General features: G+C 62.3%; 50 protein-coding genes and 6 pseudogenes (2 of these 56 running past the window's edge). 23 read left to right on the top strand and 33 right to left on the bottom strand.

Annotated features, from left to right (window positions below; translation table 11 throughout):
• From HDG33_RS21510 to HDG33_RS21525, 4 genes and pseudogenes are all read right to left on the bottom strand, one after another.
• On the bottom strand, positions 1-56 hold the 5' portion of the coding sequence (locus HDG33_RS21510) for a DUF2778 domain-containing protein (protein ID WP_184033074.1). Its footprint begins 463 nt before the window's first position; 56 of the gene's 519 nt are visible here — the first part of the coding sequence; the start codon lies at positions 54-56; the stop codon falls past the left edge of the window.
• Positions 57-68: 12 nt separating this feature from the next.
• Positions 69-554 carry a type VI secretion system tube protein TssD gene (locus HDG33_RS21515; RefSeq protein ID WP_184033076.1) on the bottom strand — a complete coding sequence of 162 codons (486 nt, stop codon included), beginning with the start codon at positions 552-554 and terminating at the stop codon, positions 69-71.
• A 245-nt stretch (positions 555-799) separates the two neighbouring features.
• The gene (locus tag HDG33_RS38375; protein ID WP_184033077.1) at positions 800-1057 is read right to left on the bottom strand and encodes an AlpA family transcriptional regulator; all 258 of its coding nucleotides are present in this window, start codon (positions 1055-1057) and stop codon (positions 800-802) included.
• A pseudogene (locus HDG33_RS21525) lies at positions 1050-1373 on the bottom strand (hypothetical protein); the annotation flags it as partial. The pseudogene HDG33_RS21525 and the gene HDG33_RS38375, both read right to left, overlap by 8 nt.
• Positions 1374-1810: 437 nt before the next feature.
• On the opposite strand from HDG33_RS21525, the gene HDG33_RS21530 reads away from it, so the two are divergent.
• A complete protein-coding gene (locus HDG33_RS21530; RefSeq protein ID WP_184033086.1) occupies positions 1811-2728 on the top strand; it encodes a mechanosensitive ion channel family protein in 918 nt (305 codons plus the stop codon).
• Between the two features lie 83 nt (positions 2729-2811).
• Here HDG33_RS21530 and HDG33_RS21535 read toward each other — a convergent pair whose 3' ends face one another.
• Together HDG33_RS21535 and HDG33_RS21540 are read right to left on the bottom strand one after the other, a co-directional pair.
• On the bottom strand, positions 2812-4761 hold the full coding sequence (locus tag HDG33_RS21535; protein ID WP_184033088.1) for a M48 family metallopeptidase: 1950 nt from the start codon (positions 4759-4761) through the stop codon (positions 2812-2814).
• Positions 4762-4812: 51 nt separating this feature from the next.
• Positions 4813-5412: a LemA family protein gene (locus HDG33_RS21540; protein ID WP_184033090.1), complete on the bottom strand. Its 600-nt coding sequence runs from the start codon at positions 5410-5412 to the stop codon at positions 4813-4815.
• Positions 5413-5644: 232 nt separating this feature from the next.
• On the opposite strand from HDG33_RS21540, the gene HDG33_RS21545 reads away from it, so the two are divergent.
• The 8 genes and pseudogenes from HDG33_RS21545 to HDG33_RS21580 all read left to right on the top strand — a co-directional run bounded on the left by HDG33_RS21545 (position 5645) and on the right by HDG33_RS21580 (position 12947).
• Positions 5645-5938 (top strand): DUF72 domain-containing protein, encoded by a 294-nt coding sequence (locus HDG33_RS21545; RefSeq protein WP_184033092.1) that lies wholly within the window; start codon positions 5645-5647, stop codon positions 5936-5938.
• A 463-nt stretch (positions 5939-6401) separates the two neighbouring features.
• Positions 6402-7262 carry a transporter substrate-binding domain-containing protein gene (locus tag HDG33_RS21550; RefSeq protein ID WP_184033094.1) on the top strand — a complete coding sequence of 287 codons (861 nt, stop codon included), beginning with the start codon at positions 6402-6404 and terminating at the stop codon, positions 7260-7262.
• 95 nt (positions 7263-7357) lie between these two features.
• Positions 7358-8080 carry an ABC transporter permease gene (locus HDG33_RS21555; RefSeq protein WP_184033096.1) on the top strand — a complete coding sequence of 241 codons (723 nt, stop codon included), beginning with the start codon at positions 7358-7360 and terminating at the stop codon, positions 8078-8080.
• 18 nt (positions 8081-8098) lie between these two features.
• Positions 8099-8845: an ABC transporter permease gene (locus tag HDG33_RS21560; RefSeq protein WP_184012210.1), complete on the top strand. Its 747-nt coding sequence runs from the start codon at positions 8099-8101 to the stop codon at positions 8843-8845.
• A gap of 25 nt (positions 8846-8870) precedes the next feature.
• On the top strand, positions 8871-9662 hold the full coding sequence (locus HDG33_RS21565; protein ID WP_184033105.1) for an ABC transporter ATP-binding protein: 792 nt from the start codon (positions 8871-8873) through the stop codon (positions 9660-9662).
• Positions 9663-9681: 19 nt separating this feature from the next.
• Positions 9682-11292 (top strand): histidine ammonia-lyase, encoded by a 1611-nt coding sequence (gene hutH / locus HDG33_RS21570; RefSeq protein ID WP_184033107.1) that lies wholly within the window; start codon positions 9682-9684, stop codon positions 11290-11292.
• A gap of 53 nt (positions 11293-11345) precedes the next feature.
• Positions 11346-11579: pseudogene (locus tag HDG33_RS21575) on the top strand (GntR family transcriptional regulator); the annotation flags it as partial.
• Between the two features lie 300 nt (positions 11580-11879).
• Positions 11880-12947 carry a purine nucleoside permease gene (locus tag HDG33_RS21580; RefSeq protein ID WP_184033109.1) on the top strand — a complete coding sequence of 356 codons (1068 nt, stop codon included), beginning with the start codon at positions 11880-11882 and terminating at the stop codon, positions 12945-12947.
• A gap of 353 nt (positions 12948-13300) precedes the next feature.
• On the opposite strand, the gene HDG33_RS21585 is transcribed toward HDG33_RS21580, so the two are convergent.
• The 3 genes from HDG33_RS21585 to HDG33_RS21595 are packed head-to-tail and all read right to left on the bottom strand — an operon-like array spanning position 13301 to position 17087.
• Entirely contained in the window at positions 13301-13837 is a 537-nt protein-coding gene (locus HDG33_RS21585) for a nucleoside deaminase (RefSeq protein WP_184033112.1), read from the bottom strand.
• 26 nt (positions 13838-13863) lie between these two features.
• Positions 13864-14976: a BMP family ABC transporter substrate-binding protein gene (locus tag HDG33_RS21590; protein WP_184033114.1), complete on the bottom strand. Its 1113-nt coding sequence runs from the start codon at positions 14974-14976 to the stop codon at positions 13864-13866.
• Positions 14973-17087 carry a winged helix-turn-helix domain-containing protein gene (locus HDG33_RS21595; RefSeq protein ID WP_260330549.1) on the bottom strand — a complete coding sequence of 705 codons (2115 nt, stop codon included), beginning with the start codon at positions 17085-17087 and terminating at the stop codon, positions 14973-14975. The genes HDG33_RS21590 and HDG33_RS21595 overlap by 4 nt, the downstream gene beginning before the upstream one ends.
• Before the next feature lie 326 nt (positions 17088-17413).
• On the opposite strand from HDG33_RS21595, the gene HDG33_RS21600 reads away from it, so the two are divergent.
• The 3 genes and pseudogenes from HDG33_RS21600 to HDG33_RS21610 all read left to right on the top strand — a co-directional run bounded on the left by HDG33_RS21600 (position 17414) and on the right by HDG33_RS21610 (position 20961).
• Positions 17414-18343, top strand: a complete 930-nt coding sequence (locus tag HDG33_RS21600; RefSeq protein ID WP_184033116.1) for a LysR family transcriptional regulator — start codon at positions 17414-17416, stop codon at positions 18341-18343.
• A gap of 99 nt (positions 18344-18442) precedes the next feature.
• A pseudogene (locus HDG33_RS21605) lies at positions 18443-18778 on the top strand (hypothetical protein); the annotation flags it as partial.
• 185 nt (positions 18779-18963) lie between these two features.
• Positions 18964-20961 (top strand): PhoX family phosphatase, encoded by a 1998-nt coding sequence (locus HDG33_RS21610; RefSeq protein ID WP_184033119.1) that lies wholly within the window; start codon positions 18964-18966, stop codon positions 20959-20961.
• Between the two features lie 215 nt (positions 20962-21176).
• Here the strand turns inward: HDG33_RS21610 and HDG33_RS21615 are convergent, their stop codons facing one another.
• The 4 genes and pseudogenes from HDG33_RS21615 to HDG33_RS21630 form a co-directional block, all read right to left on the bottom strand.
• Complete coding sequence (locus tag HDG33_RS21615; RefSeq protein ID WP_184033121.1) at positions 21177-21473, bottom strand: hypothetical protein; 297 nt, start codon at positions 21471-21473, stop codon at positions 21177-21179.
• A gap of 55 nt (positions 21474-21528) precedes the next feature.
• Positions 21529-21858, bottom strand: a pseudogene (locus HDG33_RS21620) (tyrosine-type recombinase/integrase); the annotation flags it as partial.
• Between the two features lie 305 nt (positions 21859-22163).
• A complete protein-coding gene (locus HDG33_RS21625; protein WP_184033130.1) occupies positions 22164-22613 on the bottom strand; it encodes a hypothetical protein in 450 nt (149 codons plus the stop codon).
• A gap of 3 nt (positions 22614-22616) precedes the next feature.
• Positions 22617-23309, bottom strand: a pseudogene (locus HDG33_RS21630) (GTP-binding protein); the annotation flags it as partial.
• A 63-nt stretch (positions 23310-23372) separates the two neighbouring features.
• On the opposite strand from HDG33_RS21630, the gene HDG33_RS21635 reads away from it, so the two are divergent.
• Positions 23373-24074 carry an IS6 family transposase gene (locus tag HDG33_RS21635; RefSeq protein WP_184033132.1) on the top strand — a complete coding sequence of 234 codons (702 nt, stop codon included), beginning with the start codon at positions 23373-23375 and terminating at the stop codon, positions 24072-24074.
• 134 nt (positions 24075-24208) lie between these two features.
• Entirely contained in the window at positions 24209-26989 is a 2781-nt protein-coding gene (locus tag HDG33_RS21640; RefSeq protein WP_184033134.1) for a LuxR C-terminal-related transcriptional regulator, read from the top strand.
• A 55-nt stretch (positions 26990-27044) separates the two neighbouring features.
• Here the strand turns inward: HDG33_RS21640 and HDG33_RS21645 are convergent.
• A pseudogene (locus HDG33_RS21645) lies at positions 27045-27143 on the bottom strand (transposase); the annotation flags it as partial.
• Positions 27144-27194: 51 nt separating this feature from the next.
• On the bottom strand, positions 27195-27665 hold the full coding sequence (locus HDG33_RS21650; protein ID WP_184033136.1) for a YbhB/YbcL family Raf kinase inhibitor-like protein: 471 nt from the start codon (positions 27663-27665) through the stop codon (positions 27195-27197).
• A gap of 537 nt (positions 27666-28202) precedes the next feature.
• On the opposite strand from HDG33_RS21650, the gene HDG33_RS21655 reads away from it, so the two are divergent.
• A complete protein-coding gene (locus HDG33_RS21655; protein ID WP_184033138.1) occupies positions 28203-28397 on the top strand; it encodes a hypothetical protein in 195 nt (64 codons plus the stop codon).
• A gap of 241 nt (positions 28398-28638) precedes the next feature.
• Here the strand turns inward: HDG33_RS21655 and HDG33_RS21660 are convergent, their stop codons facing one another.
• The 10 genes from HDG33_RS21660 to HDG33_RS21705 all read right to left on the bottom strand — a co-directional run bounded on the left by HDG33_RS21660 (position 28639) and on the right by HDG33_RS21705 (position 39711).
• A complete protein-coding gene (locus tag HDG33_RS21660) occupies positions 28639-29376 on the bottom strand; it encodes a GntR family transcriptional regulator (protein ID WP_260330550.1) in 738 nt (245 codons plus the stop codon).
• Between the two features lie 84 nt (positions 29377-29460).
• The gene (gene hpxZ, locus HDG33_RS21665; protein ID WP_090811898.1) at positions 29461-29859 is read right to left on the bottom strand and encodes an oxalurate catabolism protein HpxZ; all 399 of its coding nucleotides are present in this window, start codon (positions 29857-29859) and stop codon (positions 29461-29463) included.
• Positions 29860-29864: 5 nt separating this feature from the next.
• Positions 29865-30527 (bottom strand): cysteine hydrolase family protein, encoded by a 663-nt coding sequence (locus tag HDG33_RS21670; RefSeq protein WP_184033140.1) that lies wholly within the window; start codon positions 30525-30527, stop codon positions 29865-29867.
• A 43-nt stretch (positions 30528-30570) separates the two neighbouring features.
• A complete protein-coding gene (locus HDG33_RS21675) occupies positions 30571-32184 on the bottom strand; it encodes an ABC transporter ATP-binding protein (protein ID WP_184033142.1) in 1614 nt (537 codons plus the stop codon).
• Between the two features lie 2 nt (positions 32185-32186).
• Complete coding sequence (locus HDG33_RS21680; protein ID WP_090811211.1) at positions 32187-32879, bottom strand: cysteine hydrolase family protein; 693 nt, start codon at positions 32877-32879, stop codon at positions 32187-32189.
• A 71-nt stretch (positions 32880-32950) separates the two neighbouring features.
• Positions 32951-33877, bottom strand: coding sequence for an ABC transporter permease (locus HDG33_RS21685; RefSeq protein ID WP_184033144.1), 927 nt, complete (start codon positions 33875-33877; stop codon positions 32951-32953).
• Positions 33870-35024, bottom strand: a complete 1155-nt coding sequence (locus HDG33_RS21690; protein ID WP_184033146.1) for an ABC transporter permease — start codon at positions 35022-35024, stop codon at positions 33870-33872. The genes HDG33_RS21685 and HDG33_RS21690 overlap by 8 nt, the downstream gene beginning before the upstream one ends.
• Before the next feature lie 30 nt (positions 35025-35054).
• Entirely contained in the window at positions 35055-36152 is a 1098-nt protein-coding gene (locus HDG33_RS21695) for a BMP family ABC transporter substrate-binding protein (protein WP_184033153.1), read from the bottom strand.
• 32 nt (positions 36153-36184) lie between these two features.
• Complete coding sequence (atzF, locus tag HDG33_RS21700) at positions 36185-38035, bottom strand: allophanate hydrolase (protein WP_184033350.1); 1851 nt, start codon at positions 38033-38035, stop codon at positions 36185-36187.
• Between the two features lie 956 nt (positions 38036-38991).
• Positions 38992-39711 carry a TetR/AcrR family transcriptional regulator gene (locus HDG33_RS21705; protein WP_184033155.1) on the bottom strand — a complete coding sequence of 240 codons (720 nt, stop codon included), beginning with the start codon at positions 39709-39711 and terminating at the stop codon, positions 38992-38994.
• Between the two features lie 344 nt (positions 39712-40055).
• Here HDG33_RS21705 and HDG33_RS21710 point away from each other — a divergent pair, with 344 nt between their 5' ends.
• The 5 genes from HDG33_RS21710 to hydA all read left to right on the top strand — a co-directional run bounded on the left by HDG33_RS21710 (position 40056) and on the right by hydA (position 47219).
• Positions 40056-41321 (top strand): Zn-dependent hydrolase, encoded by a 1266-nt coding sequence (locus HDG33_RS21710; RefSeq protein ID WP_184033157.1) that lies wholly within the window; start codon positions 40056-40058, stop codon positions 41319-41321.
• A 127-nt stretch (positions 41322-41448) separates the two neighbouring features.
• On the top strand, positions 41449-42843 hold the full coding sequence (locus HDG33_RS21715; protein WP_184033159.1) for an NAD(P)-dependent oxidoreductase: 1395 nt from the start codon (positions 41449-41451) through the stop codon (positions 42841-42843).
• A 39-nt stretch (positions 42844-42882) separates the two neighbouring features.
• Entirely contained in the window at positions 42883-44163 is a 1281-nt protein-coding gene (gene preA, locus HDG33_RS21720) for an NAD-dependent dihydropyrimidine dehydrogenase subunit PreA (protein WP_184033161.1), read from the top strand.
• A gap of 53 nt (positions 44164-44216) precedes the next feature.
• Complete coding sequence (locus HDG33_RS21725; RefSeq protein WP_184033163.1) at positions 44217-45719, top strand: NCS1 family nucleobase:cation symporter-1; 1503 nt, start codon at positions 44217-44219, stop codon at positions 45717-45719.
• 42 nt (positions 45720-45761) lie between these two features.
• Positions 45762-47219 carry a dihydropyrimidinase gene (gene hydA, locus HDG33_RS21730; RefSeq protein ID WP_090811231.1) on the top strand — a complete coding sequence of 486 codons (1458 nt, stop codon included), beginning with the start codon at positions 45762-45764 and terminating at the stop codon, positions 47217-47219.
• 226 nt (positions 47220-47445) lie between these two features.
• Here the strand turns inward: hydA and HDG33_RS21735 are convergent, their stop codons facing one another.
• The 5 genes from HDG33_RS21735 to HDG33_RS21755 form a co-directional block, all read right to left on the bottom strand.
• Positions 47446-48396 (bottom strand): oxidoreductase, encoded by a 951-nt coding sequence (locus HDG33_RS21735; protein WP_184033165.1) that lies wholly within the window; start codon positions 48394-48396, stop codon positions 47446-47448.
• A 177-nt stretch (positions 48397-48573) separates the two neighbouring features.
• A complete protein-coding gene (locus HDG33_RS21740; protein WP_184033174.1) occupies positions 48574-48912 on the bottom strand; it encodes a type II toxin-antitoxin system RelE/ParE family toxin in 339 nt (112 codons plus the stop codon).
• Positions 48912-49196, bottom strand: coding sequence for a type II toxin-antitoxin system Phd/YefM family antitoxin (locus HDG33_RS21745; protein WP_184033176.1), 285 nt, complete (start codon positions 49194-49196; stop codon positions 48912-48914). The genes HDG33_RS21740 and HDG33_RS21745 overlap by 1 nt, the downstream gene beginning before the upstream one ends.
• 173 nt (positions 49197-49369) lie before the next feature.
• Positions 49370-49687, bottom strand: a complete 318-nt coding sequence (locus HDG33_RS21750; RefSeq protein ID WP_184033178.1) for a CcdB family protein — start codon at positions 49685-49687, stop codon at positions 49370-49372.
• Positions 49687-49929 (bottom strand): type II toxin-antitoxin system CcdA family antitoxin, encoded by a 243-nt coding sequence (locus HDG33_RS21755; RefSeq protein WP_184033180.1) that lies wholly within the window; start codon positions 49927-49929, stop codon positions 49687-49689. The genes HDG33_RS21750 and HDG33_RS21755 overlap by 1 nt, the downstream gene beginning before the upstream one ends.
• A 144-nt stretch (positions 49930-50073) precedes the next feature.
• Here HDG33_RS21755 and HDG33_RS21760 point away from each other — a divergent pair, with 144 nt between their 5' ends.
• Together HDG33_RS21760 and HDG33_RS21765 are read left to right on the top strand one after the other, a co-directional pair.
• A complete protein-coding gene (locus tag HDG33_RS21760; RefSeq protein WP_260330551.1) occupies positions 50074-50367 on the top strand; it encodes a DUF799 domain-containing protein in 294 nt (97 codons plus the stop codon).
• A 583-nt stretch (positions 50368-50950) separates the two neighbouring features.
• A complete protein-coding gene (locus HDG33_RS21765) occupies positions 50951-53401 on the top strand; it encodes a glycoside hydrolase family 15 protein (protein ID WP_184033184.1) in 2451 nt (816 codons plus the stop codon).
• A gap of 216 nt (positions 53402-53617) precedes the next feature.
• On the opposite strand, the gene HDG33_RS21770 is transcribed toward HDG33_RS21765, so the two are convergent.
• From HDG33_RS21770 to HDG33_RS21780, 3 genes are all read right to left on the bottom strand, one after another.
• Positions 53618-53845: a hypothetical protein gene (locus tag HDG33_RS21770; protein WP_184033186.1), complete on the bottom strand. Its 228-nt coding sequence runs from the start codon at positions 53843-53845 to the stop codon at positions 53618-53620.
• A 201-nt stretch (positions 53846-54046) separates the two neighbouring features.
• Positions 54047-54850, bottom strand: a complete 804-nt coding sequence (locus HDG33_RS21775; RefSeq protein WP_184033188.1) for a transglutaminase family protein — start codon at positions 54848-54850, stop codon at positions 54047-54049.
• Positions 54851-55160: 310 nt separating this feature from the next.
• Positions 55161-55397 (bottom strand): hypothetical protein, encoded by a 237-nt coding sequence (locus HDG33_RS21780; RefSeq protein WP_184033190.1) that lies wholly within the window; start codon positions 55395-55397, stop codon positions 55161-55163.
• 687 nt (positions 55398-56084) lie between these two features.
• Between HDG33_RS21780 and HDG33_RS21785 the strand changes: the two genes are divergently transcribed.
• Positions 56085-56742, top strand: partial view of a PAS domain-containing sensor histidine kinase gene (locus HDG33_RS21785; protein ID WP_184033192.1) — the beginning only. The gene runs 818 nt beyond the window's last position; only the first 658 of its 1476 coding nucleotides appear in the window; the start codon lies at positions 56085-56087; the stop codon falls past the right edge of the window.

A 56742-nucleotide genomic window follows, 5' to 3' on the forward strand; every position in this document is an offset into this window, starting at 1 on the left:
ATTGTGAGCGGTGAAAACTGCTCGTTATTCACCAAAAATTTACCCTGATAGGCCATTGTCACTCCCGCTTATCCGCGCTCATTCCACGAATCGGTGTATTTGATATTGCCATCAAGGTAATGCCACGTGATGCGGTCGTACATCATGGAGACCGCTTCAACGTGATTGAGTGCGGATGCCTGCGCCAGCCTGGTATTAGCCATGCCGGGGTTGATGCCACACACCTTCACACCTTCGATCGTCATCACGAAATAGACTTCCTCTTTGCCTGCATTGTTGATGCGATACCACTTGATCTCGGCGGACTGCAGCGTTTGCCCCTTCGCCACGGCCTTGTAAAGATAAGGCGTCGCCGCATCGAACTCCTTTTCGAACGCAATCGGCGAGTGCGCACGCGCGCCGGTGATCTTGCCGTTAGCCGCATCGACCGGCAGATTCACGCCGTGGCTGAAGCCGATAATTTCAATGCTTCCCTCGCGATCCTGAACGGTTGACGAGCCTTTGATGTCTGCGCCGCCATCATCTTTCAGCCACATATGTGCAGGAATTGGCATCTTGAATTGTTCCTTGAATGGTTTAATGAGCGCTGCATGGTTACGACCTCATTTTTAATAAGGTATGCGCTACGAACGGACAATTTTTTTTACCCGGCTACGTAAGCATTTGCAACGGGGATGCTATGCACTATCAATACTTTGACGTGATTTAACAAACATCGGAACTGTGACTGCGATCTGATCGAGCGCAGCGCGCAGGCAAAAAAGACCCGCGCGATGCGGGTCGGGTGGATGTCCTGCGATCAGGTCTCGGATCGCTGGCGCTTCGCCTTCCTTGGCGGCTTTATCTGCGCCTTGCCTGCGTCCGAGTCGTGCTGCAATGTGCCTGCCGCACAATCTGCGATCCATTGATTGACCTCGCTTTCACGCCAGCGCACCGCCGCCACGCCGACCTTGATGGGTTTGGGGAACTTGCCTTGCGCGATCTTCAGATAGATCGTCGATCCGGTCAGGCCAATACGCTGCTCGACCTCGGCGCGGCGTAGCAGGCGCTCATTCATGCGCTGCGTGACCTCTTATCTCCGCGAGCCAGCGGAACGGTTGCCAGACCACGGCGATGCCCACGCCACGAAAGAGTAGGGCCTGGCCGAGCTCGACGAAATGCGTGGTGGGCGCGGCGAGCATGACGTTCTGGGCGAACTGCGGCATGCTGCGCTCGAGCGTGGCCATGAAAATGCCCATCGAAGTGGTGGCGAACAGGTGCAGCGCCGCGCCAGCGAGAAAGAGCGCGACCGATCCTTCAATCGGTACGTGCAGCGCGTCGCGCACGATGAATGTGAGCGAGAGCGCCGCTGCGGCGACGGCGGCTCGTCCGACACGCGTGTGGCCGCGACGCAGCCGACCTATCGGAAGCATGTGAGTGAAAACCAATGCGCTCAATGAGTTGAGCGAGTCATGAGCCTGTTGTCCACAGGCTTGTGCCCAGTTTCTGTGGGTATCTTGAGTGGTTATCGAAACGCCTGCAGAGAAGCTCGAACGGGGCGTGAGGACATCGTTTCCGTCTCCTCAAAGTCACGCCGGCGGGGCCGTTCACGGAACTCGGGGCGGGCAGCCGCCAGCCCGGGCGGCTGCCGTTACGACAGAAGCGATCTGGATAACAGGCTCAGAAAAAACACGCAGCTTTAACCGCTGAAAATGCCCAAAACGGAAGTTATCTGGTTAAATCCCCGAAAGCCACTCGAGTTCGTCCACATATACCGTCGATGCGCGCGCGGCAATCTACCCGCTGTCCAATATAGGGATCGTCAAGACACATGGAGAATCTTCTCGTCGAAATCAGTTCGGACAGGTGGGCTTTCTTGCTGGATATGCTCACCGCGTTCTCGATTCGTCTAGGCGCCGCTGCGGGCATACTGGTGATCGGATGGTGGGTCGCGCGCCGCGCTTCGATGTCGCTGAGCCGGCTTCTTGCGCGTCAATCACGCATGGACGCCACGCTGCGACCGATCCTCTGCGACATCGGCCTGTGGGGCATTCGCATTGTCGCGATCGTCGGTGCGCTGTCGCAGTTAGGCATCCAGACGGCCAGCATCATTGCCGTGCTTGGCGCAGCCGGTCTTGCGGTCGGTCTCGCGCTGCAAGGCACGATGCAGAACATCGCGGCCGGCATCATGCTGCTAGTGTTGCGGCCGTTCAAGGTCGGCGACTATATCGAGGGCGGAGCCGGCAGTGTCGCGGGCACGGTCGACGAAGTCAATCTGTTCACGACGCGTCTCACCAAACCCGACGGCATCTGCGAATACGTGCCGAACAGCGCGTTGTGGAGCAATTCGATTCGCAACTTCAGCCGTAATCCGATGCGCCGGCTCGATCTCGAAGTGGAGATCTCGATCGGTGACGATGTGGATCGCGCGCTTGAGGCGCTGCGCACGCTCGCCGCCGCCGACCCGCGTGCGCTCCGCGATCCCGCGCCGCAGGTGATGGTCATCCGCTTCGACGACAGCACGGCGGTGCTGAATATCCGCGTCTGGTCGAACACGGACATGTTCTGGACCATGCGCTGGGAACTCGCGCGTCGGGTGCGTCAAACACTGACCGACGCGCAATGTTCGCTGCCGTTGCGCACTCGTGAATTGCACATCGTGCCGAGCGCGACGGCCGCGTCGGTCACCGGCGCAGCCGCCGGTCAGGCAGGGTCATCCGCGATCAGAAAACCGGAGCAGGGGGTGTAACCCCCGGTTCTTCGATCCAGCGGCATAGCGATTGCAGTTGTTCTGCGTTTCTTGCCGCGACAAAGCCCTGCATGCAATGTCGTTCATCGTCTGTCCGATTCGCTCGCGACGAGCGGCGGTAGCGGGCAGTCGAGCGTATCGCAAATGGCGCGGAGCAGCTCCGCTTCACGGACGGTGACCTGCTGGTTCGCCACGATGCAGCCCGCGCAGGCGGCGACAATCCGCTGCTTGATGGCCGGGATGGATTGATCGAGCGTTTGCAGGGCCGCGTCGAACCCTGCGAGGGTGCATTTCTCGCGGGGCGGCAAGCGGTGGGTGTGGTCGCCGCCAATGTAGCCGCGCATGCCGGTATCGAAAGCCCGGGCGGCCTGGTCGGGTTCCGGCTGGTCTTCCCAGGCCAACAGCGCTAACACCGTCGCCACCGGCTGCGCCAGTTTTTGCGGCGAACTGTGCATTGGACGCGTCTGACGCTGCGGCAGGAACTGGGCGTCGAGATGGCGATGCAGCACACAGCGGAGCGTGTACTCGAACAGGCTCAGCCGCTGGTCGGCGATCACTAGCATCTCGACCTGGGCGCGGAAAGCCCGGTGCTGGCGCGGCGACATCTGCCGCAGGGCTGGCAAGGTCAGGTCCAGCAGCGGCAACCGATGCGTGTCCGGCAGTACCTGGACAGGGACAACCAGCCGCAAGGCTTCCGCGAAGTCCTGGGGCTCAGCGTCGGCCTTCAGCTGGGTCAGCTGGAGTTCCCGCAGGTCCGCCCGCGGGTCCATGAGAAGAGCATAGACCAGGGCGCGAGCACTGAACGGCTCCTGTGCGGCGACCCGGAGCACCCCGGGCATGCTGTCGTGCAGCTCGTGGGCGTAGTCAATCACTTGTGGATCAATGTGGCCGACGCGGGACGCCGCATCGGCGGCGAAGCCCAATACCGGCACCGGCACCTGCGGCAGCCCCGGTAACGTGGGCACCCCGGCGAACGGCGGGACGCGGCTGGGGCGGGTGCCCTTGAGTTGTTCCCGATCGACATCGACCGGTCGCACTTCCGGGAACTGGCCGTCGAACTGGGGATGGAGCCGGCGGATGCGCTCGACGAGGGGCGGGTGGGTGGCCAGCAGTCCGGCGAGCCCCTCGCCGGCGAAAGCGTTGGCGAAAAACATGTGACCAGCCTCGGCGGCCCGGGGGGTGTCGATGCGCGACCCCTCGGCCAGCCCGCCGATCTTCTTGAGCGCCCCGCCAATCCCGTCGGGGTTGCGCGTGAATTGGACGGCGCTAGCGTCGGCCAGGTACTCGCGCTGCCGGGACACCGCTGCCATGATCAGCCGACCGAAGAACGCTCCCACCAGTCCCAGCACAAACACGCCCAGTCCCAGTAGCACCATGCCGCCGCGGGAATCCTGTCTTCCCGACGAGCGTCCGCGGGACGCGAACATGAGGCTGCGGCCGATGATGGACAACGCCATGATCCCAAAGATCAGGCCGATCAGCCGGATGTTGAGCCGCATGTCGCCGTTGAGGATGTGGCTGAACTCGTGCGCCACCACGCCCTGCAGCTCGTCACGGGTCAAGTAGTCGAGGCAGCCCTGGGAGACGGCGACCACAGCATCGCCCGGGGCGTAGCCGGCCGCGAAGGCATTGATGCCGGTGTCCGGCAGAACATATACGGGGGGCACCGGCACTCCCGCAGCGAGGGCCATCTCCTCGACGACGTTGAGCAGCCGCTTCTGCCGCGCGTCGGTGGTTGTGCCGGGCACCTCCTTACCGCCCAACATCAAGGCGACCGCCTGCCCGCCGGAAGCGAGCTGGGCCACCTTGAGCGCGCTGGCACCGCCGACCAGGATGCCCACCGCCGGCGCCGCGAGCAGGAGCATGTCAGGTTGCCACCAGGACACTGGCTCGTGCGCGCCATACATGCTGAACGCCACCAACAGACCGTACACGAGGGCGATCAGAATCAGGATCGCGAGGACGAAATAGACCACCAGCTGGAAGGTCTTGCGCCGTGCCGAATCCTGCTGCTGAAAGAAATTGGTGGCCATGGTCGGCGCGGTTTTGAGAGCGTGAAGCGCACGGAGCCGTGGCGGTTCCGGTTACCGGAACGACACCTTGGGCGCTGCGCGCTCGGCCTCTGTGGTTTCGAGCAGTGACGCTTCCTTGAAACCAAACATGGCGGCCACCATGACGGCTGGGAAGACCTCGCGCCGGTTGTTGTAGTCGGTGGCGGCGTCGTTGAAGGCTTGCCTGGCGAAGCCGATCTTGTTCTCGGTCGAGCTCAGTTCCTCCTGCAGGGCGAGCATGTTCTGGTTGGCCTTGAGGTCCGGGTACGCTTCGGATAGCGCAAAGAGCCGGCCCAGAACGCCGCCGAGCTGGGCCTCGGCCTCGTTAAACCCCCTGATGGCCGCCGGGTCGCTGGGGTTGGCGGCGACTTTCTGCTCGGCTGCCATCGCGCTGTTGCGGGCCTTGATGACGGCGTCGAGCGTCTCCCTTTCGTGACCCATGTAGCCCTTGACCGCTTCGACCAGGTTCGGAATCAGTTCGTAGCGGCGTTTGAGCTGCACGTCGATTTGGGCGAAGGCGTTCGCGAAGCGGTTCCGGGCGACCACTAGCCCGTTGTAGATGCCCATGAGGCGGAGCGCGAGCAGTAGCCCGACGCCCAGCAGCACGAGCAGGGTGACGACGACGGGACTCATTGGCCGTGACCTCCGACGAGAGGACTGCTGGTTTGGACCATCGCGCGACTATGGAAACAGGATAAGTGAAATGACATTTAATTCAATCAATTCGTGAAACTGTTATAAGACAAAGGGTGCGAATTAAGCGTGCCCCATTAATTCCTTTCATTCCAGATCTTGACTTCTATCCCGCGACAAAGATTGGGGCTGACCTGGTTACGGCCTAACTGGCTTCCGGCACGAAGGCGGCGTGTGCCCGTCTCCAGCACGATCACGGTGGCAAGCGTTTGTCCAATGCCGGGTACTGGAGCTCTCGATCGTGCGGCTGCATGGCCGCAACGGGGAGACTTGGAGCGGCGCAGACTCGGCCGCCGACCGGTTCAACCAGGAGTACTCCGAGGACGATCTGCGCGCGCTCGCGCCGGAAATCGAGGCAGTAGCGAAGAACGTCGGGCGCACGCATGTCTTGTTCAATAACTGCTATCGGGATGTCGCTCGGCGCAACGTGGGAATGATGATGCGGCTGCTCAACGCCGAACGGTAGGGGCTCGGAAGGCGCAGTTCGGCCGGGAGTTGCCGTTCGCGCAACACACAAAGTCGTCATTCCAACGGCTGGTTCACCTGGCGGATTGCTGTCGGTGGCGGGAGCCTCCCGAGGGGTAACTGGCCAGCCGGCGGAAACAACTCCACCAGTCGACCTGCCTTCAGATCGTCCATGAGGTCCAGTCGCGACTTGTAGACAAGGCCTTCCCCGGCTATCGCCCAGCGACGAACTGCATCGGCATCGTCGCTGATGCGATTACCCGTGACTGCCACTGTGCGTTCGCCGCCAGGCGGGGTAAAGCGCCAGATCCGAGACCCTGACCTGGTGGATACCCTGAATCGACGACATTTTCAGAAATTGCGCTTGCGCCAAAATTCGACTTCCCGCATCTTGTCTAGACAAGACGAAACCGCGATTGGCGCGCTACCGTAATGAAGTTTTCGGCAATCCAAGGAGTGTGGACATGCAGGCGAAGTGCAGATGGTTGGTCAAGAGTTTGATCGGTGCCGCGTTTGGAGCGGCGGCGCTTGCGGGCAACACCGCCGAGGCGAAGGACTGGACGACAGTGACGATCGCCCTCGAAGGCGGCTACGCGCCCTGGAACATGACGCTGCCGGGCGGCAAGCTGGGCGGCTTCGAACCCGAACTCGCCGCTAACCTGTGCGCGCGGGCGCAACTCAAGTGCAATCTCGTGGCGCAGGACTGGGACGGCATGATTCCCGGCTTGCAAGCCGGAAAGTTCGATGTTCTGATGGATGCGATCTCGATCACGCCAGAGCGCGAGAAGATCATTGCCTTCTCGAAGCCGTATGCGTCCACGCCGGCGACCTTCGCGGTCACCGACACGAAGATCCTGCCGAAGGCAACCGACACCCCGGCGCCGCTGAAGCTCGACACCGACGCCAAGTCGAACGCGCCCGCCGTCCAGGCGCTGCGCACGGCGCTCAAGGGCAAGACCATCGGCATTCAGTCGGGCACGGTCTATACGCGCTTCATCAACGAGAACTTCAAGGATGTCGCGTCGATCCGCGTCTACAAGACCTCGCCGGAACGCGATCTCGATCTGTCCAATGGCCGCATCGACGCGTCGTTCGACGATGTGACGTACTTCGCCGCAAATGCCGACAAGAAGGAAACGGTGCCGACGGTGACGGCCGGCCCGAAGATCGGCGGCCCGATCTGGGGGCCGGGCGAAGGCCTCGCGTTCCGCAAGCAGGACGCGGACCTGAAGGCGAAGTTCGACGCGGCGATAACGTCGGCGATTACCGACGGGACTGTGAAGAAGCTTTCGGAGAAGTGGTTCAAGACCGATGTGACGCCCTGAGCGTCGCTCACAACGTGACCGCGCGCTTCGGCCTGATCCGGCTCGAAAGGCTGATGCCGCGCGGCTTGTTTCGCAGGCTTGGTTGAGGTGGCGTGATGGCTCTTTTCGAAATGCTCGGCTTCGGGACCGATGGCTGGGGCGGCCTGCTCCTGCTCGGTGCGTTCATGACGGTGGTGCTGACGCTTGCGGCGCTCGCGATCGGCGCGGTATTCGGCGCGCTCGTCGCAGCGGCAAAGCTCTCGCGCTTTCGCACGGCGCGCGTGATCGGCGACTTCTACACGACCGTCTTCCGCGGCGTGCCGGAACTGCTTGTCATCTATCTGTTCTACTTTGGCGGCTCGACGCTGGTGTCCTCGATCGGGCAGTGGTTCGGTGCCGACGGCTTCATCGGCGTGCCGCCGTTCGTGATTGGCGCGTTCGCGGTGGGCATGATTTCCGGCGCATATCAGACGGAGGTCTATCGCGCCGCCGTGCTAGCTGTCTCGCGCGGCGAACTCGAAGCCGCGCGCGCGATCGGCATGCCGACGCTCACCATGGCGCGCCGCATCCTTATTCCCCAGGTGCTGCGATTCGCACTGCCGGGTATCGGCAATGTGTGGCAGTTGAGCCTCAAGGACTCGGCGCTGATCTCGGTCACCGGTCTCGCCGAATTGCTGCGTGCCAGCCAGGTCGCGGCGGGATCGACACACCAGTACTTCCTGTTCTTCGTCGTTGGCGGAGCGCTCTATCTCGCGATGACGGGCGTTTCGAACCGTGTGTTCGGCCGGGCGGAGACGATCGTCGGCCGCTCCTTCAAGCGCAACTTCGCGCGCAACTGACGCAAGGGCGGCCTCATCATGCATATCGATTTCGATTTTCTTCTCGACACGACGCGCCAGCTCGTTGCCGCCGTGCCGACCACGCTGAGCCTCTTTTTCACCTCGCTCGTGCTCGGCGGCCTGCTTTCGCTCGTGATCGTCACGATGCGAGTCTCGCCGCACTGGCTGCCTAACCGCTTCGCGCGCGCCTATATTCTCGTGTTCCGCGGCTCGCCGCTGCTGATCCAGATGTTTCTCGTCTACTACGGGCTCGGACAGTTCGGCGTGATCCGCGAAAGCTTCCTGTGGCCCGTGCTGCGCGAGCCCTACGTGTGCGCCGTGCTCTCGCTCGCGCTGTGCACGGCGGGCTACACCGCCGAGATCATCCGCGGCGGCCTGATGGCCGTGCCGGTCGGGCAGATCGAGGCGGGTCATGCAATCGGCCTGTCGGGCTTCGCGCTGCTGCGCCGCGTGATCGGCCCCATCGCGTTGCGGCAGTGCCTGCCCGCCTATTCGACTGAAGCCGTGCTGCTCGTCAAGTCGACGGCGCTCGCAAGCCTTGTCACCGTCTGGGAAGTGACTGGCGTCGCGCAACAGATCATTCAGCAGACCTATCGCACGACGGAGGTGTTCACGTGCGCCGCGTTGATCTATCTATGCCTGAATTTCCTCGTCGTGCGCCTCATCGGCCTCGTCGAGCGTCGCCTCTCGCGCCATCTGCGCGCCGCGCCCACCGTCGTGCGCCGTCCCGCCACGCAACTCGAAACCCGCCGCGTCGCGTCTTGATCGGCCCATCTTTCCGGAGAATCGTATGAACGCAGTCGCACCGGCCGCCCTGTCCGTGAGGAACATCCACAAGTCGTTCGGCGACCATCATGTGCTCAAGGGCATTTCGCTCGACGCCCACGAAGGCGACGTGATTTCGATCCTGGGTGCGAGCGGCTCGGGCAAGAGCACGTTCCTGCGCTGCCTGAACCTGCTTGAGATGCCCGACGACGGCACCGTCGCGCTTGCCGGCGAAGCGCTGAAGATGAAGCGCCGCCGTGACGGCAAGCTGCAACCGGGCGACCGCCGCCAGGTGGACCGCGTGCGCTCGCAGCTCGGCATGGTGTTCCAGAACTTCAACCTGTGGTCGCACATGACGGTGCTGGAGAACCTGATCGAAGGCCCGATGCGCGTGCAAAAGCGCAGCCGCGCCGAAGCGGTCGAGGAAGCCGAGGCGCTGCTCGCGAAGGTCGGCCTCGCCGACAAGCGCGGCCACTATCCCGCACATCTCTCGGGCGGCCAGCAGCAGCGCGTGGCAATCGCGCGCGCACTCGCGATGCATCCGAAGGTGATGCTGTTCGACGAGCCAACTTCGGCGCTCGATCCCGAACTCGTGGGCGAAGTGCTGCGCGTCATGCGCACACTTGCCGACGAGGGCCGCACGATGCTCGTCGTCACGCACGAGATGGGCTTCGCGAAACACGTTTCCAATCGCGTGATGTTCCTGGATCAGGGCCAGGTCGATTCGGACGGCACGCCCGCGGAGGTATTCGGCGAACTGAAGTCGGAGCGCTTCCGCCAGTTCGTGTCGAGCCATCAGGACCGCAACGCACATTGATCCATCGTCGGGGTTCATCATGACCGTCATCCGTACCGGAAACCCGCTGGACTGGCGCGAAGTCTGCGCCGTCGCGGCAGGCGCACCGCTCGAGCTTTCCGCGCAAGCGCGCGAGCGCATTGGCGCCGCGCGCGCGCTCGTTGAGCAGATCATCGCGCGCGGCATGCGCGCCTACGGCGTGAACACCGGGGTCGGCGCGTTGTGCGACGTGGTGGTGTCGCCGGCCGAACAGCACACGCTTTCGCACAACATTTTGATGAGCCACGCGGTGGGCGTCGGCGCGTCGCTCGGCGCGCAGGAGACGCGCGCGATCATGGCCGCAGCCATCAACAATTACGCGCACGGGCATTCGGGCGTGCGCGTCGAACTCGTCGAGCGGCTCGTCGCGCTGCTCCAGGCCGATTGCCTGCCCGAAGTGCCCGCGCTCGGTTCGGTCGGCTATCTGAGCCACATGGCGCATATCGCACTCGTGTGCGTCGGCGCGGGGCACGTGAACTGGCGCGGTGAGCGCATCAGCGGCGCCGAGGCGCTGCGCCGGCTGGGGCTCGAACCCTTGTCGCTCGAAGCGAAAGAAGGCTTGAGCCTCGTGAACGGCACGCCGTGCGTGACCGGGCTCGCGGCGCTCGCGCTGCAACGCGCGCACCGGCTGCTCGACTGGGCTGACGCCGTGGCGGCGATGAGCTTCGAGAATCTCGGCGGGCAGATGGTGGCGTTCGACGCGGGTTCGCTCGCGTATCGCGTCTCACCGGGCCTCGCGCAGGTCGGCGCGCGCATGCGCGCGGCGCTGCTGGGCAGCGGTCTGCTGGCGGCGGCACTCGGACGGCGTACGCAGGATCCGCTCAGCATGCGCACGATTCCGCATGTGCACGGTGCGGCGCGCGATGTGCTGGCTGCGACGGCCGAAGTCGTGAACCGCGAACTCGCCTCGACGACTGACAATCCGATCATCGCCGGCACGCCCGAGGAGCCGCGCGTGTTCTCGCAGGCGCACGCCGTCGGCGCGTCGATCGCGCTCGCCATGGACAGCCTCGCGGCTGCGGTCGCGCAGGTGGCCGCGATGGCGGAGCGGCGTCTCGATCGTCTTGTCAATCCGCTCGTGAGCGGGTTGCCCGCGTTTCTCGCGCAAGCGAGCGGCACGCGCTCGGGCTTCATGATCGCGCAATACACGGCGGCGGCGCTGGTCGCGCAGAACCGCCGCGAGGCCGCGCCCGCGAGCCTCGACGGCGGTGTGACGTCCGGCTTGCAGGAAGATCACCTTTGCCACGCCACGCCGGCCGCGCTCAAGGCGCTTGCCGTCATCGACCACAGCGGCCGCATATTTGGCATTGAACTGCTTGCCGCGGTTCAGGCATACGACCTGCAGCCTATCGCGGCCGAGCGCGCGCCGTATACGCAGGCGTTGTATAGCCAGGTTCGCGCTGTCTTGCCGACCTACCGTGACGACCGTCCGCTTGCGGACGACATGACACGCGCATTCCACATGATCATGGATGATGGTCCGCCGCCGTTGCCCGGCCCGCTGACGGTCCGGCCCTCACGGGATTTCTGCATTCCGGCACCAACGGACTCCGTGGCGGGCAGCGCGGCGGCCTCAGCGAACGATGCTTTGCCCGGGGCGGTGGGTACTTGATGCTGGCGTCGCGCGGCGCCGCGCAAATCGTTCACGGTGCAACCAGGACAGTCATGACTGAGGCGGCGCAGGCGGGTGGAGAGGCGAAGCGGTTGAAGCTGCAGCGCAAGCTTGCGCCAGCATACGAACAGATAAAGCGCTATGTAATCGAGCGCATAGCCGATGGCACCTGGAAGCCTGGAGACGCAATCCCTTCGGAAACCGAGTTGGTCAAGGAGTCCGGAGTCGCACGCATGACCGTTTCGCGCGTGCTGCGCGAGTTGAGCGCACAACGTGTTCTCACGCGGCGGTATCTTTGAGGCCGAGCTTCGCCAGGTTGAATTGGCCTTTGCGAATGCGATTCACCTTCACTATTTGCGCCAGAACCAGTCGCTGTACATTGTGTCCGCCGTTGCCGTTTCGTCCGCATCGAAATTCGCCGCCGCTTGGCAATACAGATTTTTCTCTGCTTATACTCACTGTCACCTGAACGGCTCACGCCCAGGTCCCACGCTGCACGCCGACAAAAAACCACGACGTCAGTCGACAACACGGCACGCGACTCACGTTTCGCAACCGCAGTTCTTACATATCGGGTGGGACCTCTTATGCTAAATCGTGCTTTTGGTGCAGCGATTTCATCGTTGCTCGTGGCAGGCGCGGCAGCTGCGCCGGCCATCGCGCATGCCGATGACAGCTTCGCGCAGGACGACGGCGCGTCGCATGGCCGGCCGGTCAAGGTGATGATCATTTCGATGTTCGGTCCGGAAGGCCAGGTGTGGCTCGATCATCTCGGCCCGTGGCAGGACATCACCGTCGCGGGCCTGTCTCCTGACTACCCTGCCGTACACTGCAATCGCAAGGAGGTCTGCGTGATGACGACGGGCATGGGGCACGCGAATGCCGCCGCGTCGATCATGGCGCTGACGTTCTCGCCGCGTTTCGACTTGCGTCACACGTACTTCATGGTGGCGGGCATCGCTGGTATTGATCCGCTTCAGGGCACCGTCGGTTCCGCTGCGTGGGCGAACTGGCTGGTCGACTTCGGGATTCAATGGGAAATCGACGGACGCGAAATTCCGCCGGGCTGGAATACCGGCTATCTCGGCATCAACACGACGGGCCCGAGGCAGAAGCCGCCGCTCGACTATCGCACCGAAGTGTTCCAGCTCAATCCGGCGCTTTCGAACGCGGCATTCGCGCTGTCGCGCCACGTGACGCTCACCGACGACGCACAGGCGCAGGATGCCCGTGCCAAATACAGCTATGCGCCCGCGAACCGTCCGCCGACCGTGATCCAGTGCGACACGCTGGCGGGCGATACCTGGTGGTCGGGCACCGATCTCGGCGAGCGCGCGAGGCAATGGACGAAGATTCTGACCGACGGCAAGGGCACCTATTGCACGACGCAGCAGGAAGACAACGCCACCTTCGAGGCGCTGACGCGCGCGGCGACCGTGCATCGCGTTGACCTGAACCGTGTCGCGGTGCTGCGCGCTGGCTCGGACTTCGACCGGCCGTACGCGGGCCAGTCGAGCGCGGACAATCTGCTCAACTACTCGTCGCAGGGCGGCTTCACGATCGCGATCGACAATCTGTTCCTCACGGGCAATCCGCTCGTGCAGGACATCGTCACGCATTGGGGCGAGTGGCGCGACGGCGTACCGCAGCGGTAGCGCGTTTGCGGCGTGGTGGAGGGTACCGCGTGCCGGTCTGCACAGCGATCGTGTCCACCGTTGTCGTCAGTTGCCGCGGCGCGAGCGGTGGCCGCGCCTACGCCAACGCAGACCGGTGGTGTGCTCGGAGCACCGGCATGCGACCTCACGGGATCTGACCGCGCCATCTCAGCATTTGTGCTCCTACCTCAGCGTGGGGGTACGTTCGGGTGGTCTGATCCGGCGAACGGCCGCAGCAACTGCGCAAGGCCCGAACCGAGCCCTGCGGGCGCGGTGGCTGCGGCGGCCGCTGCGCGGGCGGTGGCGGCTCCGCGCGCGGCATGATGCGAACATAAGGCCGCGATGCGCCATGCTCATCGGCGTCCCCAGAACCTGCGCTGCACCTGCATCACTTCTTCCTCGACCTCGGCCACGGGCCCAACCAGTTCAATGCGCTTCTGGCAATGGTCGAAGACATACCGCGACGACACACTCATCGTGGGATTCTCCGCATGATTGCCCGTGGCTTGCAGCAGGCGCTCTTCCGTCATTGCAAAAACCACCCGCCCAATGTTGGCCCAATATGCCGTGCCTGCGCACATGCAACATGGCTCAACCGTCGTATAGAGCGTGCAACCCCACAAGAATTGCGGCGTAAAGTTGAGCGCGGCGATACGCGCGAGCACCGCTTCCGCATGATTGACGGAATCGACATTGCCCTGTTCTATTAGAACCGACTCCTGATCGGGCCCGACGAGTATGGCGCCAAACGGGTGACGGCCCAACAGCATCGCACGTTCTGCGATAACGATTGCATGACGCAGATGGCGGACGATCTGCTCGGGTGTCGGCGCGAGCCCCTGTTCAGGGAACGCCGAGGCGTTCTGTTTCGAGGAAATGACAAGGCTCAAAGTGAGTCTCCTCCACGTTGGCTGAGTTACTTCGGCAACGTGCCCTCGACCCCCTGCACGAACCAGTTGAGCCGCAGCAACTCGGCGTCGGGCAGCGACGTGCCGGCTGCCACCTTGATCGCGCCATTCTGATCCCTGATCGGTCCGGAGAACGGATCGAATCTGCCCGCGATAATGTCGTCGCGCTTTTGCGCCAGCGCCTTTTGCGCGGCAGGCGATACGGCTGCAGTGTTGATGTCAGCGAGGTCGATTGCTTTTTCCTTGAGACCCCACCACGTCGGCGCGTTGGTCCACGTGCCGGATTGCACCTGTTCGATCAGGTGAGAGTAGTAGACGCCCCAGTAGCTCACGCATGCGCCCAGTTGGGCATTCGGGCCGAACTTCTTCATGTCCGAGTCCCAACCGAACGCGTGCACATTCTTCTGCTCGGCAGTCTGCATTGTCGCCGTCGAATCGGTGTTCTGGATCAGCACGTCGGCTCCCTGGCCAATCAGCGTTTCGGCCGCCTGTTTCTCCTTGCCTGGATCGAACCAGCTATTGATCCATATGACCTTTACCTTCGCATTCGGATTGATCGAACGCGCACCCATTGTGAAGGCGTTAATGTTGCGCACCACTTCCGGGACCGGCACCGAGGCGACGAAGCCGAGCGTATTCGTCTTCGTCGTATAGCCGGCGACGAGCCCAGCCAGATAGGCGCTCTGGTACGTGCGCACGTCATAGGTCGCAAAGTTCGTGGCCTTCTTGTATCCGGTCGCATGCTCGAAGACGACGTCGGGATAATCCTTTGCAGTCTTCAGTTCGAAGTCCTGGAATCCGAAGCTCGAGCCCACGATAATCTTGTTGCCCTTGTTCGCGAGGTCGCGAAACACGCGCTCCGAGTCAGCGGATTCGGGTACGTTCTCGACGCGCGTGACCTTGATCTTGTCACCGAACCTCGCTTCGATCGCCTTCACACCCTGTTCGTGTGCGTAGGTCCAGCCAGCGTCACCGGGGTTGCCGAGGTAGACGAACGCGACGCCCATCGGCACCGCGGCGGTGGCAGTGGGGCTCAACGCGACATAGATGCCAAGCGCGGCTAAAAGCGTAACCGCAGGGCGCAGTGAGCGCACCACCGCGCGAGCGAAGTTTGTTCTCATGGAGTCTCCGAAGATGGGGAACTGGAAGGAGACGACGCCGGTCGTCCAGACGACTGGCGGCGTCGCGTCAGCGATGATGGTGAGTCAATATCAAGGCCGAAATATTGATTCGTTATGTGTCGTATAACGGAATGGATATGAAGCCATTGGGAAATTGGCCTGCGGATCGCGGAGTTCGAATAGGAGACCGCGATCGTCGTGTGGGCCAGCGACAGGCCGCGCTCGGACATCATTGTCGGATGATGAGATCGGGGGGGCAACACTTTAACCGATTCACCTTCACTATTTGCACCAGAACCGTCGCCTGTATCGCCAGCAAGAGCCAGCACTTCCGTCCACGATCGTGCCGACTTTGACACGGGCTCCTGAGCATAGATCAATGCCGAGGCGAGAGTGGCACGCACGCGCATTTCGGTGTCTGAGTCCACCGAGGCAGGGGGCAGTTCTTCAAGCGCATCGATGGCCTGCTCGGCACGCGTGCAGCACTCGTGAATCAGGCCCGCATCGAGCAGCGCCTCTGTGAGACCTGCCGCGAGCTCGACTCCAATCCGCGTATCGCCATGCTGCGAGAACGCCCAATCGAAAGCGCTGCGTGCATCATCCAGCGACTGCCGGAAATCGATTTCCAGGTCCAATTGTTCAGCGACACTGTCAGCCACACACGGTCGCAAGCAATGGGAGACATAGCGTGCATGGCGCGCCGCGATCAGCCTCTGCTCGCCTTGCGCATGCAGCTTCTCCAGCGCATAGGCACGTGCCGAATCGGAAAGGCGATACCTGCTTACCGGCCCCTCCAGCTCAATGTTGACGAGCGATTTCGCCACCAGATCGCCGATGCCGCCGATCGCGTCCGCCACAGCGTATTTCTCGTCGCACACCACCGCGCACATCGCATCGAACGTAAAGCCGCCGCTGAATACCGCGAGGCGCCTGAACAGTAACTGATGGCATGGATTCAGTATGGAGAAACTCCAGTCGAACGTCGCACGGAAGGTTTGATGGCGTGGCAGAGCGGTCCGGTAGCCGCCCGTCAGCAAACTGAAACGGTCGTGCAGATAGCGATGAACACCCTCAACGCCGAGGCCAGCGACGCGCGCCGCTGCCAGCTCGATCGCCAAAGGAATGCCGTCCAGCCGGCGGCAGATCTCGCCGATGAGATGAATTTTCTCGCAGCCGGCGTATGCATACCGTTGGATTGAATTGACGCGCAGCAAAAACAACTTTACCGCTGGAAACTGGACGATCTCCGCATGGGTTGAATGCGAAGGAGGCACGTCGAGTGGCTCGACCCGGTACACCGTCTCTTGCATCAGGCGAAGCGGTTCACGACTCGTTACCATCACACGCAGAATTTCGCTTGCCGCTACGAGTGCGTCGACGATCCGCGCGACGGCGTCGATCACATGCTCGGCGTTATCCAGCACGAGGAGCAGGCGTTTGCCGGAAACCGCCGCAGCCAGTTGCGCAATGTCGACTGCAGCATCGAGCGTGGACAGCCCGCATGCTTCGGCGACCTCGCATAGGACCGCATCTTCGGTTGTTGCCGTGGCAAGTTCGACAAAACACACAGCGCGGGAAGAATCGTTCGATGCCTGCCGTGCTACCGCTATAGCCAGGCTTGTCTTCCCAATACCGCCGGCTCCAGTCAGCGTCAATAGCTGCGTAGTCTGGAGCAACATGCTGATCTGCCGAACGGCTGCGTCGCGGCCTGTGAGCCGGGTTTCGCGTAGCGGCAGGCTACGTCTGAAGGCTCGGGACTCGACCGCAGGAGCCCGGCTCTCAACGGGTCGTTGTCGCAACTGATACCCGCGACCAGGGATCGTGACAATCAGGTTGCGATCCTCACCAAGTATTTTGCGTAACGCGGACAGATGGACCTGGATATTGTTTTCTTCGACGACGGTTTTCGGCCAGACACTATCCAACAATTCGTCTTTCGTAACGAGTCGTCCAGCGGCCGACACGAGCACGGCAAGAATATCGAAGGCGCGAGATCCGACAGGTACGAGCGTGCCGCTTTGGTGCAGCGTCCGCATCTCCAAATCGATCTGAAACCGGCCCAGGTCGATCATGCTGGTGCCGTAATTCGCGGGTCGCTCGGTAACCGTCATGTTTGTGCTCGCATTGATCGAGGGGAGTTGCGCGCCGGCTTTATGCCGATGTCAGTCGCATTCCGGCTAAGCAGAGTAGTTGCCCGCCTGGTCTGCGCAAGCCTGAACGTCGCGGCGTATGTCTCCAGAAATAGCCTGTTTGATTTATTAAATCTCCGTGACATTGGAGAAAGTTTTGTCTCACCAGACTCGACAGCGCGCCTGCGCCCTCCGGCGGCTGTATTCCCTCGCGAAGGAATTGAGGATTCTGACGGACCGAGTCTGCCAGCTTTACTTTTGTTCACAAACCGGTCTATAAACAAAATTCTTTTGAAAAGAAATCAAGAATGAATATCACCCTCGACGAATTGGCGACTTTCATGGCCGTGGTCGATACCGGCTCGATGACGGCAGCTGCCCAACATCTCGACCTGACAGTGTCGGCGGCCAGCCGGACGCTGGGGCGCCTCGAGGAAAAGCTGAAAACGACCTTGATGCGCCGGACCACGCGCAGGATGGAGCTGACCGAGGAAGGGCGCGCGTTCCTTCAACACGCGCGCGCCATCATCGATTCCGTGGAAAGCGCGGAGGAACAGATCGTCGCGCGGCGGGAAAACCCATCGGGGCTCCTGCGGATCAATGCAGCGTCGCCTTTCATGCTGCACGTGATCGCACCGCTTGTGCAAGGCTACCGCGTGCGCTATCCGCACGTTCACCTGGAGCTGAACACGAACGACGGCATCATCGATCTACTCGAGAGCCGCACCGATGTCGCTATTCGAATTGGCCGGCTCAAGGATTCGACGCTGCATAGCCGGCTTGTTGGCAGTAGCCGCATGCGTGTTCTTGCGAGTCCCGACTATCTTGAGACGCACGGACATCCGCGCGAGGTCGCTGACCTTGGCAAGCACGTACTGCTGGGCTTTACACAACCGGAGTCGCTCAATGTCTGGCCGTTGCTCGGTGCCGACGGTGAGCCGTACCGTATCGAGCCGGTAGCAAGTTCATCGAGCGGCGAGACGCTTCGTCAACTGGCGCTCGAAGGCGTGGGCGTTGTCTGCCTGTCGGATTTCATGACCGACCGGGACCGCGAAACAGGGCGTCTCGTGCAGATCCTCGCCCGTCAGACCAAGGACGTCCGTCAGCCAATCCATGCTGTCTATTACCGCAATACAGCCGTTTCTTCGCGAATAGCGTCGTTCATCGATTATCTGATGGGCGAGATTGGAGGCAACGGGGCGACTCAGCATCAGACTGCGTGGGCGCGTCAAGCTTAGCCCGGATCGACTACAGCCCGTGCCTGGCTATTTGCGAGGTTTAACGTTTCCAGTCGCTTGAACGTCCGTTACGGAGAAATCCAACTGTCCCTTGTGGGTGGGCCGTGCACGATGGGCCGCAACAAGAAGGATCCGAAACCCCTCGACACGTCGGCGTTCAACACGCGGGTGAAGACCGCCTCAGAAGTCCTGCGCCGCCATGAGCAGCAATTGCGTGCGCAACTCCATAAAGAAGTGCGGGTGGCGAGCGCGGACGGTAACGACGAACTCGACATCACGCTGGACATCGTTGCGGACGACATCGAACCGTACGCGCTGCTGACCGCGCTCGACACCTTCGGCGAGCAGTTGGCGCAAGTGCAGGTCGCGCCCAGCTTCAAGCTCAGCAAGGCGAGCGCCGTGGCCTGGGTCGAAAACGAATTTCGCCGCCCGGGCTGGAGGCGGGGCAGGCCGGCTGACCAGGCTGATTCAAAAATTACTAACGCCTGTCAATATACTTTCATATTCACTTCATAGAATCCTCGCGTCATAGCGGCGCGAGCGTGAACCATGCGGGTTCGGGCTGACTGCGTGCCGGCTGTGCATTCACCCACGCTACCCGAACCCTGGATCACGACAACATGGCAGAGCCGTTCGACATTTCCCGCCGCAAGGCCCTGAAACTACTTGCCGGTGCGCCGATGCTGCCGCTAGGCGGCATCGCCACGGCGTCGATGCTGACCGCTTGCGGCGGCGATCTGGCGACTCCGTCGGCCAATTCCGCCACACCTACTACGCCTGTCACCCCGGTCGCGAACTTCACTTCGGCGTCTTTCACCAGCATGCCGGCGCCGTCGCTCGCCAATCCGTCGCTGATGGCAACCACCACGGTCGGCTCAGGCCTGACGGTTTCGTATTCCGACGGCTCCCAAAAGGCTTACAAACTCGCGTACCAGCCGTTCTTCATGACCGGCGATCTGGTCCCGGACGGCAACGGCGGCACCGTGCTGGCAGGCGGGTACTTCGACATCAACAACCAGCCGATCGACGACGATTCGGTGCCCGCGCAACGGCGCCAGTTCTTTTCGGACTCGCCGGACGGTACGTCGCTGCTGAAGATCGATGGCGCGAAGGTCGCCGGCGTAAAGGGCAACACGGTGTTCGCTGTGGTCCAGTTCGAATACACGACGCGCTCGCAGTCCGGCAGTGACATGTATGGCCGCCTCCCGTCGCCGATCGCGGTGCTGACGCTGGATCAGGATCCGGCCACCGGCAAGTTGACGCTCGTCAAGTATCACAACGTCGACACGTCGCCCGCGAATGGACTGTGGATCACCTGCGGCGCGAGCCTGTCGCCGTGGAACACGCATCTGTCGAGCGAGGAATACGAGCCGGATGCGTTCACGGCCAGCTCGAGCAATCTGGCGCAGTACAAGGCGTTCAACGATAACCTGTACGGCAACACGAACATTGCTTTCAACCCGTATCTCTATGGTCATCTGCCGGAAATCACGGTCAAGGCGGATGGCACCGGCTCGGTCAGAAAGCACTATTGCCTCGGGCGCATTTCGCACGAACTGGTGCAGGTGATGCCGGACAACCGCACGGTCCTGATGGGCGACGACGCGACCAACAGCGGCATCTTCATGTTCGTGGCGGACAACGAGAAGGACCTGTCGGCCGGCACGTTGTATGTGGCGAAAGTGGGCGCGGGCTTCTCGGTCGATCCGGCCGCGGCGGGCGCGGACCTGACGTGGATCAGGCTGGGTCACGCGACGAGCGCGGAAGTCGAGGCCATGGCGAAGTCGAATCGGCCGCAGGACGTCATCGACGTCAAGTGGACCGATCCTGCCGACGCTAACTACCGGAAGATCTTCGCCGGCGGCACCGCGCAGTGGGTCAGGATCATGCCGGGCAAGGAGAAGGTTGCGGCTTTCCTCGAAACCCATCGCTACGCTTACCTGGCGGGCGGCAGCATGGGCTTCACGAAGATGGAAGGGACGACGGTCAACATCAAGGACAAGATCGCGTACTCCGCTTTGGAGAACATCGTCGACTCGATGGTGAAGGGCAACGCGAAGGGCTGGAACGCGGAGAGCAACATTTCCGTCGACGCCGCGATCAACGCCGGCGGCGTGCTTCAGCACAAGCTCGCGGGCGGCCAGAAGGATAACCAGGGTGCCGCGATCAACAGCGAGTGGGTGCCGGTGCACACCAGCGCGCTGCTGGTCGGCAAGGACATCGCCGCCGACGCGCTCGGCAACAAGGCCGACCCGGAGTTGGTCGCCAACCCGGACAACCTGAAATTCTCGGAGAAGCTGCGCACGCTCTTTATCGGCGAGGACAGCGGCTACCACGTGAACAATTTCCTGTGGGCGTACAACGTCGACACGAAGCAGCTCACGCGTCTGCTGTCGACACCCGCCGGCGCCGAATCGACCGGTCTGCATGCGGTCGACGAACTCAACGGCTGGACCTACATCATGAGCAACTTCCAGCATGCCGGCGACTGGGGCAGCCAGCATACGCAGGCGCTCAGGGACACGCTCGATCCGCTTGTGCGCGCGAATTACAGGGATCGCTTCGGCGCGTCGGTCGGCTATCTGACAGCAGACCCGACATCGATCAAGCTGGTGTGACGGCAAGGCTCGCAGAGATCCTCGCAAGTCTCATTGTGGGGAAATTGATGGTGCTTTGATCCGATACGAAAAGCACGGTTCGCGAGCGGTTCATCGCCCCCTCTCTGGAGGGGGTTTTTTATTGGAGCCGGGAGGCAAAGTTGTGTGTTCGCAAGACACTCTTCGAACTGTGACATAGACCTGCATTCAGGCAACTGCGTGGTGATAGTCAGCGACTACGGGGCGGATTGCGGTCGGCTGGCTATACCGTCACCCCCTTCATGCTCCCGGCCTTTCAGCAGGGTAAGGCGCTCCGGAGAAAACAGGTGATGAAATCGCTGGAAGCGAAGAAGACGCGGCGGCCCGTACCGTGCAATACCGCGGGCGGCGATCTGCGGTGGGCGGTCGCGCAGCATCGGCGCGATGCACATGCGGAGCGCCCCGGGGCACGCGCGGCGCCGGTGGAAACCGGCATTCGTCGTCGCGGCGTTACCGGTTGCGTTGCTGTTCGCCTGCAGCTTTGTCCGCTTCATGCTCGAACTGGTTTTCCCGATCGCAGCGACACGCCACTGACCGGTCAGGCAAGGCCTACCATTCAATGAGGTGCTTTTCCTCCGTCTCCCGATGGCGCTCTTCGTCGGGCGTGTGCAGGTAGATGTTGGTGCTCGTCAGTGACGCGTGGCGCAGGTTGTCGCGCACGGTACGCAGATCGGCGCCGCCGTCGGCCATGTGCGAACCCGCGGTGTGGCGCAACCAGTGTGCGGAGGCCTGTTCGAGCAGGTCCGCCTCTGCCGCGAAGCCGTCGCCACGCAGGCGAAGCCGTTCGGCCGCGCCGGCAAAGATCGCCTTCACGATCGTGTGCAGCGCGGAGCGGGTAAGTGGCTTCATGGATTTGCCCAGCGGCAGCACGAGCGGTGTCATCAGCGACATGGCTGAACACGAGTGTGAGCATCCGCCGTCCGAATCTGATGAGCCACCGAAGGAGGAATGACGCGTTTTGCAGCTGACCCGCAAGGCAAGCCCCGATGTTTTCCGGCTATCGAACCCACCGCGCCGGTTAATTAAAGCACAGACGCGTTTGCTTCATCGGGGGTATGGCATCATCTAGACGGAAACAAAGGGCGTTGACTTCGGCGTGCGTAAGGAGGATCGCTTTAACATCTGGCCGGATTAACCGTTGCCCATTGGGGGCACGCCGCGAAGCCCACGTCATGCGTTCACTATCACGTGAGTTGAGGAGCACTGCTATGAGCACCTGCAACGAACCGCATCATGCCCATCATGACCATCAGCATGGTCCGAACTGCGGACACACTGCGATCAGGCATGGCGATCACACTGACTATCTGCACGATGGCCACCTGCACCATCCCCATGGCGATCACGTGGACGAACACCGGCTGGAGGTGAGCGCAAAAAATCCGGATCAATGTACTTCCAACTGCGGCGGTCATGAGTCGGGACATGTCCACGGGCCGGCATGCGGCCACGAAGCGGTACCGCATGGCGATCACGTCGACTACCTGGTCAACGGCCACCTGCACCATCCGCACGGCGATCATTGCGACGACCACGGCCCGGTTGAGCTCGCCTGAGTGCCCGGCGCCAGGCCAAGCGAAGTACCTCAATGCGATTGAGTATGCATGGTGCCAGGTTACTGCCTGGGTGGACACACCTTACTGCGTCCACTCAGGGAACGGGTCGGTAAATTTGTGCCACGCGACTTCATCACGGGCCAGTTCGTCCTCGCTTAGCAGGCAGGCATCAAAGGACGCGCGCAAGGCTGCCTCGTCCATTCCGGTGCCGATCAGGACCAGCTCCTGTTGACGATCCCCGAAACGCTCATGCCAGCGGCTTCGGATGATTGTCTGTGCTTCGGGCTCCTGCGGCCAGGCGTGCCTGGGCACGGCCGCCCACCAGGTCCCGGCGCGTCCGTGACGCGAGACCGCGCCGGCTTGCGACCATTCGCCGACCGCATGGTTGCGCGAGGCAAGCCAGAAGTACCCCTTCGAGCGCACGACGCCCGGCCACTCGCTCTGAATCCAGTCGAAGAAACGCTGCGGATGAAACGGACGGCGCGCGCGGTAGACGAAGCTGGTGATGCCATATTGTTCGCTTTCGGGAATGTGTTCGCCGCGCATCTCCTTGAGCCACCCAGGCGCTTGCGCAGCGGCTTCGAAGTCGAACAGGCCGGTATCGAGAACCTGCCCGATCGGCACCTGGCCAAAGCGGCTTTCGACGATCTTCGCGCGGGCGTTCAGCACCCGCAGCACGCCTTTGAGCAACTCCAACTCGCTTGCGCTCACAAGGTCCGTCTTGTTCAGCACGATCACGTCGCAGAACTCGATCTGCTCGGTCAGCAGATCGACCTGTTCTGTTGCAATAGCGGAGGCTGGTATGCTGCGGGACCTAACAGAATGATGTGAACGGCAATGAAGGCGCTGAGTCCGGCGGTAGTCGAAGTGCTGAAGCGGTTGCACTATCCGCTCGAGATAATGTTGGTGTGCGTACGTTGGTACGTGGCCTACCCGCTGAGCTTGCGCAATCTCGAGGAGATGATGGCCGAACGCGGGATCGCGGTCGATCATTCGACCGTGCATCGGTGGGCCATCAAGCTTCTGCCAGTGCTTGAAAAGGCGTTCCGCCGCTGCAAGCGCCCGGTCGGCAAGAGCTGGCGGATGGACGAAACCTATGTGAAGGTCCGGGGCACATGGAAGTATCTCTACCGCGCCGTCGACAAGGCCGGCAACACGGTTGATTTCCTGCTGCGAGCCAAGCGGGACAAGGAAGCGGCCCGACGGTACTTCGAGAAGGCCATCGATCAGAATGGCGCGCCCGAAACCGTAACCATCGACAAAAGCGGTGCCAATCTGGCCGGGCTGCATGCCGTGAACGCCGAGGGTGAGACGCCCATCAAGATCCGCCAGGCCAAGTATCTCAACAATATCGTGGAACAAGACCATCGGGCGATCAAGCGACGTACCCGACCCATGTTGGGATTCAAGGATTTCAGTTGTGCCCGCATCTTGTTGAGTGGCATTGAACTCATGCATATGATCGCCAAGGGGCAGATGAGAGACTCCGGCAAACTCAAGCCATCGGCCGCCCGCCAATTCTACTCGCTGGCGATGTAAGCAATCTTTATCACATCGCAATCGTCCGCCAAAATCGCCTTGCCGCGACAGAACGGTGTGCAATGGGTCGCAGCAATAGCGCTGGCAAAATTTCGCGCTATTATTTCTGGATTTGGGGCCAGTAGAGGACAAACATGGATGCGTCTTCAGACAGTACCGATCGCCCATGGAGCGTGTCGCTGATTCAGACCAAGATGCTCCCGCCCCGTCTTCCGTCTGGCTGCGTGCAACGATCCGTGTTGCTTAAGTGGTTGCGTAAGCAGCCGGTTCGCAGCATCACCGTCGTGACCGCCCCGGCGGGGTTCGGCAAGACGACATTGCTTGCTGGTTGGTGTGAAGCGCTGTCGCAGCGAAAGCATGTTGTTGCATGGCTCAGCCTCGACGCAGAAGACGATGATCCGCAGCAGTTCTGCGCTTACCTGGTGGCCGCATTCGCCAGGGCCTCGGCGGAAATTGCCTCGCAAGCGCAACAGATCCTTAATAACGATCCGCTGACTCCTATCAGAACGGTCATTTCATTACTCCTGAACGGGATCGCTGCATCCGGCAGGCGCGTTTTCCTCGTGCTGGATGATGCCGACCGTCTGACTGCGAAACCAGTTCTTGCGATTACTTCCCGTCTGCTTCGCTATGCCCCCGAGAACATGCATATCCTGCTCGGGGTGCGAGGTGAACCTGCCTTGATAGTTGGTCAGTTTCGAGCTCCAGAGGAACTAGTTCGTATTGATGTCGACGATCTGCGTTTTTCGATCGCCGATGCGCAGGCATTTTTTGACCGGACAGGCACCGTGCCGCTTGACCGGACCAGTGTTGAGTTGCTGAACGAGGCAACGGAGGGGTGGGTCGCTGGCTTGCAACTTGCTGCTCTTGCGCTACGCGATGTGGGCGATGCGGCCAAGGTCGCCGGTGCGCTGGTCGGAGTCAGCTCCGGAATCGATTCGTACCTGAACGATACCGTGCTCGCACATCTGCCGCTCCATATGCTGAAGTTTCTGCTGTACACGTCGATTCTTGAACGACTCGCCCCTGAGTTGTGCGATGCCATCATGGGCAAGGGAAGTGGAAGCGGGGGCGAGCTCGACTGGCTCGAGCGGCACAGCGTGTTCATCCGGCCGCTGGATGAAACACGGCACTGGTACCGCTATCATGCGCTCCTGTCCGACGCACTTCGTCGGCGCCTTCTTCGCCAGATGCCGCAACACGTCCCGTTGCTGCACCGTCGTGCGTCCCAATGGTTTGCAGGAGCACGTCTTTGGCCCGAGGCAGTCAGACATGCCTTGGCTGCAGGCGAACTCGAGCAGGCGGCACAGTGGGTTGAAAACTGTGCGACGGAGATGCTCGAACGCGGTGAGTTGAACACGTTGCTAGGATGGATTGGAAAACTGCCACCGGATGTCATCCAGAAACGGCTTCGTTTGCGCCTTACGAAAGCATGGGCGCTCGTGTTCTCGATTCAGCCGGACGCCGCCTCGAGGGAGGTTGCTGCTGTTACCAACGAATTCTTTCGGGGGCGTCGCAAGGATACCCGCATGGTAGAGGAAGCGGCATTGGCGGAGATCAACGCGGTCAGCGCACTGATCGCCACTATGGTAGAGGACAGCGAGCGGGCACTCGAACTGGGCCATGCTGCTCAAACCTCAGTGGCGCCTACGGCGCCTTGGGTGCAGCGCTGCGCGCAATACGCGCAGCTCTTCGGCTTGATGCACCGGGGCAGGTTCGACCAGATACGTGAAATACGCGACGCCGTCGGCGAGCGAGTTGAACAGGGCCAGGAGCCCGACTACTCGGATATGTTTCGACGCTCGTCGTTCGGTGTTGCTGCATTTGTGCATGGCGAGCTGTCTGAATCAAGGCGAATTTTTGAGGCGATGTTCCACCGCATCGAAAAAGCATGGGGCCACTCGTCATCCTGCGCGACCTGGGCGGCCAGTTGCCTTGCTGCGATCTACTATGAGTGCAACGAACTGCCTGAAGCGCGGAGGATGATCGCGGGCCGCACGACCGCTGCACTGGAAACCTCGCCGCTAACTGGTTTGATGCGCCATATACTGTCTGCAGCACGCTTGCTGTGGCGCGACGGGGAGATGGGTTCGGCGCTGGCTATTCTCGAAGACGGTCGACAGGCCGCCGTAACCCGACACTGGCTACGTCTGAAGTTGGCGCTGGATGCCGAAACGGTAAGATTGCTCCTTGTAGAAGGCAACGTTGCTCAAGCGAGGCAGATCGCCGACGAGCTGAGCAAGAGCGTGCCAATGATGTGCGAAGGGCGGACTGGGTGCGCGGTAGACACCTGGACAAGCTATTGTCTCCTGCAGGCTCGCGTACTGATCGCCGGGGATCGTGCAGATGAAGCCGTCACGCTTCTCACACCTTTGCTTGATACTCTGGCTGCTACGGGCAGGCGCTATTCGGAGGCTGTGGTTTCCTTGCTGTTCTCATGCGCGCTCGCGCAATGTGGAGCGTCCGAAAAGGCGCTTGGTGCGCTCGAACGAGCGCTACGGCTCGGAAGGCAGAGCGGCATGATTAACAGCTTCGTGGATGAGGGGCCACCCGTGCGCGCGTTGCTACAGCAATTTCGCTTGGCTTCAGCGAATGTTCCTACGGCAGAAACGGCGTATGTCGACAGGCTGCTTACAGCTTTTGATGCCTTCGGCAATTCACCGGCTGCGTCGCCCGCGCATGTTGAGGCCGTGCCGCTGTCACCGGATGTTCTTAGTGCGAGGGAGTTTGAGGTACTCGAGTGCGTTGCCCGCGGTCTTTCGAACAAGGAAATCGGCCGGTCGTTGAAACTGGCACCCGAGACGGTCAAGTGGCATTTGAAAAATATTTTCGAAAAGCTCGACGTAAATTCGCGAATTGACGCCGTACAGAGAGTTTTTGGACCTGGGGTAGGAGAGGGCCGCGCGGCCATATAGTGACGAGCCATAGGCAATAGCCCTCACCAGATCCGGCGCGGACATCCCCAGATCGCCTGGACTTTTTTCTCAGAATCACAAGCGCAGCCGCTTCCGCCAGCGCCTTCTCCTTGCGCTGCAATTCCTTCTCAAGCTGCTGGATGCGCTTCTTGTCATCGACGCGGAATCGACAATCCCGGACAAGTAGCGTCCAGGGGTCTGCGTGTTACTTCTTGAATGTGCCGAGCAGTTCGGTGTGCGCCACGACATGGCCTTGCATCGCCTTTTCCAACGCCGCCTTTGTGGGCTTGTGAAGATCGGGCAGCATGGTGTCGAGCGCGTAGAGCTTATGGAAATACCGATGACGGCCAGTGGGCGGGCATGGGCCGCCATACGTGGTGCGATGGAAGTCGTTGGTGCCTTCAAGTGTGCCTGCCGGAAGCGCGCCCGAAGTGACGCCCTCCTGAACACCAGGAGCCGTCGTCGGGATGTTGTAAAGCACCCAGTGGACCCATGTCATCCGTGGTGCGGCCGGGTCGGGCGCGTCGGGGTCGTCGACGATCAGCACGAGGCTTTTCGCGTTGGCGGGTACCCCGGACCACGAGAGCGGTGGGGAGACGTCCGCGCCCGTGCAGGTGTAGCGCCGAGGAATCTCGCTTCCTTCGTGGAAAGCTTGTGAGGTGAGGGTGAAGGCCATGGTGCGCTCCTCGGCGTCAGCCCGCGCCGCCAGCTAGTGCTTGCGATGCATCCAGCTCATATGATGTGTGTCGAGCCACTGACTCAGGCTCTCTCCCGGGTGATCGCGCCTGTAGCGCCTGGACAAGGCCGATGCAACGACAACGAGAACCACAAGGCCAACCCAAAAACTGATCATTGATTGAGTCATGGCAGCCTCCTTGGGGAATACGACCATCCCTAAATTGTAGTCATTGGCGGCCGAACTGGCTCAACTCGAGAAGGCGGCTTACAGCCCGAACGGCTACGTCGACGATTCTCCCGATCTTCAGCGTGCCGAAACCCGTTTTTGCGTGATCGCCACCGCATCTGTTGCAGTGCGGCACTCCCAATCGACCCAATATGCGGGACGACCCTGGATTGCCGCGCCGCTGCGCTCCCCCTACCATCAACTCCCCGCGCCATTGCAGCGAGTGCGCCATCGGCAGGCGACGTCAAAAGCGAGTGCCTCAGCCAACACAATCCATACAGCACCTACTCAAGCTATCAGGAGGCAAGCATGCTCAGCGCCCATGAATTTGCGACATTGATGCTGGTCAGGGATTCGGCTGACCATATTGCCGAGCGGGAAGAACTCGATACGCTGCTTGAACGTCAGCTCGTCACCATGGAGAGGCTTGCCGGCGGGGCAGTGCGACCTCGCGTGACGCAGGACGGCGATTCGCTCCTTCGTAACCTCGCGCGCATGCACTGAGAAGTCGAAACCTGCCGCGTGTCGGCTGGGACTCGAGCGGGCAGCTAGCCTCAACCGACGAACCGCGAAGTACCGACGAGCCCTCGGATCTTCGACTTCCTCGTAGTCGCCGGGGTGGAATGCCAAATTCTGCATGGAAAGTACGATTACCCCTTGAAGGGCGCCTCGAAGACATGAAGGCTGAAGGCTGTGTCCGGAAACCGCGCCAGATAGTTGCACCAAAGCCCCGGAAAGGCACTCTCTAGCTGACGAAGGGCAGCTTCTCGTCGCGCGCAGTCGCGAGCATCGACAGCGTGATCTTTCGCACCTCGAGCTTGCTTTGCGTAATGTGAGCGCGCAGCAGGATGGCAGCCTCGCCAAACTTGCCGCGATCGATGAGATGGAGCATCGCCGAATGCTCGTCGTACGTCGCGCTCGTGCGATGCGCCTTGAGAAAATCGAGCCGCCGCACGATGCGGATGCGCTCGGTCACTTCGTTGTGCACGCGCAGCATCTCATTGTTGCCGGCAGCACTCACGAGGCCGCGGTGAAAGCCCTCGTCGAGCACGAACATCGTGGCCGGACGGCTTTCGCGTTCCCGTTCGTCAACGCACCATACGGCTCGCAACGCATCCATCGCATCGTGTGGGGCGCCCGAGAGCCGCTCGAGCGCCGCCAGTTCGAGAACGATGCGCAGGTCATACAACTGGTCGAGTTGATTGAAGTCGATATCGCAGACTTTCCAGCCGCGCCGGAACCCCACCTCAAGATAGCCTTCGCGCGCGAGACGGAACAGCGCATCGCGCATCGGCGTGCGCGACACGCCGTGGTGTTGGGCAATGTCGTTTTCGGAAAAGCGGTCGCCGGGAAACAGTCGAAAACTGAAGATGTCCTGCTTGATGAGCTGATACACCTGCTCGGCAAGGGGGTTTGCGCTATAGGTCACCTTCGTGCCAGATGCTGCGGGGGCTTCGGCGGCGGCTTCGGTCAAGTCGTCCATGAGTCAGGTATCGATAACGTCGAGAGTGGTGCGGCGCGTCGGTGCAATGGTGGGCGACGGGGGCCAGTTCCCTATTATCCGCCCTTAAACGGGCTCGATGAGGCTCACGTGCGCCGCCACGATCGTCCAGCCGCCGAACATATCGTTCGCCTCATGCAGCCGCGCCCAGGTCTGCATCTGGCGGCCCGTCAAAGGCGTGGTGTCGCTCGTGAACTCAGTGCTCACCGTCGCGTAGTCGCCGCCAAACGTCGTCACCACGGTGCGGTGCAACCGCCGCGAGCGGGGCACCGGCACGCAGGTTTCCCGCCAGCGGAGGATCGCGTCGCCACCATGCTGGATTTCGGCGATGCCATAGCGCACCGTTTCGGGTGCGTCCCAGAACAGGGCGTTCATCGTCTCGACGTCGTTGTCGACGAGCGCTCGCTCGTAAGCCTCGAAAGCTGCCGCGACCTGCGCGACGATCTCGGGCCGGTTCACTTCCATCGTCATCAGTCTGCCCCCAGCAGGGCGTCGAGTGGAGCGGTCCAGCCGACGATGCCGCCCTGCGAATGAATCATTGCAATCGTCGCTTCGCGAAACGCCGGTATGTAGCTTGCCGTCGCGTCCTCGACCAGCAGACACTCGTAGCCCCGATCGTTGGCCTCGCGCATCGAAGTCTGCACGCAGACCTCGGTCGTCACGCCCGCGAACACGAGATGCGTGATGCCTCGTATCGACAGTTCCTCGCCGAGCTGCGTTGCGTAGAAAGCGCCTTTGCCGGGCTTGTCGATGACGAGTTCTCCATCGATCGGCGCGAGCGTGTCGACGATCGCGTTGCCGGGCTCGCCGCGCACGAGGATGCGGCCCATCGGTCCTGCGTCGCCAATGCGCGCATCTGGCATGCCGCGCATGCGTTTGGCCGGGGGGCAGTCGGAGAGGTCGGGTGTATGCGATTCGCGGGTGTGCACGACCTGCCATCCCGCCGAGCGCGCATGCGCGAGCAGCCGCGCGACGGTCGGCACGATGCCTGAAAGCAGCGATACGTCGTTGCCGAGCGCCTGGCCAAAGCCACCCGGCTCGATGAAGTCGCGCTGCATGTCGATCACGATGAGCGCCGTATGACGCGCGTCGAACGTGAACGGCGCGGGCTTTGCGCTGGCGATGGTTGTCATCGCGACATTTCTCCGTTTGCGTTGTGTATCGTTCGCGCGCCGCTCAGGCGCTTGCGTGCAGCTCGGCCGGCTCAGCCGTCTGCGGCCTGCCTTCGTCGCCATGGCCCGCCATGTGACGCCCAAGCACCACTCGATCCGCCTCGTTTGCTGCAGTCTCGTAGACGAGACGTCCCTCGGCCATCACCACGATCCGGTCGGCAAGCTCCAGCAGTTCGTCGAGATCTTCGCTGACGAGCAGCACGGCCGCACCGGCATCGCGCGCCGCGAGAATGCGGGCGTGGATGTCCGCGACGGAGGCAAAGTCGAGTCCGAACACAGGATTCGCGACGATCAGCACGTTCACTGCGTGCCCAAGCTCGCGAGCCAGCACGGCGCGCTGTACGTTGCCGCCCGACAGCGAGCCGATGGCGCGCTCGGGCAGCGCAGGCCGTACGTCGAATTCGGCGATCAGCCGCTCGGCGCGCGAGCGCATGGCGCGACGATCGAGCCACCATCCGCCGCGCCGCAGCGGCGCGCGGTCGAAATCCCGCAGCGCCATATTCTCGGCCACGCTCATGCCTGCCACGCAAGCATTGCGCAGCGGCTCCTCGGGAAGGGCGAACACGCGCATGCGTGTCATCTCTACGCGCGTCGCGGCATAGGGCAAACCTTCCACGGCCATCGCGCCCGACTGGGCCTTGCGCTGCCCGACGAGCGCTTCGATCAGTTCCTTCTGACCGTTGCCGGAGACGCCCGCAAGCCCGAGGATCTCGCCCGCGCGCACGCTCAGCGACACCTCGCGCACGGCAGCGTGCCCACGCTCGTCGACGACCGAAAGGCTCGATAGCGAGAGCCGCACCGGAGCGTCGGGCGAGTTCGGCCGGCGCGCAGGCCTGAACTCATCGGTGTCTTCAGCGGCGCCCTCACGCGTTTGCGCGCTTGCGTCGCTGCCCATCATCCAGGCGGCCAGCCGGTCGCGGTCGGTGTCGGCCACCGCGCAGGTGCCGACGAAGCGGCCCTTGCGCAATACCGTGACGTTGTCCGAATAGGCCATTACCTCGCGGAACTTGTGAGTGATCATCAGCACCGTGAGGTCGCCGCGCGAGGCAAGCGTGCGCATGAGTCCGAGCACTTCGTCGGCTTCCTGCGGGGTGAGCACGGAGGTGGGCTCGTCGAGAATCAGGAAGCGCTGCTCCAGATACAACTGCTTGAGAATTTCCAGCTTCTGCTTTTCTCCCGCCGCGAGTGACGAGACCGGCGCATCGAGTTCGAGGCGAAACGGCATGCGGCGCATGAAGGCGTCGAGCGCGTTGCGCTCGGCCGCCCAGTCGATCTTCCATGACAGGTTGCCGCGCGCAAGGAGCAGGTTCTCCTCGACGCTGAGCCCCGCCGCGAGTGTGAAATGCTGATAGACCATGCCGATGCCGAGCGCTTGCGCATCGCGCGGGGATGCGATGCGCACCTCGCTTCCATCGGCCACAATCGTGCCGTGATCGAGCGGGCCGTAGCCCACGAGCCCCTTCACGAGCGTGCTCTTGCCTGCTCCATTTTCGCCGAGCAGCGCGTGAACCGTCCCGGGCGCAACCCTGATCGAAACGTCATCGAGTGCGCGGAACGTCCCGAACGACTTGCTCGCGCCGATCACCTCGACGCCGAGCGCGCGTGTCGCGGTGATCATGGTCACTGCTCCAGGGCAGCGACGAGCGCCGCCGAACTGGACACCGTGCCGAACACGCCGCCCTGCATCAGGACCATGTTCAGCGCGGCGTCATGGTTGCCCTTATCGGTCGCGCCGCAGCAGTCCGCGAGCAACGTGCATTCGAAGCCGCGGTCGTTTGCTTCGCGCATCGTCGTGTGGACGCACACATCCGTCGTGATGCCCGTGAGCACGAGATTCGCAATGCCGCGCGTGCGTAGGATCAGTTCGAGGTCCGTCGCGCAGAATGAGCCTTTGCCAGGCTTGTCGATGATGATTTCGCCCGGTAGCGGGGCGAGTTCGTCGATGATTTCCCAGCCCGGCTCGCCGCGCACGAGTATCCGGCCGCACGGTCCCATGTCACCGATGCCGAGACCGTTCGTGCCCGCCTGGCGGCTGCGCCAGCGCTTGTTCGCCGGCAGATCGGACAGATCCGGCCGATGCCCTTCACGGGTGTGGATGATCGTGAAGCCGAGTTCGCGCATCGGCCCCAAAACGCGCTTGATCGGCTCGATCGGGGCGCGCGTGAGCGAGAGGTCGTAACCCATCTTGTCGACGTAGCCGCCGTAACCGCAGAAGTCGGTCTGCATGTCGATGATGACGAGCGCCGTGTTGTCGGGGCGCAGGTTCCCGTCGTAGGGCCAGGAATAGGGACGGGCTTCGATGGTACGGGTCATGTTGATTCTCCGGTCGCGCGCTACGCGAGCGCGGGCGATTCTGGATTTGGTCGGTCGGAAGCTGTCCGCGCTCAGCGCGTCAAGCTCAGCTCGCCGGGTGCGCCCGCCAGCGTGCGGTCCGGCCTGCAGTTGATGATCATGAGCGCGAGCGTCAGCACGTAAGGGGCGGCGTTGAAGAGGTAATAGCCGCTGGTCACGCCGATTGCCTGCAGGGCGGGGCCAAGCGCTCCGGCAGCGCCAAACAGCAGCGCAGCCCAAAGACAGCGCAGCGGCTGCCAGCGTGCGAAGATCACGAGGGCGACGGCCATCAGGCCTTGCCCGCTCGAAAGTCCCTCGTTCCAGCTGCCGGGATAGACGAGCGAGAGATAGGCACCGCCCACGCCCGCGAAGAAACCACCCACCGCCGTCGCGATGACACGTATCCGCGTAACGGGATAGCCCATTGCACGCGCGCTCTCGGCGTTCTCGCCGACGAGCCGCAGCGTCATGCCCCAGCGCATCGAGCGCAGTCCCCACTGCAAAGCGAGGGCAAGCACGACGCCAATCACGAAGAGCAGATTGATATGCAGCGCGTTGTGCACTTGCTGCGAGGCGGCCCACGCGCCGAGATCGATCGACGGGAGCATCGCTGCCTGCGGCTCGATGAACGGCTTGCCGAGATAGAACGCCAGGCCGGTGCCGAACAGCATGAGCGCGATGCCGAACGCGATATCGGAAACACGCGGCAGCGAGCAGACCAGCCCATGCAGGCAGCCGAGCACCAGACCGGCCGCCGCCGCCGCGAGCACGCCGATCCACGGCGAACCCGAGAGACACGAGCCCGCATAGCCGCACATGGCGCCGGAGACCAGGATGCCTTCGAGACCGAGATTCACGCGGCCGCCTTTCTCGGTGAGGCACTCGCCGAGGCTCACGAACAGATAGGGCGTACTCACGCGAATGGCCCCCGCAAAGAGCGAAATCAGCAGTACCGCAGCGGGCGAATGAAGGTCAGACATGGCGGGTACGCTCCAGTGAAGCAGACGAGGTGTCGAGCGCGGCGGCCTGAAGTTTCACGCGCCAGGCGGCAAGACGGGGAGCAAGTGCCTCCCAGGCCAACAGGTTCGCGAAAAGCAGGCCTTGCAGCACGAGCGTGGCGGCGTCGGGCAACTCGAGGTGACGTTGCAGCAGACTGCCGCTCGCCTCGATGCCGCCGACCATCAGCGCGCACGCGATCACGGCGAACGGATTCTGGCGTGCCGCGAACGCGACAAGGATGCCCGCATAGCCGTAGCCCGAGAGCAGCGACGCATTCGCGCTGCCTTGCACGGCCGCAACTTCGAACATTCCGGCAAGTCCCGCCGATGCGCCGCCTAGCGCGCAGGCGGTGAGCGCGAGCCCGCCCACGGGCAGGCCGACGAGGCGCGCCGTGTGCACGTTGCCACCCGTTACGCGCATGGCGAAGCCGAGCGTGCTTTGGCGCACGAGCACCCAGGCAGCGAGACACGCGAGCACGCCCCAGAAGAGGCCCCAGTGCACGTCGAGTCCCGGCAGCGAGCCGATGGTCATGGCGTCGGGGAGGGGCAGCGTCGACGGTTTGTTGAGACTGGCGGGATCGCGCAGCGGCCCTTCGACGAGAAACTTGAAAACGGCGATGGCGATATACGACATCAGCAGGCTGCTGATGGTCTCGTTGACACCACGCCATTGACGCATTGCGCCCACTGCGCTGATCCACAGGCCCCCCGCGAGCATGCCTGCAATCGCCATCAGCGGCGTCGCGACGATCCACGGCGTAGCCTGCGGCAGGCACTGCGGCACGACGGCGGCCGCGAGCCCGCCCAGCGCGAGCGCGCCTTCGCCGCCAATCACGATCAGGCCGACCTGGGCAGGCAGCGCGACGCACAGAGCCGTAAGCATGAGCGGTGCGGCGCGCAGCAAGGTGTTCTGCCATGCGAACGACGAGCCGAACGCACCTTCGCCAATGAGACCAAGGGCCTGGATGGCCGGCTGTCCCTGCACGAGCAGGAAGATGCCGAAGATCGCCAGAGTTGCCACGATTGCACATACTGTCGGCAACGCAGGCAACAGCGCAAGCAGCAGGCGCGCGAGACTTGCAGGCAGCCTTCGCGACGGCCCGTGAGCGGGAGAAAGGGATGCGGACATCAGGACTCCTGGCGAGGACGCTTACGGTCCTCAGATCTGGCCAACCACACCGGCAACCAGATAATTCATGCTTTCGAGCGCGATATCGGTCTGTGCGTAGCTCGTGCCGGCCGCAATGGCGCTGCCGCCCTTGTTGTCCTTCATCGGTCCCTTGAAGATGACGTAGTCGCCCGCGACCATCTTCGCCTTCACGGTGTCGGCTTGCGTGCGGGCATCGGGTGTCACCTTCGCGCCATACGGAGACATCTTCACGAAGCCTTCGCGCAGACCGCCGCGAAGAATGTTCGGCTGCGGCTTGCCCGTCTGCGCGTTTGTGACGAGCAGCTTGTAGGGCGTCGCCCAGTCCCATTCGGCGCCCGTCAGATAGCCCTTCGGCGCCAGCGCCGCCTGGCTTGCGTGGTAACCGCAGCTCATCGCGCCGCGTTTCTCGGCTGTCTCGATCACGACCTTGGGTCCGTCCACGTGACACGTGAGCACGTCGCAGCCCTGATCGACGAGGCTGTTGGCGGCCTCCGCCTCCTTCACCGGCATCGACCAGTCGCCCGTGAAAATCACGTGCGTGGCGATCGACGGATCCACCGACTGCGCGCCCAGCGTGAATGAGTTGATGTTGCGCAGCACCTGCGGAATAGGCTTGGCCGCGACGAAGCCCAGCTTCTTCGTCTTGCTCGCATGGCCTGCCACGACGCCGTTCAGATACTGGCATTCGTCGATATAGCCGAAGTAGCTGGAGATGTTGGCCGGATTGCCGCTCTTCCAGAGACCGCCGCAGTGGGCGAAGCGAACCTTCGGATATTTGGCTGCCATTTTCAGCACATGGGGATCGAAGTAGCCGAACGAGGTCGCGAAAATGAGCGTCGCACCGTCCTGCTCGATCATCGCCTCCATGGTCTTTTGGGCGGCGACGGTCTCGGGCACGTTTTCTTCCTCGACGACCTTCACGTTCGGCAGCTTCTTGATGACAGCCGCAGCTTGCGCTTGTGCCTGGTTGTAGCCGTAATCGCCGCGCGAACCGACGTAGATGACGCCGACCGTAAGCGGCTCGGCACCGAAAGCGAGGTCGAATGGGAGCGTGCTGCCGAGGGCGAGGGCGCCAGCGCCCTTGAGAAAATCGCGACGGTTTGTCATGGTTGGACTCCTCGTGAGTTCAATGCATATAGTCAGAATTGCCGATCGGATTGGGCTTGCGTTCCGGCCGCCGTCGCGAGCCATGCACGCCAGCCGCCGAATGCAGTGATGTCGTGTGCGCCGCTGCCTGGTGCGACCGCCGAGGGCTCGCTGATAAAGCCCTTGACGATGAGTCCATCGGCTGTCTGCACGCTGCCGATGCCGAGCGGCGCCGGCACGTGGGCAACGAATGCGCCGAAGCTGCGCAGCGGCACTTCCCAGAGCTCGATTTCGATGGGCTGGCCGGCCTCGTGCGGCGTACGCACCAGAGCGGGCCTGGCCGGCTTCGTACCGGCGAGCGCGTAAAGGCGGTAGTGCGAAGACGTGGTGGTGGTCTCGACGAAACGCGCACCAGCCTCGAGCAGTTGCCAGCAGAGGGGCTGCCCGCGCAGATGAGCGCCGACCACGGCGAGTGTCACCGTCGGCTCTTCGAAGGGCAGCGGTCGCGCGGCAATCCTGGCAGCGTCGTCGGGTGTAGCGTGCGCCATGAAGAGCGCCTGGATGCGTGCGCCGAGCACTGCCAGGCGCTGGTCCGCGCCCGCTGGGGCGATCAGCGTCACGCCGGCTGGCAGGCCGTCCGCGCGGCGAACGCCCGGCACCGCCAGAGCGCACAGATCGAGCAGATTCACGAAGTTGGTATAGACGCCAAGCTGGCTGTTCGCCCCGATCGGGTCCGCACGTACTTCGTCGAAGGTTGGATGCGTGGGCGTGGTCGGCACGATGAGGACGTCGATCGCCTCGAACAGCGTTTCCACTTCGCGGCGCAGTGCGGCGAGTGCATACTGTCCGTCGAACGCATCGACAGCGCTGTAGCCGTCCGCTTTGGCAATCACCTCGGCGACAACCGGATCGATGTCGGCGCGATTCGTCTCGAAGAAGGAACCGAGCGCGGCACGGCGCTCCGCTACCCACGGGCCGTCGTAAAGCAGCGCGGCAGTTCGCTGCATGGGTTCGAACGGCACGCTTGTTGGCGAAAGCGCAAGGCGCGAAGCGATCGTGTCGAGCGTGGCGGCAAAGGCCTGATGCGCCTGAGCGTCATCCTGGAAGGTCAACTGATCCGGCACGGCGAGGCGCAGTGGTGCATGGGGCAGTCCGAGTGCCGGCACTCGGCGCGCATAGCTGTCGTCTCCATCGTACTTCGCCATCTGCAGCAGGACCTCCCAGGCGTCGCCCACGTCATGCGCGAAGATCGACACGCAGTCCAGGCTCCGGCACGCCGGTACCACGCCGCGCTTGCTTACGATGCCAGGCGTTGGCTTGAGACCCACGAGGTCGTTGAAGCCTGCCGGAACACGCCCCGAGCCAGCGGTATCCGTGCCGAGTGAGAACGCAACCAGCCCAGCCGCAACAACGACTGCCGAGCCGGAGCTTGATCCGCCGGAGATGTGCGCATCGGATTCGAACTGTCGCACGCCGCCATACGGCGAGCGTGTGCCGACCAGGCCTGTGGCGAACTGGTCGAGATTCGTCTTGCCGACGAGGATGGCGCCGGCGTCGAGCAGACGATCGACGGCGAATGCCGAGGCCGCGGGCGTGTAGGCGAAGGCGTCGCAGGCTGCGGTGGTTGGCATGCCGGCGACGTCGATGTTGTCCTTCACCGCGAACGGTACGCCGAACAGCGGCATCCGCTCAAAGATCGCGGCGCCCAGGCGCGCGCGCGCTTCTTCGAGCGCGGCAGCCCGGCTGCCGAGATCGGCGGCACTCACGCGCGAGATCCAGACTTCGGGGCGACAGGAGGCTTCGATCCGGGCGATCACCGTGTCGACGATGTCGCGAGGCGTCGTGCTTTTGGTGGCGTAGGATTCGAGCAGCGCTCGAACCTTGAAGAAGGCGTCGGGAAGCATGAGTTCAATCTTGAATACAAGTTTGAGCTCATGCTCGCAGCAACTGTGCCAGGCAGGGGAGGCTGGCAGGAAGTCCTTGCCCGGCAACGATTTTTACATTGGCGTAGACGCTGGTACTTGTCTGCCCGTGATCCAGTGTGGGTCGCGATTGGTTTGGGTTGGTGCACGTGTCCCGCTCATCGTGCACCAGCCAGAGGGAAGGGCGCGAGCGGTGGTTCGCTCGGCTATCGCCCCATCGTTGGCACCCACCGGATCCTGACGCTCGCAGGACCGAGCGAGCGGTAGTTAAGGCACTCCTGGCCGAAGCGAGGAAGCCAGGCGTAGACCATTACCACCGGCTCGGAGAGGAACTGGACGAGCATGACGGCCCGCCGCCCCGCGAAGTTCACAAGTGGGTGTGTTTGGGCGGGCGATACGAAATCCATCTCGAAATAAGACCCGCATATGCCCAGCCCGTGCCACCATCTTCGTGCTCCGGGTTTGGGACACAAGGCAAGACCGCTGATCAACGGGCGTGACCAGCCGGTCACTTTCCAAAGCTGCACGATCGGGGCACAAAAAAGAAAACGCCCGTGTTATTCACACGGGCGTTTCCGTGGCCCCGCTACCGCGCCCCAATGAACGATTTCTCGTCCGCTTCTGCATCAGGGGCCGGCTTCCGCGCGGCTCTCTTTAAGTATAGGGCGCCTGGCGGGATATCCAAGTCGGCGAGACCAGCTTTTTGCACGGAACGCGAGCGGATGATTCGGACGTTTGAATACTCGCGCCGCCTCTGGACTCAACGCCGTCATTGAGCTTTCAGCCGTTCATGCCGTTCGGTACATGAAAGCGACAACCTTACTGCAAAGCCGGCTGGGTATTGCTGGTTGTTGTACATGTTAGCGCTTACATTAACGCGAAAAACAGCGACCGGAGCAACGAGAAAATGACGTCATCAGGGAAACTCCCTAAACGATTCATCGGACCGGCGATCGCGCTCCGCTCGCCCGCAGGATCATGCTCACCACTTCTTCCGTCGTAGCCTCGAAGCGCTTCGTCGAGAGCGCGCGTTTGCCCGAGAGCGCGCATATTTGAGCCTCGAAATCGGCGTAGTGCTGCGTGGTCGCCCAGATCATGAAGAGGAGCGTCCGAGGGTCGACGGGCGTGAGCAACCCTTTGGCTATCCATCGCTCGATCAGCTTCACGCGTGTGTCCATCCACGGCTTCACGCGTTCGAGCAGGATCTCTTGCATGTGCAGCGCCCCGCTGATTATTTCGTTGGCCCACACCTTCGATCCAAGTGGGCGTCGCCGTGACAGGGCCATCTTGGCGCGCACGTAGCCGCCAATCGCCTCGACCGGGTCGTCGCTTGCATCGAACAGGTTGGCGGCGGCGTTCCATTCCTCGAACACATCGTCGAGTACGCGCCAGTACAGCGCCAGCTTGGTCGGGAAGTAATAGTGCAGATTCGCCTTCGGTAAACCCGCGCGCTCGGCGATCAGCGCGGTGCTCGCGCCTTCGAAGCCGCGTTCGGCGAACACGGCTTCGGCACAGGCGAGTAGATGGGATTCATTCGACGCACGAATGGAGGCTTTGCGCCGAGGTGGCTTGTGCGATGTGTCGGCGGCTCGTTGCGCCTGCGCGGTGCCGCGCGTCGCGAGGGGCGTGGCTCGCGTGGTGGGTTCGTCGTCGCGCATGTTCGGTCCATTCGGAAGAGAAAAGGAGCGCGGCGGCCGCGCGCATGCGGGAATCATTGTAGCCACGATGCAAGTGCGCCGCGAATTCACCGACATCCGGAGAAACGCGCAGCACGGACGCCTGGTTTTTTCACGCATTGCAGCATCGATGGCACGCTTCTCGCTCGTAACTCCGCATTGAATTCGCGAAGTTTCTCGTCTAAAACCTGTCCAATCGGACAGGATTCGAAGGGCTGGGTTTCAGGGGCCGCGCAGTGGCATCGAGACGTGCACCGTTGTGATCCTTCGCGCCCCAACACGGTGGCATGCATGCACGTTTGACAAGCACGGACAGGAGAACACGCATGAACGCAGTAAGCGAAGCCGCGCTGACGACCGCGATCCACGTCAACGGTCAGCGATTGTGGGACAGCCTGATGGAGATGGCCAGGATTGGCGCTACGCCCAAAGGCGGCGTGTGCCGTCTGGCGCTGACCGACCTCGACAAGCAGGGCCGCGATCTCATTGTGCAATGGGCGAAAGAGGCGCGCTGCACGATCAGTGTCGATCAGATGGGCAATGTGTTTATGCGCCGCGCGGGGCGCAACAACGACCTGCCGCCCGTGATGACCGGCTCGCACGCGGACTCGCAGCCAACCGGTGGGCGCTTCGACGGTATCTATGGGGTGCTCGGCGGCCTCGAAGTGATTCGCTCGCTCAACGATTACGGCATCGAAACCGAGCGCCCTGTTGAAACGGTGATCTGGACCAACGAAGAAGGCTCGCGCTTTGCGCCGGCGATGGTCGCCTCGGGCGTATTTGCGGGTGTGTTTGCGCTCGAGTACGGACTGTCGCGCAAGGACGTCGACGGCAAGACCATCGGCGAGGAATTGCAGCGCATCGGCTACGCGGGCGCGTTGCCGTGCGGCAGCCGCAAGATTCACGCGGCGTTCGAACTGCACATCGAACAGGGGCCGATACTCGAGGCCGAAAACAGGACGATCGGCGTGGTCACCGACGCGCAAGGTCAGCGCTGGTACGAAGTCGTGCTCACGGGCCAGGAGGCGCACGCGGGGCCTACGCCCATGCCGCGCCGCCGCGACGCGCTGCTGGGCGCCTCGCGCGTCGTGCAACTCGTCAACGAAATCGGCCTGCGTCATGCGCCGCTCGCGTGCGCGACGGTCGGCATGATGCAGGTGCATCCGAATTCGCGCAACGTGATTCCGGGCCGCGTGTTCTTCACCATCGATTTTCGCCATCCGCAGGACGAGGTGCTGGCGCAGATGAACGCCGAGCTGCGCGAAGGCATCGCGAAGATCGCGGAACAGGGCAAGCTCGAAGCCGACGTCGAGCAGATTTTCTACTACGCGCCCGTGCCGTTCGACGAGGCGTGCGTGAAGTCCGTGCGCGCGGCGGCCGAGCGCTTCGGCTATTCGAATCGCGACATCGTTTCGGGCGCAGGTCACGACGCGTGCTATCTCGCGACGGTCGCGCCGACCTCGATGGTGTTCGTACCGTGCATCGACGGCATCAGCCACAACGAAGTCGAGGACGCGACGATCGAATGGATCGAAGCCGGCGCGAACGTGTTGCTGCACGCCATGCTCGAACGCGCGAACGAGCCCGGCTGACGCAAGTTCGATCGAACGCAAGCGGTCTCGGCGCCGCGCTGTCTTTGCAACGATTCCCCACGTACCGGCCGCGCACGTCACGCACACGGCCGGCGGACCCGTGTTTTGCCTCGCAAGGAGCATCCGGATGTCCCAGACCACCTCGAATGCCGCCAACGGCATCGCGCCAGGCCGTCTCAGTGCCGAGCAACTGGGCTGCAATTTCGCCGACGTCGCGCCGCCGCTTTCCGCGAATGCGGCCGTGATCGCCGCCGACCGCTGTCATTACTGTTACGACGCGCCTTGCGTGAACGCGTGCCCCACGGGCATCGACATTCCCGGTTTCATCCGCAAGATCGGCAACGGCAATCTCAAGGGCGCGGCGCGCGATATCCTCAGCGCGAACCCGCTGGGCGGCATGTGCGCACGCGTGTGCCCGACCGAGATTCTCTGCGAAGGCGCCTGCGTGAGAAATCATCAGGATGGCGAGCCCGTTCAGATCGGCGCGCTGCAACGTCATGCCACCGACTTCCAGATGGCCCGCGAAGCCGCCGGTGCCCCTGCGATCTTCAAGCGCGCCGGCGAGACAGGCCGTCATGTTGCCGTGGTCGGCGCGGGTCCCGCGGGTCTCGCCTGCGCGCACACGCTCGCGCTTGCCGGGCATCGCGTGAGCGTCTTCGACGCGCGCGAACAGCCGGGCGGCCTGAACGAGTACGGCATAGCCGCGTACAAGACTGTCGACGGCTACGCGCAGCGCGAAGTGCAGTGGCTTCTTTCCGTTGGCGGGATAGAACTGCGCCAGGGCCAGCGACTGGGGCATGACGTGACGCTTGCGGAGTTACGCGCGGCGTATGACGCGGTGTTCATCGGCGTGGGCCTTGGCGGCACGCATACGCTTTCCATCGAAGGCGAACTGCTCGACGGCGTGCTCGATGCCGTGGATTTCATCGCGCGCGTGCGCGAGGCCGACGATCTGGCCAGCGTGCCCGTCGGTCGCAAGGTGGTGGTGCTCGGAGGCGGCAATACGGCAATCGACGCCGCCGTGCAAAGCCGCAAGCTGGGCGCGGAGCAAGTGACGCTCGCCTATCGTCGCGGCGCGGCGCAGATGAGCGCCACCTGGGCCGAACTGGAATTCGCGCGTAGCCAGGGTGTGACGTTGGCCGAGTGGATGAAGCCGCTGCGAATCGTCGGCGACGCGCAGGTGCGGGCCGTGGAATTCGAGCGCACCGGGCTCGATATGAGCGGCGCATTGCGTGGCAGTGGGGAGATCGTGCGCGTGGAGGCCGATATGGTGCTGAAGGCGATCGGCCAAACGCTGTTACCCGAAGCCCTCGACGGGTTGCAACTCACCGAGGAAGGCGGGCGCGTCGCGGTGGATGCGAACGGCGCCACGTCCCTTGCGGGCGTTTTCGCAGGCGGCGACTGTGCCGGCCACGGCGCCACCGATCTGACCGTCCAGGCCGTGCAGGACGGCAAGCTTGCCGCGCATGCGATCGACCGCTTCCTTGCGAGTCAGTCCGCCAGGGCCGCCCGAGCCGAGTGATAGCTACCCCGAATCCAGATAAAACGAAGGAGTTGCATCATGGCCGACTTGCGCTGCACGATTGCCGGCATTCAATCGCCCAACCCGTTCTGGCTCGCTTCCGCGCCGCCCACCGACAAGGCCTACAACGTCAATCGCGCCTTCGAGGCGGGTTGGGGCGGCGTGGTCTGGAAGACGCTCGGGCTCGACCCGCACGTGGTGAACGTAAGCTCGCGCTATGGCGCCACCACCTGGCGCGGCCAGCGCATGGCGGGTCTGAACAACATCGAGCTCATCACCGACCGGCCGCTCGACGTGAACCTGAAGGAAATCGCGCAGGTGAAGCGGGACTGGCCCGACCGGGCGCTCATCGTCTCGCTGATGGTGCCTTGCAACGAGCACGACTGGAAGTGGATTCTGCCTCAGGTGGAAGACACTGGCGCGGATGCCGTGGAGCTGAACTTCGGCTGTCCGCACGGCATGAGCGAGCGCGGCATGGGCGCGGCGGTGGGTCAGGTGCCCGAGTACATCGAAATGGTCACCCGCTGGGTGAAGGAAGGCACGCGCCTGCCTTGCCTCGTGAAACTCACGCCGAACGTCACCGACATTCGTCACGGCGCGCGCGCGGCGATGAAGGGTGGTGCGGACGGCGTCTCGCTGATCAACACCATCAATTCGATCGTCGGTGTCGATCTCGACGTCATGGCGCCGCTGCCCACCGTGGACGGCAAGGGCACGCATGGCGGCTATTGCGGTCCTGCCGCGAAGCCCATTGCACTGCACATGGTCGCGGAGATTGCGCGCGACCCGCAAACGCAAGGCTTGCCCATCTCTGGCATCGGGGGCATTTCCGACTGGCGCGATGCCGCGGAATTCATCGTGCTGGGAGCGGGCAGCGTGCAAGTATGCACCGCGGCGATGCACTACGGTTTCCGGATCGTCAGCGACATGATCGACGGCCTTTCCAACTGGATGGACGACAAAGGGTACGCCAGCCTAGACGCGATTCGCGGCCGCGCCGTGCCGAACGTCACCGACTGGCAATACCTGAACCTCAACTACGACATCAAGGCGCGTATCGATCAGGACCGCTGCATCCAGTGCGGGCTCTGCCATATCGCCTGCGAAGACACCTCGCATCAGGCGATCACCGCCACGCGCGACGGCAAGCGCCACTTCGAGGTGGTCGATGCGAACTGCGTCGGGTGCAATCTGTGCATGCATGTTTGCCCGGTCGATCAATGCATCACGATGGAGCGTGTCGATTCGGGCGAGCGCTACGAGAACTGGACCACGCACCCGAACAACCCGGCGCGTGTCGCCGACCCGAAAGCCGCCTGACATTTCGAAGCCGGATCGAGCCGGACCCACGACAAGCACGGAGAACCCACGTCATGAGCCAGCCCTTTGCAGTCGACGCCAATGCGCGCCGCGCCGAAAGCGAGCTATACAACGATGACCTCGCGCCCACCGGCGTTGCGCAGCGCACATGGCGCTGGTATCACTTCGCGGCACTATGGGTAGGCATGGTGATGAACATCGCCTCCTACATGCTCGCCGCCGGCCTCACCGAGCAGGGCATGGCGCCATGGCAGGCCGTGCTAACCGTGCTGCTCGGCAATCTGATCGTGCTCATGCCGATGCTGCTGATCGGACATGCGGGTACGAAGTACGGCATTCCTTATGCGGTGCTCGTGCGAGCGTCGTTCGGCACCCAGGGCGCCAAGCTGCCAGCCATGCTGCGCGCCGTCGTGGCGTGCGGCTGGTACGGCATTCAATCATGGCTTGGCGGCAGCGCCATCTATACGCTCGTCAATATCCTCACGCACAACGCGCTGGTGGGCGACGCACTGCCGTGGCTCGGCATTTCGATCGGACAGGCTAGCTGCTTCCTCGTCTTCTGGGTGTTCCAGCTGTACTTCATTCTGCACGGCACCGATTCGATCCGCTGGCTCGAAAGCTGGTCCGCGCCCATCAAGGTGGTGATGTGCGCAGTGCTCGTGTGGTGGGCATGTTCGAAGGCAGGCGGCGTGGGCTCGATGCTGTCGCAACCGTCACAGTTCGCCGCCGGCGGCAAGAAGGCGGGCCTCTTTTGGGCGACGTTCTGGCCGAGCCTCACGGCCATGGTGGGCTTCTGGGCCACGCTCGCGCTCAACATTCCCGACTTCACGCGTTTCGCAAAAACGCAAAAAGACCAGTTCGTGGGCCAGGCCATCGGCCTGCCCATTCCGATGGCGTTGCTCTCGGTGGTCTCCGTGGTCGTGACCTCGGCAACGGTTGTGATTTACGGAAGGGCGATCTGGGACCCGATCGACCTCACGAGTCGCATGGAGGGCGTCGGTGTGGGCATCGCGCTCATCATCCTCACACTGGACACGATGTGCTGCAATCTCGCCGCGAATCTCGTTGGGCCAGCTTACGACTTCTCGAGCCTCTGGCCCAAGGGCATCTCGTACAAGACGGGCGGTCTCATCACCGCGGGTATCGCCATCGTGATGATGCCGTGGAAGATCCTTGCCACCACGCAGGGCTACATCTTCACGTGGCTCGTCGGTTATTCGGCGCTGCTTGGGCCTGTGGCCGGCATCCTGATGGTCGACTACTTTCTCGTTCGCAGCACACGCCTCGACACGGCCCAGCTGTTCGAGGAAAACGGCGAATACGCCTACTCGAACGGCTGGAATCCGGCTGCCGTGATCGCGCTGATCGCAGGCGTGCTGCCGAACCTGCCGGGCTTTCTCAATGTCGCGTTCCCGAATGCGTTTGCCACCGTGCCCGATGCGTTCAAAAGCATTTACACCTATGCGTGGTTCGTGGGGCTCGCCATTGCGGCGCTCGTCTATGGCGTGATGATGAAGCTCGGCAAGAGCCGGCGCCCACGTGTTGCGAGCGCGTGAGCGTTTCAAGCGTGAATGTTCAACTGAAGGAGACTTGGCATCATGGCGATCCTGATTCGAGGCGGCACTGTCGTCAATGCAGACAAGAGCTGGCGTGCGGACGTGCTCTGCGAAAACGGCGTGATCCAGAGCGTTGGCGAGAACCTCGACGCGCCTGCGGGCGCGACCGTGGTCGACGCCGGTGGCCAATATGTGATGCCTGGCGGCATCGATCCGCACACGCATATGGAGCTGCCCTTCATGGGCACGACCGCCAGCGACGACTTCTACACGGGCACGGCGGCGGGGCTTGCGGGCGGCACGACATCGATCATCGACTTCGTCATCCCCAACCCGAAGCAACCGCTGATGGACGCCTTTCGCGAGTGGCGCGGCTGGGCAGAGAAAGCCGCTTCCGACTATGGCTTTCACGTGGCGGTGACGTGGTGGGATGAAAGCGTGTATCGGGACATGGGGCTCCTCGTGAACGAGCATGGCGTCTCGAGCTTCAAGCACTTCATGGCCTACAAGAACGCCATCATGGCCGACGACGAGATTCTCGTGAACAGCTTTGCGCGCTCACTCGAACTGGGCGCGTTGCCTACCGTGCATGCGGAAAACGGCGAGCTCGTATTCCAGTTGCAACGCCAGTTGCTTGCGCGCGGTTTCACGGGGCCCGAGGCGCATCCGCTTTCACGGCCACCCGAAGTCGAAGGCGAGGCAGCGAATCGCGCCATCCGCATCGCGCAGGTGCTCGGAGTGCCGGTGTACATCGTGCATGTCTCGGCGAAAGACGCGCTTGAGGCGATCGCGCGCGCACGCGGCGAAGGGCAGCGCGTATTCGGCGAAGTGCTCGCGGGGCATCTCGTGATCGATGAGTCGGTCTATCGCGACCCGGACTGGACGCGCGCCGCCGCCCACGTGATGAGTCCGCCGTTCCGTACCCAGGAGCATCGCGACGCGCTCTGGCGCGGGCTTCAGGGCGGCCTGCTGCACACCACCGCAACCGACCACTGCGTGTTCTGCGCTTCGCAAAAAGCCATGGGCCGCCATGATTTCACGAGAATTCCGAATGGTTGCGGCGGCGTGGAAGATCGCATGGCGGTGTTGTGGGATCAAGGTGTGAACACCGGCCGGCTCACGCCGAACGAGTTTGTGCGCGTCACCTCCACCAATGCGGCGCAAATCTTCAACCTGTACCCGCGCAAGGGCACGGTGGCCGTGGGTGCCGACGCCGATCTCGTCGTCTGGGATCCCGAGGCCACGCGCGCGATATCGGTCAAGACGCATCATCAGAACGTGGACTTCAACGTGTTCGAAGGGATGACGGTTCGCGGCGTGCCGACACACACCGTCTCACAAGGCGAACTCGTGTGGGCGGACGGCGACCTGCGCGCGCGGCGCGGAGCCGGGCGTTATCTGAAGCGGCCCGCGAATCCCGGCTATCTGCAGGCGTCGCGCCTCGCGAAGAGCCTGAAGCAGACGCAGCCGGTGCATCGCGAAGGTGACGCACCACAATAAACACGGCAACGCGTGGAGGTACTGCAGGGGATATCGGGGCTCCACGCGACAGGATTCGCGTTGCGCCCCGGTAGTTCGAGTGCAAACCGGTCGGCGCTTTTTATCTGCGTCGGAGTTCGCCATTGAGCGATCAGATACAAGAACAGCGTGAGTCGGGGTGCGGTCATCGTTGAATGAGCAATCCGTATCTCGCGGTTAGTGTTTCCAGCGTTCCGCGATCCATGCGCTATCCGGTCGCTGTTCCAGTCAGCGATTCACAGGCCTGCCAGAGGCGTCTTGCATCGGTTCCGTTTCTTGCCTGACTGGCGACGTTCGCTGGTCCCACGTCTCGACCACGTGTTTCGAACAATCCGAGCGGACCATGGTAGCCGCCGTCGACGACATCGGCCGCGGTTGCGGCATAGAGCGTGGAAAGCGCACCGGTCTGGTCACTGTTGAACAAGATATCGATCAGTCCGCCTAGCGCAGAGCGGACGATCGGGCTTGCGGCAAAATGGTCGGCACGGAACAGATTCGTATTGGCAACGCCGGGATGCGCGGCAACGGACATCACGCGCGATCGTGCGGCGCGCAACCGGCGATCGAGTTCGAACGCGAACATGAGGTTGGCGAGCTTCGACTGTCGATAGGCGGTCATCGGACGGTAACGACGGGTTGCCTGAAGGTCGTCGAAGTCGAGTCGCCCGGTCTTGTGTGCGATAGAGGCAACCGTGACCACGCGCGGCCGCTCGGCAGACGCTCCTGCCGCCATCTCGAGCGCTGGCAACAGCAGGCGCGTCAGGGCGAAATGCCCGAGTACATTGGTGCCGAACTGCAATTCGAAGCCGTCGACCGTTTCGAGGCGTCGGCGGGGCGCCATGACGCCCGCATTGTTGATGAGGATGTCGAGCGGCCGGCATTGCGCGAGTTCGCGATCGCAAAAGGCGCGCACCGAAGCAAGGCTTGCGAGATCCAGTCGTTGAAGCCGCAATCGGGCGGCGGGCAGTTCCCTCTGCAGACGGGACAGGGCATCGGCGCCGCGCTGTTCGTCACGGCAGGCGAGTACGACTTCCGCGCCTGTGCGAGCCAGTATTGCAGCGACGTGATAGCCGATGCCGCTGTTGGCCCCCGTGATGATGACGCGTCTGCCGTGCTGAGGCGTGATGTCGTCGATGCTCCATTGTTTGTTCTGGTTCATTGGCGATTGTCGAGGGAAGGCCGTTAGCCGGAGAGAATGCTGATTAGCATACCCGTTGCACGCGCACCGCATGTGCTGGACATTCTCGGGTTTCGCACGGATCCGGCGGCTTCCTGAGTCGGGCGCGCAGCGCGCGCATGCTATGCGTGTGAAACGCAAGGCGGCCGTCCTGACCCGTTACATCAGCCGAAGGACGATTCTCTGAAGGAGGGAGGGCCGGTCGCGTCGAGCGTCGACCACGAGATGAACGAAAACGGTTTCGTCGCGGACCTGATAAATGATCCGGTTCTTGCCGGAAAGGCCTTGCCGGAAAACGTCCTCGAAGAAGCCCTCAAGCTCGGCAGGCGCATGACCGCTAGCGGGGAACTGGCGAATGTGCGTGATCGTCTCCTGCAGTTGCGTCGATGTCTGACGCCACATTTCCCATCCGAATGTGCGGACAGCATAGCTTCTGAGTTCGTCAATGCCGATCCGCGCGGTCGGGAGGATGCGGTATTTCAGCAGCGGTGCCGCCATCAGCGGAGCTTTTCCCGACGATCGAGCTTGTTGAGCTCCGCAAAGAACTCGTCGCCATCGACGTGATCCCCGCGCTCGATGTGCTTCTGGCCGATAGCCAGGATTTTCAGGAGCGCGAGGGTCTGCTGCGTCGATTCGTAGCTTCGCACATCCTGGACGACGAGCTTCGCTTCACCGTTCTGCGTGATGATGAGCGGCTCTCCCGAATCAGTCAGGTCCTTGACGATTTGCGCCGCTTCGCTTTTGAGGTAGCTGATTGGCTTCACATGATCGGCGAGATGCATCAAGTGCTCCAGTGAGGTTCACACAGGACCAAATTTAAACCATTAACGGTCCGGCGGCGATCTGCGGTGCGTCCATGTGCAACTATATTTGACATAATGTAATTTATCAACCTTTGTGGTTGTAATAGCTTTATAGAAATGTCGTGCCCCGGCGTGTCTACCGTCCAGAATAATCAGTAAGCGCCCAGGAGGCGATCCAGCGCGGCCGTGATCCGGTCACGGTGTTCGACAAGCGAACCGGTCTTCGGCCCCAGTTCGCTTAAGGGCACGGCCGCGACAAACGCCGGATGCAGGATGCACCGGATGCCGCCGATATCGAATGATGGCGTGAAGTCCGCCGGGAGCTTCCCGGGCGGAAAAGCATCAGCCTGAATCAGCGGTACGACGACGCGGGTCGACAGACCTTCTAGAAAGTCGCTTTGCACGTCGACAAGATACGGTGTACTGGCGCGGCCTCTACCGCTGTTGGCATAGACGTCGAATCGCGCCATCAGAACATCCGGTATTGCGCCAAGGGAAGTCCGTTCTCTTCGACCCACTGGTTCGTGTGCCTGATGAACTCGGCGTGTTCCTCAGCCCAGCGACGGCCTTCTTCGGCCTGAATCGCCTCGCGCAAGGCCTGCTCGCAGGTGCGGGAAAAGTTGATGCCGAGACTTCTCGCCCGTTCATACACGTCCACGGGCAGCGTGACATTCGTCGCCTTGCGCGCCCCGCCTGTTGCTGCATGTGCCATGGTGAATTCTCCGTGCGAACAATGCGCATGTTTATCCACATAATAACCCACATCTGGCAGTTGGTGCCGTCGCGTCGAGAAGGCTGCGGTCATATGCGCAGGCAAGCCCTCCCTTTCGTGTTAGCGCCGATGTAAAAATGACCCATGTTCGGTACGGACTCGATCATGTACGTCACCATCAACCGGTGGGATGCGAAGTATGCGGTTCTAGCGACATTGGTGACAGTCGAACTCAGCTATGCGCTGAAGAGTGGCACCACCGCAGAAACTCTGTGGACCCACAGACAAACCATGGTCTACTCGCCGCAAGCCGCGAACGCAGGTAAAAGCGTTCCTTTGGCTCAGCAGGCAAACGCGATCTCGGTCAACAAAGCCGGACAGGGCTTGCCGGCCGGCCCTTACGACGGTCAGTACAAGTCTGACGGCGCAAGCTTCTGAGTCGGTCGCGGCAGTTCGAGATCGAATGTTCCCGCGAAAGAAAACGCGGGAACAATTGCCAGGGGGCGACAACCGCTACCCTCTCCCGCCGCTCATGCGACGTTCATTGTGTTGCATCGACCGGTTGAATCCGCCGGGCGCATGCCACTGCTATGTGTCCGGTTACCGATCGGGCCGAATGACGCCTCTTGGCCGAACCTGGAAGTACGCGACTTCGCCGGTTCCCGCCTTATTCCACCCTGCTGTCGTCCGCCGTAGTGGCTTATCAGGCGAAGTTTACAGCTTCGCGTCCGCCTCGTGGCCGATGCCCCGACTCCCCGAGGCCGCTGAACGACGCGGCGGATCCGGAGCCGGCGTAATCACGATCACACGCCGCACTTGGAAACGACTTCTACATGCTTGCGATGGAGGGCGCGCCCGGCACGCGTCCCTCCGAACTGTCGCTGATTGAGCGGCCTCACGCGTGCCTCTCTATGCACGTCAAAAGCGCTATCCTCGATAGCTACAATGCGTAGCATGCCCGCTCTTCTGCTCATCACGTGGATTTCTGATCGATCTAAGCAAAGATATGGAGTGAGATGCGATGGCAAATCTGCTTGAATCGAATCCGGCTCCGGGCGCACCTGGCAATCCGCTGAACTGGAGCCGCGCGGACAAAGACGCCGTCGGCACGGCGTACTCGCTGTCAAGCCAGGTCTGGTACACGACAGCAGGCGGCATCCTCACGGAAATCTACTTCCCGGATGTCGACACCCCTCAGGTACGAGACTTCCAGCTGATCATTACCGACGGGTCGACCTTCTATCACGACGCGCAGAAGGACTTCGACCATCGATGCGAATGGCCGGAGCCGCCCGCCTTATCCTGCCGGCTCACATCCCAGGCGAAAGGGCAACCCTACACCGTCGTGCAGGACGTGATCGCCGAGAAGGGTTCGGCCTGCGTGCTGGTTCGCACGACCCTGCAGGGGGACCAGGATTTCCTTAACAAACTGCACGTCTATGCCTTGTTGACGCCTCACATGGCGGGATACGGCGCTGGCAACACCGCGCATCGCGTCAGCACCGCAAATGGCGATCGCCTGGTCGCGACGCGTGACCATTACTGGCTCGCGCTGGGCGCCGACTGCGGCTTCGGCACGACGAGTTGCGGCTTCGTGGGAGTGAACGATGGCTGGACCGACATCATCGCAAACAAGCGCTTGCCGGTCTGGAACTACGACGCAGCAAAGGACGGATACGTCGCCGTGACGGCAGAGATCAACCGCGCAGGGCAGAATCAATTCGTTCTGGCACTGGCGTTTTGCGTCGACGAACCGACGCCGATTACGCAGAGCACGCCCAACAAGGCGCTGACCGCCGTATCCGAGGCGCTGGCCTACCCCTTCGACGGACCCGCCGACCCATACAGCCACAAGCAAGCGTTCATCCAGGGCTGGAACGACGCTGTTCGCGACCCGTTCCAGCCCAAGGCGAACATTACGGGCGATGGCAATGCGCTTTTCAACATGAGCCGCAACGTGTTGCTCGCGCATGAGGACAAGACGGCCGACGGCGCACTGGTGGCTTCATTGAGCATCCCGTGGGGACAGACGGTGCGGGACCTCGCTGCCGGCTACCACATGGTCTGGCCGCGTGACATGTGCCAAAGCGCACTCGCGCTGCTGGCCGCGGGCGCGCAGGATGCGCCCCTACGCGGGCTGATGTTTCTCGCTGCGTCGCAATTGACGGATGGTAGCTTTCCGCAAAAGTTTTTCATTGACGGCGAGCCTTGGCGGGACAATGCCTCGCAGCTCGACGAATATTCCTTTCCAATCATTCTGGCCTATCACTTGAGCGAAGCCGGTCTGCTGCGTCAGTTCGATCCCACCGGCATGGTGCTGGCCGCAGCAGGCGCATTGATCAAGAACGGCCCCATGACCCAGCAGGAACGATGGGAAGAACTCGAAGGATACTCCCCTTCGACACTGGCATCGAACATCGCGGCGCTAGTCTGTGCGGCTACTAAATGGGCGGACGCCAGCACCGCCCAGTTCCTGCTCGAATACGCGGATTTTCTGGAATCGCATCTAGAGACATGGTGCGTCGCTGCGGAAGGCTCACCGGTTCCGGGCGTGACGCAGCACTACATTCGAATCTTGCCGACGCACGTCAATGGCGTCTTCAATTTTCCAGAAAATCCAGATACCGCCCAAGTAACCGTCTGGAAGAAAGACTACAACGCAAACACCATCGTGGACGCGGGTTTTCTCGAACTGGTGCGCTATGGCATTCGCGCCGCGAACGATCCGATCATCGTCAACTCGGTCAAGGTAGTCGACGCAGTAATCAGAAAAATTCTGCCGCAGGGGCCTGCCTTTTACCGATACAACCACGACGGTTATGGTCAAGGAAATCTCGGCGAGGACTGGTACGACGGCGCTACCTTCGGCGTCGGTCGCCCCTGGCCGCTGCTCACTGGCGAACGCGGCCATTACGAATTGGCCGCCGGTGGCGACCCCACCCCCTACATCCGCGCTCTCGAGGCGTTCGCCGGAACGCGCGCTCTGCTTCCCGAGCAAGTGTGGGATCTGCCCGATCTGGCAAACCCGCCCTTCGTCACTGGTGGGCCGACTGGCTCTGCCATGCCGCTCGCGTGGGCCCACGCCGAATACATCAAGCTCGTTCGCTCCGCTTCGGACGGTCGGGTCTTTAACCACCTGAAAGTCGTCGCCGATCGTTATCAGTCTCAGCCCGGCCAGGCGCCGCGCGCTCGCAGCAATATCGAAATCTGGAACTTCAACCGCCCGCTGCCGTCGATTCCGGCCGCCACGACAATTCGGATCCCTTTGGCTGCGCCTTTCCGCCTGCGCTGGACGATCGACGACTGGGCCACGTCGGAGGACAGCGAAGCCACCGCAACGGCGCTCGGCATCTACTACGTCGATCTGGTCACGCAAGCAGCCCAGGCCGGTTCATCGCTTGCATTCACCTTCTTCTGGACCTCGAGTCAGACGTGGCAAGGGCAGAATTTTTCCGTCGCCCTCCAACCCTAAGCGATGCGTCGCCAACGGCAGACAATTGCTTCTGTCATGGAGAAACACACGACTTCATCTGGCTTGCGATGGGCGCCGCGTCGCTCAAGGTCATGTTTTTCAGGTTCAAAGCTTTCCGCTTGCTCGCTTCACACGCTTTTGTCAGCGATACATCGCCTCGTACGGAGGATAGTGGAGCACCCCGTGGGGCCCGGCGGGGAGGTTACGAAAGTGCGATCATTTTGCGGCTTCGAACAGGGCGACGAGATGCGCCTGCATCGATTCCCGGCATCCTGGGAAGCCGTCCATGATCTCCATGACGCTGGAGAACCGCACGTAGGTACGCGGGTCATCGAACTGTTTGATATTCCCTTTGACGAGCAGCAGGTCCCAAGAGGGCTCGGTGGTGCCGAGGGCCAGATAGAACGCGCCGATGTGGTCTCCGTCCAGGAGCACAGCGCTCATTCGCCGAGTAACTTTGCTGGACATACTCCGCCGCGCATCCGGTCGCCCATAGTCCACCGAACGACTGACGCGTGGAACGGGTGAACGACGCGGTGACGCTCAGGCGCGCAATCAATTAGGCCAGCGCGGTCCAAATGCTACGTTACCGGGAGGGGATCCAAAAAATTCCCCGTCGGCTCAGCAATGGCCAATTGTGCGCGGTTATTCCTGATCGCAATGCACCTTGAAGTGCGTTAGCACGGCGGCCCCAAACGCATTGCTTATCGCAACATCGGCGGCGTCGCGACCGTATGCCATCAAAACGCGCCCGATGCGCGGTGCGTTGTTACGCGGATCGAAGGTTTGCCAGCTACCCCCTACGTAGGCCTCAAACCACGCCGCGAAATCCATCGGCGCTGCGACGGGGGGCAAACCGACATCGCTGATATAACCGGTGCAGTAGCGAGCCGGAATATTCATGGCGCGGCATAGCGTGATGCCCAGATGGGCGAAGTCCCGGCAGACGCCTCTTCGTTCGCGGTAAACGTCCACTGCGGTTTTGGTTGGCCGCGCGTGCCGGTAATCAAATGCGATATGCCGGTGCACGAAGTCGCAGATTGCGAGAACAGTCTCGCGGCCCGGCGCGCACTGTCCAAAAACCTTCCACGCGACGTCGACCATCAAATCGGTTTCACAATAGCGGCTACCCAATAGGAAAACGAGCGTATCGTCGGGCAACTGCTCGACTGGATGGCCCCAACCGTCTTTCGGGCGCGTTTCCATCGCATTTGGCACATTCAGAAGCGCGGTCGTGCTCAAGCCAACACGCCCGGCGGGCGCGATTATCCGCGTGCACAGGTTGCCGAACAAGTCGCGGTACTGCCTCGTCGCCACCGGCGGATCGGTAACGAGCAGATCTGCCTCGACAATATCCTTTGCATGCGAAAAGTGCGTGTTCAGCATCAGCATCATCGGCGTCGGTTGTGAGCACTCGTACGACAGTTCGTATCCGACGCGAAGCTTCATAAATTTATCCTGTTCGTCTGATCCCGGAGGTTGGGGCCGGCAACTCAAAGGCGTGCGGCCCGAGACAGCCACAACAGATGATCCCACGACGCCGGGCGTCACGCTCGCATTCAAAAACAATCGCCGCTACCTGGCCTGAGCGGCCCTATGGTCTGTTGAAATGAAATGAACGCCGTCTCCCGGTGAGAGATTGGGCCTGGCGCCAATGCTCTCAACGGCGACGACCGTCGTGCGTGCGACGTCGAACGCAGCTAGTGACCGTACTCGGCGGGACGAGTGAGTGTGTCGAGGCGGCGAAACAGGAATGGAATCAGCCAGTCGGGCCAAGCAGCAGGTCGATTGCGGCTTGACCGGCGACCTCCCCAACCAGGTAGGCCCATCGTTCAGTAAAAGGGCCGTTGCGCAGCGCGATCCGGCCCCCCCGCGCGCCGAGCACTTCGAGGTTGGTACCGCCTTTGATCTGGACAGTCACGTTGAACGTGTCCTCCGCAGCCGGAATCAACTCGACGTGAATCTCGAAGCCACGATAGGTGATCATTCGTTGCATGAAAGGCTCCATGTCGTTATCGGAGACTAACACGCGAACGTTGCATGGTTCATACGGCTACAGGCGCTGATCCCGTACGAGATCGGTAACCGGCGTCGTAATTCTGCTTGCAGAGGCGTTCGAGACGGCAATTGCCTATTGGTTGAACTGCTCCCCGAGTACTGATGGTCCTGACAGACGTGCCAAGCGTCGGGAAGGGACCGGGTGCCACGAGATGCGTTCATTCCGGCTGCACCAGATGCTTCAAGATTCCCCGACCCTTCGACCGTGAGCCGCTGGTACCTGAATTCGCAATTCCCGACTTTCGCTTGCCCCGTGAAGGGCGGCTTGATGGCCGACTTGTGCCCGATGGCTATCCGACTCGACAACGATGACCGGCAAGCAATCGCAGCGCTTCGCAAGGATCAGCGCTACGTCGTTCCACCCTTCGCTCCTCAATGGGATGCTTGACCGAGCGAAGTCAGAGGAGCGGTCCGCTCGCCGGCGGACAGCCCTGATGATAGATCAGGATTGACAGGACGGTCCTCCCCAATGAAAGTAGGGCTAGGGTGAACGCCGAGGTGTTGCCAAGCGCCAGCACGCCCAGACTTTGCGAGTACCGCGTCCGACGAGCACATGGTTTGCCGTGTCCCTTGACCGAGAGGGCGAGTCAGCGCTTCGACTTGCCGTTCAAAGGGGAAAAACCGAATGAAGGATCTCCTTGCGAACGATGGCTGGCGGGGGATGCACGCAACCAGAACGACCAACGGGATCGTTCAATCGCGCTCCGTTGCCGCGATCCTGTTCGCCGGCGCTATCAGCATAGCGATCGCGACCTGGGTATGCTTTCGCTTGGGAGCCGGCGTCGCGGTAGTCGGGTTCGTCTACCTGATCGAGGTCTTGCTGGTGTCACTGATGGGTAGCCTCGTTTCATCGGTAGCTATCTCGGTGATCGCTGTTGGTTGCCTCAACTTTTTCTTTACACAGCCACTATTTACCTTCCAGGTAGATGCCCGGCAGGACATCGTAGTGTTGACTGCCTTTTTTTTGACATCGTTCGTCGTCACCTTTCTCATGCATAGGACTCGCCAACTGGCAGCGGTCCATCGTGAGCAGGCACAGCTTCTCGACCTTACCCACGACAGCGTGGTAGCTCTCGATATGGACGATGTAATTACCTACTGGAACAGCGGCGCGGAAGCGCTATATGGGTGGAAGAAACACGAGGCGCTCGGCCACGTTGCCGACCGTCTGCTTCACACGCGTTTTCCTGCAGCACTCGAGGACATCAAAAAAACTTTGATTGAAACGGGCCGTTGGGAAGGCGAGATCGTCAATACCCGGCGCGACGGGTCGGAAGCCGCAG

The sequence above is a fragment of the Paraburkholderia sp. Cpub6 genome (assembly GCF_014201065.1).
GTDB lineage: Bacteria > Pseudomonadota > Gammaproteobacteria > Burkholderiales > Burkholderiaceae > Paraburkholderia > Paraburkholderia tuberum.

What these genes read in the sequence shown, in the direction of transcription:
- HDG33_RS21515 (WP_184033076.1), bottom strand. Translation starts at nt 554, where the DNA reads ATGCCAATTCCTGCACATATGTGGCTGAAAGATGATGGCGGCGCAGAC.
- HDG33_RS38375 (WP_184033077.1), bottom strand. Translation starts at nt 1,057, where the DNA reads ATGAATGAGCGCCTGCTACGCCGCGCCGAGGTCGAGCAGCGTATTGGC.
- HDG33_RS21530 (WP_184033086.1), top strand. Translation starts at nt 1,811, where the DNA reads ATGGAGAATCTTCTCGTCGAAATCAGTTCGGACAGGTGGGCTTTCTTG.
- HDG33_RS21535 (WP_184033088.1), bottom strand. Translation starts at nt 4,761, where the DNA reads ATGGCCACCAATTTCTTTCAGCAGCAGGATTCGGCACGGCGCAAGACC.
- HDG33_RS21540 (WP_184033090.1), bottom strand. Translation starts at nt 5,412, where the DNA reads ATGAGTCCCGTCGTCGTCACCCTGCTCGTGCTGCTGGGCGTCGGGCTA.
- HDG33_RS21550 (WP_184033094.1), top strand. Translation starts at nt 6,402, where the DNA reads ATGCAGGCGAAGTGCAGATGGTTGGTCAAGAGTTTGATCGGTGCCGCG.
- HDG33_RS21555 (WP_184033096.1), top strand. Translation starts at nt 7,358, where the DNA reads ATGGCTCTTTTCGAAATGCTCGGCTTCGGGACCGATGGCTGGGGCGGC.
- HDG33_RS21560 (WP_184012210.1), top strand. Translation starts at nt 8,099, where the DNA reads ATGCATATCGATTTCGATTTTCTTCTCGACACGACGCGCCAGCTCGTT.
- HDG33_RS21565 (WP_184033105.1), top strand. Translation starts at nt 8,871, where the DNA reads ATGAACGCAGTCGCACCGGCCGCCCTGTCCGTGAGGAACATCCACAAG.
- hutH (WP_184033107.1), top strand. Translation starts at nt 9,682, where the DNA reads ATGACCGTCATCCGTACCGGAAACCCGCTGGACTGGCGCGAAGTCTGC.
- HDG33_RS21580 (WP_184033109.1), top strand. Translation starts at nt 11,880, where the DNA reads ATGCTAAATCGTGCTTTTGGTGCAGCGATTTCATCGTTGCTCGTGGCA.
- HDG33_RS21590 (WP_184033114.1), bottom strand. Translation starts at nt 14,976, where the DNA reads ATGAGAACAAACTTCGCTCGCGCGGTGGTGCGCTCACTGCGCCCTGCG.
- HDG33_RS21595 (WP_260330549.1), bottom strand. Translation starts at nt 17,087, where the DNA reads ATGACGGTTACCGAGCGACCCGCGAATTACGGCACCAGCATGATCGAC.
- HDG33_RS21600 (WP_184033116.1), top strand. Translation starts at nt 17,414, where the DNA reads ATGAATATCACCCTCGACGAATTGGCGACTTTCATGGCCGTGGTCGAT.
- HDG33_RS21610 (WP_184033119.1), top strand. Translation starts at nt 18,964, where the DNA reads ATGGCAGAGCCGTTCGACATTTCCCGCCGCAAGGCCCTGAAACTACTT.
- HDG33_RS21615 (WP_184033121.1), bottom strand. Translation starts at nt 21,473, where the DNA reads ATGAAGCGGACAAAGCTGCAGGCGAACAGCAACGCAACCGGTAACGCC.
- HDG33_RS21635 (WP_184033132.1), top strand. Translation starts at nt 23,373, where the DNA reads ATGAAGGCGCTGAGTCCGGCGGTAGTCGAAGTGCTGAAGCGGTTGCAC.
- HDG33_RS21640 (WP_184033134.1), top strand. Translation starts at nt 24,209, where the DNA reads ATGGATGCGTCTTCAGACAGTACCGATCGCCCATGGAGCGTGTCGCTG.
- HDG33_RS21650 (WP_184033136.1), bottom strand. Translation starts at nt 27,665, where the DNA reads ATGGCCTTCACCCTCACCTCACAAGCTTTCCACGAAGGAAGCGAGATT.
- HDG33_RS21655 (WP_184033138.1), top strand. Translation starts at nt 28,203, where the DNA reads ATGCTCAGCGCCCATGAATTTGCGACATTGATGCTGGTCAGGGATTCG.
- HDG33_RS21660 (WP_260330550.1), bottom strand. Translation starts at nt 29,376, where the DNA reads ATGGACGACTTGACCGAAGCCGCCGCCGAAGCCCCCGCAGCATCTGGC.
- hpxZ (WP_090811898.1), bottom strand. Translation starts at nt 29,859, where the DNA reads ATGGAAGTGAACCGGCCCGAGATCGTCGCGCAGGTCGCGGCAGCTTTC.
- HDG33_RS21670 (WP_184033140.1), bottom strand. Translation starts at nt 30,527, where the DNA reads ATGACAACCATCGCCAGCGCAAAGCCCGCGCCGTTCACGTTCGACGCG.
- HDG33_RS21675 (WP_184033142.1), bottom strand. Translation starts at nt 32,184, where the DNA reads ATGATCACCGCGACACGCGCGCTCGGCGTCGAGGTGATCGGCGCGAGC.
- HDG33_RS21680 (WP_090811211.1), bottom strand. Translation starts at nt 32,879, where the DNA reads ATGACCCGTACCATCGAAGCCCGTCCCTATTCCTGGCCCTACGACGGG.
- HDG33_RS21685 (WP_184033144.1), bottom strand. Translation starts at nt 33,877, where the DNA reads ATGTCTGACCTTCATTCGCCCGCTGCGGTACTGCTGATTTCGCTCTTT.
- HDG33_RS21690 (WP_184033146.1), bottom strand. Translation starts at nt 35,024, where the DNA reads ATGTCCGCATCCCTTTCTCCCGCTCACGGGCCGTCGCGAAGGCTGCCT.
- HDG33_RS21695 (WP_184033153.1), bottom strand. Translation starts at nt 36,152, where the DNA reads ATGACAAACCGTCGCGATTTTCTCAAGGGCGCTGGCGCCCTCGCCCTC.
- atzF (WP_184033350.1), bottom strand. Translation starts at nt 38,035, where the DNA reads ATGCTTCCCGACGCCTTCTTCAAGGTTCGAGCGCTGCTCGAATCCTAC.
- HDG33_RS21705 (WP_184033155.1), bottom strand. Translation starts at nt 39,711, where the DNA reads ATGCGCGACGACGAACCCACCACGCGAGCCACGCCCCTCGCGACGCGC.
- HDG33_RS21710 (WP_184033157.1), top strand. Translation starts at nt 40,056, where the DNA reads ATGAACGCAGTAAGCGAAGCCGCGCTGACGACCGCGATCCACGTCAAC.
- HDG33_RS21715 (WP_184033159.1), top strand. Translation starts at nt 41,449, where the DNA reads ATGTCCCAGACCACCTCGAATGCCGCCAACGGCATCGCGCCAGGCCGT.
- preA (WP_184033161.1), top strand. Translation starts at nt 42,883, where the DNA reads ATGGCCGACTTGCGCTGCACGATTGCCGGCATTCAATCGCCCAACCCG.
- HDG33_RS21725 (WP_184033163.1), top strand. Translation starts at nt 44,217, where the DNA reads ATGAGCCAGCCCTTTGCAGTCGACGCCAATGCGCGCCGCGCCGAAAGC.
- hydA (WP_090811231.1), top strand. Translation starts at nt 45,762, where the DNA reads ATGGCGATCCTGATTCGAGGCGGCACTGTCGTCAATGCAGACAAGAGC.
- HDG33_RS21735 (WP_184033165.1), bottom strand. Translation starts at nt 48,396, where the DNA reads ATGAACCAGAACAAACAATGGAGCATCGACGACATCACGCCTCAGCAC.
- HDG33_RS21740 (WP_184033174.1), bottom strand. Translation starts at nt 48,912, where the DNA reads ATGGCGGCACCGCTGCTGAAATACCGCATCCTCCCGACCGCGCGGATC.
- HDG33_RS21745 (WP_184033176.1), bottom strand. Translation starts at nt 49,196, where the DNA reads ATGCATCTCGCCGATCATGTGAAGCCAATCAGCTACCTCAAAAGCGAA.
- HDG33_RS21750 (WP_184033178.1), bottom strand. Translation starts at nt 49,687, where the DNA reads ATGGCGCGATTCGACGTCTATGCCAACAGCGGTAGAGGCCGCGCCAGT.
- HDG33_RS21755 (WP_184033180.1), bottom strand. Translation starts at nt 49,929, where the DNA reads ATGGCACATGCAGCAACAGGCGGGGCGCGCAAGGCGACGAATGTCACG.
- HDG33_RS21760 (WP_260330551.1), top strand. Translation starts at nt 50,074, where the DNA reads ATGTTCGGTACGGACTCGATCATGTACGTCACCATCAACCGGTGGGAT.
- HDG33_RS21765 (WP_184033184.1), top strand. Translation starts at nt 50,951, where the DNA reads ATGGCAAATCTGCTTGAATCGAATCCGGCTCCGGGCGCACCTGGCAAT.
- HDG33_RS21770 (WP_184033186.1), bottom strand. Translation starts at nt 53,845, where the DNA reads ATGAGCGCTGTGCTCCTGGACGGAGACCACATCGGCGCGTTCTATCTG.
- HDG33_RS21775 (WP_184033188.1), bottom strand. Translation starts at nt 54,850, where the DNA reads ATGAAGCTTCGCGTCGGATACGAACTGTCGTACGAGTGCTCACAACCG.
- HDG33_RS21780 (WP_184033190.1), bottom strand. Translation starts at nt 55,397, where the DNA reads ATGCAACGAATGATCACCTATCGTGGCTTCGAGATTCACGTCGAGTTG.